Source organism: Marinicella gelatinilytica, assembly GCF_026410405.1.
Taxonomy (GTDB): Bacteria; Pseudomonadota; Gammaproteobacteria; order Xanthomonadales; family Marinicellaceae; genus Marinicella; species Marinicella gelatinilytica.
In genome coordinates, this window is the sequence record NZ_JAPMLN010000003.1 from 115,344 (window position 1) to 173,014 (window position 57,671).

52 protein-coding genes are annotated in these 57,671 nt (G+C 43.2%); 34 read left to right on the plus strand and 18 right to left on the minus strand.

All coding sequences use genetic code 11. The features are described 5' to 3' along the window. Positions 1-242 precede the first annotated feature (242 nt). The 4 genes from OS173_RS03090 (at position 243) to cgtA (ending at position 2,848) form a co-directional block, all read left to right on the plus strand. Positions 243-986, plus strand: a complete 744-nt coding sequence (locus tag OS173_RS03090; RefSeq protein ID WP_267182811.1) for an FHA domain-containing protein — start codon at positions 243-245, stop codon at positions 984-986. A 142-nt stretch (positions 987-1,128) separates the two neighbouring features. Further along, the gene (rplU, locus tag OS173_RS03095; RefSeq protein ID WP_267182812.1) at positions 1,129-1,437 is read left to right on the plus strand and encodes a 50S ribosomal protein L21; all 309 of its coding nucleotides are present in this window, start codon (positions 1,129-1,131) and stop codon (positions 1,435-1,437) included. Positions 1,438-1,447: 10 nt separating this feature from the next. After that, a complete protein-coding gene (gene rpmA / locus OS173_RS03100) occupies positions 1,448-1,708 on the plus strand; it encodes a 50S ribosomal protein L27 (RefSeq protein ID WP_267182813.1) in 261 nt (86 codons plus the stop codon). A gap of 117 nt (positions 1,709-1,825) precedes the next feature. Further along, the gene (gene cgtA, locus OS173_RS03105) at positions 1,826-2,848 is read left to right on the plus strand and encodes an Obg family GTPase CgtA (RefSeq protein WP_267182814.1); all 1,023 of its coding nucleotides are present in this window, start codon (positions 1,826-1,828) and stop codon (positions 2,846-2,848) included. Here cgtA and gcvA read toward each other — a convergent pair. Continuing rightward, positions 2,832-3,776, minus strand: a complete 945-nt coding sequence (gene gcvA / locus OS173_RS03110; RefSeq protein ID WP_267182815.1) for a transcriptional regulator GcvA — start codon at positions 3,774-3,776, stop codon at positions 2,832-2,834. The two genes, cgtA and gcvA, sit on opposite strands and share 17 nt — an antisense overlap. A 393-nt stretch (positions 3,777-4,169) precedes the next feature. On the opposite strand from gcvA, the gene OS173_RS03115 reads away from it, so the two are divergent. Continuing rightward, positions 4,170-4,868 (plus strand): 2OG-Fe(II) oxygenase, encoded by a 699-nt coding sequence (locus tag OS173_RS03115; protein ID WP_267182816.1) that lies wholly within the window; start codon positions 4,170-4,172, stop codon positions 4,866-4,868. A 121-nt stretch (positions 4,869-4,989) separates the two neighbouring features. Then, positions 4,990-5,115 carry a type B 50S ribosomal protein L36 gene (gene ykgO / locus OS173_RS03120; protein WP_267182817.1) on the plus strand — a complete coding sequence of 42 codons (126 nt, stop codon included), beginning with the start codon at positions 4,990-4,992 and terminating at the stop codon, positions 5,113-5,115. Positions 5,116-5,188: 73 nt separating this feature from the next. On the opposite strand, the gene OS173_RS03125 is transcribed toward ykgO, so the two are convergent. Next, positions 5,189-5,563 (minus strand): Mth938-like domain-containing protein, encoded by a 375-nt coding sequence (locus tag OS173_RS03125; RefSeq protein WP_267182818.1) that lies wholly within the window; start codon positions 5,561-5,563, stop codon positions 5,189-5,191. A gap of 8 nt (positions 5,564-5,571) precedes the next feature. Beyond that, positions 5,572-5,874 carry a YhbY family RNA-binding protein gene (locus OS173_RS03130; RefSeq protein ID WP_267182819.1) on the minus strand — a complete coding sequence of 101 codons (303 nt, stop codon included), beginning with the start codon at positions 5,872-5,874 and terminating at the stop codon, positions 5,572-5,574. A gap of 94 nt (positions 5,875-5,968) precedes the next feature. Between OS173_RS03130 and OS173_RS03135 the strand changes: the two genes are divergently transcribed. The 7 genes from OS173_RS03135 (at position 5,969) to OS173_RS03165 (ending at position 12,486) form a co-directional block, all read left to right on the plus strand. After that, positions 5,969-6,592 carry an RlmE family RNA methyltransferase gene (locus OS173_RS03135; RefSeq protein WP_267182820.1) on the plus strand — a complete coding sequence of 208 codons (624 nt, stop codon included), beginning with the start codon at positions 5,969-5,971 and terminating at the stop codon, positions 6,590-6,592. A 15-nt stretch (positions 6,593-6,607) separates the two neighbouring features. Further along, positions 6,608-8,545: an ATP-dependent zinc metalloprotease FtsH gene (gene ftsH, locus OS173_RS03140; protein WP_267182821.1), complete on the plus strand. Its 1,938-nt coding sequence runs from the start codon at positions 6,608-6,610 to the stop codon at positions 8,543-8,545. Between the two features lie 27 nt (positions 8,546-8,572). Next, positions 8,573-9,361, plus strand: coding sequence for a dihydropteroate synthase (gene folP, locus OS173_RS03145; RefSeq protein ID WP_267182822.1), 789 nt, complete (start codon positions 8,573-8,575; stop codon positions 9,359-9,361). Further along, positions 9,348-10,685: a phosphoglucosamine mutase gene (gene glmM / locus OS173_RS03150; protein ID WP_267182823.1), complete on the plus strand. Its 1,338-nt coding sequence runs from the start codon at positions 9,348-9,350 to the stop codon at positions 10,683-10,685. The genes folP and glmM overlap by 14 nt, the downstream gene beginning before the upstream one ends. Before the next feature lie 32 nt (positions 10,686-10,717). Next, entirely contained in the window at positions 10,718-11,116 is a 399-nt protein-coding gene (locus OS173_RS03155) for a copper chaperone PCu(A)C (RefSeq protein WP_267182824.1), read from the plus strand. Between the two features lie 17 nt (positions 11,117-11,133). Further along, a complete protein-coding gene (gene queA, locus OS173_RS03160) occupies positions 11,134-12,162 on the plus strand; it encodes a tRNA preQ1(34) S-adenosylmethionine ribosyltransferase-isomerase QueA (protein ID WP_267182825.1) in 1,029 nt (342 codons plus the stop codon). Between the two features lie 135 nt (positions 12,163-12,297). Continuing rightward, positions 12,298-12,486: a hypothetical protein gene (locus tag OS173_RS03165; protein ID WP_267182826.1), complete on the plus strand. Its 189-nt coding sequence runs from the start codon at positions 12,298-12,300 to the stop codon at positions 12,484-12,486. A gap of 333 nt (positions 12,487-12,819) precedes the next feature. Here OS173_RS03165 and vapC read toward each other — a convergent pair whose 3' ends face one another. From vapC to OS173_RS03180, 3 genes are all read right to left on the minus strand, one after another. Beyond that, positions 12,820-13,230, minus strand: a complete 411-nt coding sequence (gene vapC, locus OS173_RS03170; RefSeq protein WP_267182827.1) for a type II toxin-antitoxin system VapC family toxin — start codon at positions 13,228-13,230, stop codon at positions 12,820-12,822. After that, on the minus strand, positions 13,227-13,421 hold the full coding sequence (locus OS173_RS03175; protein WP_267182828.1) for a type II toxin-antitoxin system VapB family antitoxin: 195 nt from the start codon (positions 13,419-13,421) through the stop codon (positions 13,227-13,229). The genes vapC and OS173_RS03175 overlap by 4 nt, the downstream gene beginning before the upstream one ends. Positions 13,422-13,553: 132 nt before the next feature. Continuing rightward, entirely contained in the window at positions 13,554-13,862 is a 309-nt protein-coding gene (locus OS173_RS03180; protein ID WP_267182829.1) for a hypothetical protein, read from the minus strand. Positions 13,863-14,485: 623 nt separating this feature from the next. Between OS173_RS03180 and OS173_RS03185 the strand changes: the two genes are divergently transcribed. After that, positions 14,486-15,052: an HdeD family acid-resistance protein gene (locus OS173_RS03185; RefSeq protein ID WP_267182830.1), complete on the plus strand. Its 567-nt coding sequence runs from the start codon at positions 14,486-14,488 to the stop codon at positions 15,050-15,052. Positions 15,053-15,116: 64 nt separating this feature from the next. Further along, complete coding sequence (locus OS173_RS03190) at positions 15,117-15,656, plus strand: BPSL1445 family SYLF domain-containing lipoprotein (RefSeq protein WP_267182831.1); 540 nt, start codon at positions 15,117-15,119, stop codon at positions 15,654-15,656. Between the two features lie 365 nt (positions 15,657-16,021). On the opposite strand, the gene OS173_RS03195 is transcribed toward OS173_RS03190, so the two are convergent. The 3 genes from OS173_RS03195 to OS173_RS03205 form a co-directional block, all read right to left on the minus strand. Beyond that, complete coding sequence (locus tag OS173_RS03195; RefSeq protein WP_323373166.1) at positions 16,022-16,618, minus strand: PhnA domain-containing protein; 597 nt, start codon at positions 16,616-16,618, stop codon at positions 16,022-16,024. Positions 16,619-16,775: 157 nt separating this feature from the next. Continuing rightward, on the minus strand, positions 16,776-18,422 hold the full coding sequence (locus tag OS173_RS03200; protein WP_267182832.1) for an acyl-CoA dehydrogenase family protein: 1,647 nt from the start codon (positions 18,420-18,422) through the stop codon (positions 16,776-16,778). Between the two features lie 2 nt (positions 18,423-18,424). Then, the gene (locus OS173_RS03205; protein WP_267182833.1) at positions 18,425-18,643 is read right to left on the minus strand and encodes a SlyX family protein; all 219 of its coding nucleotides are present in this window, start codon (positions 18,641-18,643) and stop codon (positions 18,425-18,427) included. 65 nt (positions 18,644-18,708) lie between these two features. Here OS173_RS03205 and OS173_RS03210 point away from each other — a divergent pair, with 65 nt between their 5' ends. Together OS173_RS03210 and OS173_RS03215 are read left to right on the plus strand one after the other, a co-directional pair. Beyond that, complete coding sequence (locus tag OS173_RS03210; protein WP_267182834.1) at positions 18,709-19,320, plus strand: DUF938 domain-containing protein; 612 nt, start codon at positions 18,709-18,711, stop codon at positions 19,318-19,320. Further along, positions 19,304-20,299, plus strand: coding sequence for a serine/threonine dehydratase (locus OS173_RS03215; RefSeq protein WP_267182835.1), 996 nt, complete (start codon positions 19,304-19,306; stop codon positions 20,297-20,299). The genes OS173_RS03210 and OS173_RS03215 overlap by 17 nt, the downstream gene beginning before the upstream one ends. A gap of 4 nt (positions 20,300-20,303) precedes the next feature. Here the strand turns inward: OS173_RS03215 and OS173_RS03220 are convergent, their stop codons facing one another. After that, positions 20,304-22,547 carry a bifunctional serine/threonine-protein kinase/formylglycine-generating enzyme family protein gene (locus OS173_RS03220; RefSeq protein ID WP_267182836.1) on the minus strand — a complete coding sequence of 748 codons (2,244 nt, stop codon included), beginning with the start codon at positions 22,545-22,547 and terminating at the stop codon, positions 20,304-20,306. 240 nt (positions 22,548-22,787) lie between these two features. Here OS173_RS03220 and OS173_RS03225 point away from each other — a divergent pair, with 240 nt between their 5' ends. After that, a complete protein-coding gene (locus tag OS173_RS03225) occupies positions 22,788-24,680 on the plus strand; it encodes an ATP-binding cassette domain-containing protein (protein ID WP_267182837.1) in 1,893 nt (630 codons plus the stop codon). Between the two features lie 136 nt (positions 24,681-24,816). Here OS173_RS03225 and OS173_RS03230 read toward each other — a convergent pair whose 3' ends face one another. Further along, positions 24,817-25,239, minus strand: coding sequence for a MarR family winged helix-turn-helix transcriptional regulator (locus tag OS173_RS03230; protein WP_267182838.1), 423 nt, complete (start codon positions 25,237-25,239; stop codon positions 24,817-24,819). A 261-nt stretch (positions 25,240-25,500) separates the two neighbouring features. On the opposite strand from OS173_RS03230, the gene hppD reads away from it, so the two are divergent. The 8 genes from hppD (at position 25,501) to OS173_RS03270 (ending at position 37,876) form a co-directional block, all read left to right on the plus strand. Beyond that, on the plus strand, positions 25,501-26,535 hold the full coding sequence (gene hppD, locus OS173_RS03235) for a 4-hydroxyphenylpyruvate dioxygenase (protein WP_267182839.1): 1,035 nt from the start codon (positions 25,501-25,503) through the stop codon (positions 26,533-26,535). Further along, on the plus strand, positions 26,528-27,655 hold the full coding sequence (locus OS173_RS03240; RefSeq protein WP_267182840.1) for a homogentisate 1,2-dioxygenase: 1,128 nt from the start codon (positions 26,528-26,530) through the stop codon (positions 27,653-27,655). Before hppD ends, OS173_RS03240 begins: the two co-directional genes overlap by 8 nt. Next, on the plus strand, positions 27,652-28,638 hold the full coding sequence (locus tag OS173_RS03245) for a fumarylacetoacetate hydrolase family protein (RefSeq protein WP_267182841.1): 987 nt from the start codon (positions 27,652-27,654) through the stop codon (positions 28,636-28,638). The genes OS173_RS03240 and OS173_RS03245 overlap by 4 nt, the downstream gene beginning before the upstream one ends. Before the next feature lie 122 nt (positions 28,639-28,760). Further along, positions 28,761-31,055 (plus strand): M36 family metallopeptidase, encoded by a 2,295-nt coding sequence (locus OS173_RS03250; protein WP_267182842.1) that lies wholly within the window; start codon positions 28,761-28,763, stop codon positions 31,053-31,055. A gap of 181 nt (positions 31,056-31,236) precedes the next feature. Further along, positions 31,237-33,183 carry a TonB-dependent receptor plug domain-containing protein gene (locus OS173_RS03255; protein WP_267182843.1) on the plus strand — a complete coding sequence of 649 codons (1,947 nt, stop codon included), beginning with the start codon at positions 31,237-31,239 and terminating at the stop codon, positions 33,181-33,183. A gap of 9 nt (positions 33,184-33,192) precedes the next feature. Then, positions 33,193-37,029 carry a cobaltochelatase subunit CobN gene (gene cobN / locus OS173_RS03260; RefSeq protein WP_267182844.1) on the plus strand — a complete coding sequence of 1,279 codons (3,837 nt, stop codon included), beginning with the start codon at positions 33,193-33,195 and terminating at the stop codon, positions 37,027-37,029. Further along, positions 37,026-37,541, plus strand: a complete 516-nt coding sequence (locus OS173_RS03265) for a MotA/TolQ/ExbB proton channel family protein (protein ID WP_267182845.1) — start codon at positions 37,026-37,028, stop codon at positions 37,539-37,541. Before cobN ends, OS173_RS03265 begins: the two co-directional genes overlap by 4 nt. Continuing rightward, positions 37,538-37,876, plus strand: coding sequence for a DUF2149 domain-containing protein (locus OS173_RS03270; RefSeq protein ID WP_267182846.1), 339 nt, complete (start codon positions 37,538-37,540; stop codon positions 37,874-37,876). The genes OS173_RS03265 and OS173_RS03270 overlap by 4 nt, the downstream gene beginning before the upstream one ends. Here the strand turns inward: OS173_RS03270 and OS173_RS03275 are convergent. Further along, positions 37,831-38,481, minus strand: a complete 651-nt coding sequence (locus OS173_RS03275; protein WP_267182847.1) for a lysoplasmalogenase — start codon at positions 38,479-38,481, stop codon at positions 37,831-37,833. The genes OS173_RS03270 and OS173_RS03275 overlap by 46 nt on opposite strands. Further along, positions 38,478-39,098, minus strand: a complete 621-nt coding sequence (locus OS173_RS03280) for a TetR family transcriptional regulator (protein WP_267182848.1) — start codon at positions 39,096-39,098, stop codon at positions 38,478-38,480. Before OS173_RS03280 ends, OS173_RS03275 begins: the two co-directional genes overlap by 4 nt. A 267-nt stretch (positions 39,099-39,365) precedes the next feature. Between OS173_RS03280 and OS173_RS03285 the strand changes: the two genes are divergently transcribed. Continuing rightward, positions 39,366-40,610, plus strand: coding sequence for an efflux RND transporter periplasmic adaptor subunit (locus tag OS173_RS03285; RefSeq protein WP_267182849.1), 1,245 nt, complete (start codon positions 39,366-39,368; stop codon positions 40,608-40,610). Between the two features lie 2 nt (positions 40,611-40,612). Further along, positions 40,613-43,756, plus strand: a complete 3,144-nt coding sequence (locus OS173_RS03290) for an efflux RND transporter permease subunit (protein WP_267182850.1) — start codon at positions 40,613-40,615, stop codon at positions 43,754-43,756. A gap of 257 nt (positions 43,757-44,013) precedes the next feature. On the opposite strand, the gene trhO is transcribed toward OS173_RS03290, so the two are convergent. Continuing rightward, positions 44,014-45,015, minus strand: coding sequence for an oxygen-dependent tRNA uridine(34) hydroxylase TrhO (gene trhO, locus OS173_RS03295; protein WP_267182851.1), 1,002 nt, complete (start codon positions 45,013-45,015; stop codon positions 44,014-44,016). Positions 45,016-45,118: 103 nt separating this feature from the next. Between trhO and OS173_RS03300 the strand changes: the two genes are divergently transcribed. The 3 genes from OS173_RS03300 to OS173_RS03310 all read left to right on the plus strand — a co-directional run bounded on the left by OS173_RS03300 (position 45,119) and on the right by OS173_RS03310 (position 47,144). Continuing rightward, positions 45,119-45,415 (plus strand): hypothetical protein, encoded by a 297-nt coding sequence (locus OS173_RS03300; protein ID WP_267182852.1) that lies wholly within the window; start codon positions 45,119-45,121, stop codon positions 45,413-45,415. A 143-nt stretch (positions 45,416-45,558) separates the two neighbouring features. Then, positions 45,559-46,656, plus strand: coding sequence for a DUF3667 domain-containing protein (locus tag OS173_RS03305; protein WP_267182853.1), 1,098 nt, complete (start codon positions 45,559-45,561; stop codon positions 46,654-46,656). A gap of 227 nt (positions 46,657-46,883) precedes the next feature. Next, positions 46,884-47,144 carry a GlsB/YeaQ/YmgE family stress response membrane protein gene (locus tag OS173_RS03310; RefSeq protein ID WP_267182854.1) on the plus strand — a complete coding sequence of 87 codons (261 nt, stop codon included), beginning with the start codon at positions 46,884-46,886 and terminating at the stop codon, positions 47,142-47,144. A 77-nt stretch (positions 47,145-47,221) separates the two neighbouring features. Here the strand turns inward: OS173_RS03310 and OS173_RS03315 are convergent, their stop codons facing one another. Then, positions 47,222-49,228, minus strand: a complete 2,007-nt coding sequence (locus tag OS173_RS03315) for an NADPH-dependent 2,4-dienoyl-CoA reductase (protein WP_267182855.1) — start codon at positions 49,226-49,228, stop codon at positions 47,222-47,224. Then, the gene (gene nagZ, locus OS173_RS03320; RefSeq protein ID WP_267182856.1) at positions 49,225-50,250 is read right to left on the minus strand and encodes a beta-N-acetylhexosaminidase; all 1,026 of its coding nucleotides are present in this window, start codon (positions 50,248-50,250) and stop codon (positions 49,225-49,227) included. Before nagZ ends, OS173_RS03315 begins: the two co-directional genes overlap by 4 nt. A gap of 551 nt (positions 50,251-50,801) precedes the next feature. Here nagZ and OS173_RS03325 point away from each other — a divergent pair. The 3 genes from OS173_RS03325 (at position 50,802) to OS173_RS03335 (ending at position 55,709) form a co-directional block, all read left to right on the plus strand. Next, positions 50,802-52,373, plus strand: a complete 1,572-nt coding sequence (locus tag OS173_RS03325) for a S8 family peptidase (protein WP_267182857.1) — start codon at positions 50,802-50,804, stop codon at positions 52,371-52,373. Positions 52,374-52,482: 109 nt separating this feature from the next. Continuing rightward, on the plus strand, positions 52,483-52,995 hold the full coding sequence (locus OS173_RS03330) for an ECF-type sigma factor (RefSeq protein ID WP_267182858.1): 513 nt from the start codon (positions 52,483-52,485) through the stop codon (positions 52,993-52,995). A gap of 20 nt (positions 52,996-53,015) precedes the next feature. Then, positions 53,016-55,709 (plus strand): serine/threonine-protein kinase, encoded by a 2,694-nt coding sequence (locus tag OS173_RS03335; RefSeq protein WP_267182859.1) that lies wholly within the window; start codon positions 53,016-53,018, stop codon positions 55,707-55,709. Here OS173_RS03335 and OS173_RS03340 read toward each other — a convergent pair. Beyond that, complete coding sequence (locus tag OS173_RS03340; protein ID WP_267182860.1) at positions 55,702-56,115, minus strand: SufE family protein; 414 nt, start codon at positions 56,113-56,115, stop codon at positions 55,702-55,704. The two genes, OS173_RS03335 and OS173_RS03340, sit on opposite strands and share 8 nt — an antisense overlap. 27 nt (positions 56,116-56,142) lie before the next feature. Beyond that, a complete protein-coding gene (gene cysS, locus OS173_RS03345; RefSeq protein WP_267182861.1) occupies positions 56,143-57,519 on the minus strand; it encodes a cysteine--tRNA ligase in 1,377 nt (458 codons plus the stop codon). Positions 57,520-57,671 lie beyond the last annotated feature (152 nt).

The following is a 57,671-nucleotide window of genomic DNA, read 5'->3' on the forward strand; positions in this document are numbered from 1 at the left end:
GCTTCAATGACACAGTGAGTCCTTTTTCTTGTTGACTGTATTTTAGTTAAATCCCTCAGCGAAAGCCAATAAAAAGCTGTAAACTGACAAGTCAGTCACACTTTTATACGAAGATAAAAAAAATAACTCAACAATATGCTATTGTTTATCGCCGACAACACCGTGAATGCGATACCAATTTAGTTCAGCACCATAAAACAGTTTATGGAAATCACAGAGGATAAAGACTAAAATTAAGCAATATGAAGTTAATACTCGAACACAGTGAGGCTATATTTGACTTGCCCGAAAAAGGCTCTTTACTCATTGGTAATGATGAGGATTGTCAGGTGCAAATTAATCGTCCGGAAATATGGGGTCGTCATGCCAGCATCGATGTGCTCAGCTATGGTCTGGTGTTACAGGCAGAGTCATCACCCATTTTGGTGAATGGGACGTCAATTTCGTCAAGTTGCTTGGTTTATCCAGGCGATAAATTAATGATGTCTGATTTAATGATGCGCCTGGTCGATGATGATTATGTTCCAAAAGAGATTAACTCGTTGCAACAGTTTAATCACAATGAACGGCCAGAGGACATGTCTTCGGTATTTGGTTTAAGACAATTATTTGGCGAACAAAATGGTGCCTTTATTAAATCAGACTATCATCACAAAGATGGGTGGAAGGTGTATCGAACCGATGCTAAGCTGGCATTAATTTCAAACAACCATCCGGTCTTTGTCAATGGTCGACAGGTGCACAATACGTGGTTGCAAAATGGCGATCGGCTTCAATATAAAGACCAACACTTTAATGTGGAATGTCCGGGTCATTCAGGCTATTCAAAATTCAGTCCATCACACCCGCGCAATGTGATGTTAAGTGAATCTATGTCCGAAGCGGACATCAAGAATAGTCATAAAAAATCTCTACGACCTCATTACTGGTGGTTAACGCTGTTGACTGGATTGGTGCTGTTGTTATTAATTATCCTTTTACTTTAAGCGGATTTTTACCTGTATCCAATCAGCAATTTGCAGTGATCGTCAGCAAATACAGTGAAATCCGTAATTATGAGTTGACCTAAGTGGCCAAGTTAAGTAAAATCCCCGCTCTTTGAAAGAACAACCGAATTGGAGTAGTTTCATGCACGCAGTTGTAGCTACAGGCGGCAAGCAATACCGAGTTAAAGCCGGCGATATTATTAAGGTAGAAACCATCAAAGCAGAAGCGGGTGACACGATTGAATTGGATCAAGTGTTGATGCTTTCTGACGGCGAAAAATTTGAAATTGGTACGCCCATGTTAGATGGTAAGAAGGTTTCAGCTGAGGTATTGTCTCAAGGTCGCGGAAAAAAAGTACGTATCATTAAATTCAAACGACGTAAGCACCACATGAAACGCATGGGTCATCGTCAGAATTTCACTGAATTAAAAATCACTAACATAGGATAAGAGGTTACTCATGGCACATAAGAAAGCAGCGGGTAGTACTGATAATGGTCGCGATTCAAATCCTAAGTATCTTGGCGTTAAATTATATGGTGGTCAAAACGTTTTGGCCGGTAACATATTAGTGCGCCAACGTGGTACTAAATACCATGCCGGCGACAATGTGGGTATTGGTAAAGACCATACATTATTTGCATTAAAAGACGGTGTCGTTAAATTTGCTAAAAAAGGCAAAAAATACCGCCAATATGTTTCTATTGAAACGCAAAAATAAAACGTACTACAATAGATTACTAATCTGTTGATAAAAAGCTCACTGTTAAAGTGGGCTTTTTTTTATGGTGTCATTCAATGTTGTAAGATACGTAGCGACATATGAGAGTAAAATAACATGAAATTTGTTGATGAAGTTGAAATAACGGTAAAAGCGGGTAATGGCGGAAGTGGCTCGGCCAGTTTTCGCCGTGAAAAGTTTATTCCACACGGCGGACCTGATGGCGGTGATGGTGGTGATGGCGGTGATGTGATACTTATCGGTGATCAGGGTTTAAATACATTGGTTGATTTTCGCCATCAACGACATTTCGAAGCGCAAAAAGGTGAATCCGGAAGAGGGCGCCAGCAATATGGCAAGGGCGGCCAGGACATCGTTGTTAAAGTGCCAACTGGTACAGAAGTTTACGACCTCGAAACGGATGAAAAGTTAGCGGATATTACGGAGCACAAGCAAAAGTTGGTGGTGGCCAAAGGTGGCGAAGGCGGATTGGGTAATATGCACTTTAAAAGTTCAGTTAATCGAGCCCCGAAGCAATTTACATCAGGGAAGCCTGGTGAGCAGAGAACCCTGAAATTAGAACTTAAGGTATTGGCCGATGTGGGTTTGCTTGGTTTTCCCAATGCAGGAAAATCAACTTTTGTTGATGCCATTTCGCAAGCTAAGCCTAAAATAGCAGATTATCCCTTCACCACACTTTATCCTTCATTGGGTGTGGTTAAGATTGATGCAGAAACCAGTTTTGTGGTTGCTGATATTCCGGGGTTAATCGAAGGCGCGGCAGAAGGTGCCGGTTTAGGCATCCAATTTCTTAAGCATCTACAACGCACTGGTTTGTTGTTGCATTTAATTGAATTACCAGCTTATGAAGGTATGCCAGATCCGGTAGAGCAATATCATCAACTCAGTGAAGAGCTGGTTAAGTTTTCAGAGCATTTGCAAGATAAAACCCGTTGGTTGGTGTTCACAAAAGCGGATATTACGGTACCCGAAGAGGCGCAAGCCATGGCTGATGGTTATGTTAAGGAAATTGGTTGGCCAGGGCCTTATTACGTGATTTCGTCCATTGCCCATCTTGGTTTGGATAAATTAACAAAGGACATCGCTGACTATTTGTCCGGCCCTAAAGAAGATTGGTAGATTTGTTGGCGGCTTTTTTAAATTTATCCACCTCAGCAAAAAGCCACTGACGGATAATTTGTACTTTTTGATCTTGCCCTGTGTTGGTTGGATAAACCAAATAATAAGCCATTTTTCCAGGTAATTTAATATCAAAGGGTGCCACCAGTAAGCCACGATTGATGTCATCTTGGACCAGCGGTGTGCGTCCCAATCCAAAGCCCTGATGGTTTTCCACAGCTTCTAACATGGTGACCATATGGCTAAAGCGGGTACCACGCAGAGGCGCTTGGGGGCTGAGTCCTGCTGCATTAAACCAGTCATCCCAACGTTCAGTGGTGAAGTCATCATGGCATAATTTAGCTGACAAAAGATCCTTTGGTGTTAATTGGCCTTTATAGGTATCATAAAAAGCTTTGCTACAAACTGGAAAAACTTCTTCATTGAGTAATAACTCACTGGTCAGACCTGCATAACTTGGGTCACTGCTATATCGAATGGCAATATCAAAATTGTCTTTTTTAAAGTCAGTCATCCACTCAAAAGAAGCAATTCGAACATCCAGTTCTTTATATTGTTGTTGAAAACGCCAAATCCGTTTCGACAGCCATTTTGTGGCGAAAGAAGGCAGTACCGAAATATTCAGTGTGCCGGCGGCATCTCGGTTAATCAGTTGACGTGTGGCAGTTTCTATATTTTCTAATGCTTGGCGAATAGCGATTAAATACATACGGCCTTCAAATGTCAGCTTCAAACTGCGATTGATGCGTTCAAACAACTGAACGCCGGTAAGTTCTTCCAGTTTTTTGATTTGGTGACTAATGGCCGCTTGGGTAACATGTAATTCTTCTGCGGCTTGGGTAAAACTTAATAGTCGCGCTGAAGCCTCAAAAGCTTTAATCGCCCTCAGTGGAGGAATGTGTTTATAACGTTGATTGGTTGCTTGCATTAGTTATTCTAATCGATTGCCTAAATAAATATCGTTTGATGTTTGTTATTATAGTCATATAATATGGCAAGTATGCAGGAAATCAGGTTGGTTTGAAACATATTTATTGATTACTGAAAATAATTTGAACTTTCACAATAATTATGGTCAAACCCAGTAAATGAATCACTTATTCACATAATATTCATTTTGAAAATGTAAAATACTTTTATAGGTTTTTCATTGTTCCCTTAGAAATCGCAAGATTTCTTCAGTATGTGATCTACTCACATACGACTTAGCTGAGGTTTTTCCTCCCTCTTCCTCAGCGAACTGTTTAAGGCGCCATCCCTTGGCGCCTTTTTTTTGCCTGTCGTTGTTATGATATACTGCTTATTTTTTTTGGGTATTGGTATGTCTGATTTTATTGGTGTTTATGATGATGCTTTGTCGACAGAGTTTTGCCAGCATTGTGTCGAAAAGTTCGCTCATAGTAACAATGTTGCACAAGGTGAAACCGGACAAGGTGTTGATTTAACCAAAAAAAACAGTATGGATTTGATGCTCAACCAACAAAGCGATTGGCAGAGTGAATTACAAACCATTCATCAGGCTGTATTAGATGGTTTGGTTCGCTACACTAAAAAGTGGCCTTATGTTCTAGTAGGTGCTTTGGCTTTACAGGTCGAATCTCCTGAAGGCCCCCGTCAAATTTCGGCACTAGACATTGAAAACATGAATGATGAGCAGCTAGCGAATATAATTAAAACTGTATTTCGCTTAGGCGGTACCAATTTGCAGCAGTATAAGCGCCAAAAAGGTGGTTACTTCTATTACCATTCGGAGTTTTATCCGCATCCCAATGATCCGGGACAAGATTCATTACATCGGGTTTTATTATGGATGTTTTATTTGAATGATGTGGCGGAAGGTGGTCACACTGAGTTTTATTTTCAACAAAAGAAAATTAAGCCCAAACAAGGCACTTTGGTTATTGCGCCGGCTTTTTTCACCCACACCCACAGAGGTAATCGACCTGAGTCTGAAGATAAGTATATCTTAACTTCATGGTTAATGTACCGAAAAGCGCAAGAGTTATACGGCCAAAGATAACAGAGAACTCTCTGCTAATTTTCAGACAAATGATTTATATCGAGTTGTCGGTTTGATTTTAACCTTGAAATTTATCTGGATATCCGTATAATCGACACACTTTGAATTTGTGCGGTAAATTATGAAAGTCCTATCATCATTAAAATCAGCCAAGACTCGAGCGCGAGACTGTAAGGTGGTGCGTCGCCGTGGTAAAGTATTTGTGATTTGTAAATCAAATCCTAAACTAAAAGCCCGTCAAAGATAATCCGCTTTAGACTGAACAATTAAAAATACCCTCTTCGTGAGGGTATTTTTTTTGCCTAAAAATTAAGTTATGGTTAATCGTTTATAATCATTAGGCAGATAACTTCACGTTCTTCGGACAGTAAAATATTAAAAGTCCTGGCCGCGGCTTGGTTGTCTAATACTTCAAACCCAATGTTGTTTTTAATCAACGGTGTGAGCAGTTCTGAATCAGGAAATTGAATGGATTCACCGGTGGCTAATAAAATAACTTCCGGATTCATGTTAACCATTTTTTTAACCAGTCGCTTATCTATGAGTTCGTCACCTTTAATGGCAACCGTTTCAATGGCCTCATCCCAGGGTATTAAAATACTTTGTCGATAAGTTTGATGATAAAACTCACAGAAATCAGCGGCAGCTGATTTTATGATGTTAGGATGCTGGGTAACTGTTTCAGATAAATCCATAGGATGTTTTAACGCGGTAATTCATAGACAGGGTTTTTGGGATTAGCACGGTATAAGGTTAAAGTTTGGCCAATGCGTTGTATTTCTGTGGCTTTAGTGCGTTTAATCAGCTCGTCAATAATGACAGTGCGTTGCTCACGATCGGCTCTGATTTTGATTTTAACCAATTCGTGATGATCTAAAGTGGTTTCTAATTCCGTCATGATGTTATCAGTAATGCCTTTATCAGCAATGGTAACATAAGGGTTAAGACCGTGAGACACCCCTTTCAGGTATTTAACAGCGGCTTTGCTCAGTGATTTGTGTGTCATTAAATGGTAAAATTCAAATTAATCCGTCATTTTAACAGCAGTCGAGACCTTTTCACAAACGTTAACAGGGCTTGACCTAAGCAGAGCAGAAATCATGGCCAAAAGTAAAAGTTCTAAGCAGTGGCTGCAAGAGCATTTCAGCGACAAGTATGTTAAAAATTCACAGCAACAAGGCTATCGCGCACGTTCAGCCTATAAGTTAATTGAAATCATTGATAAATATGACTTGCTGAATGGTGTTTACTCTGTGGTTGATTTGGGCGCTGCACCGGGTGGCTGGTGTCAAGTTGTGAAAGAAAAATCGAGCAATGACTTAACCATTGTCGGGCTTGATTTGTTGCCCATTGAAGCCATTGAAGGGGTCCATTTTATTCAGGGTGATTTTACCGATGACGAGGTCTATCAAAGCTTGTTAAACGTATTAAAGGGTGACAAAATAAACCTTGTTTTATCCGACATGGCCCCCAATTTAAGTGGTGTAAGCGCCACCGATCAGCCAAAAAGTATGTATTTAGCTGAACTGGCATTGGATTTTTGTCGACAATCACTCGAACCAGGTGGTTCACATGTGGTCAAATTATTTCAAGGCGAAGGTTTTGATGGTCATATACAAGCCCTGCGACAGAGTTTTCAACGGGTTGTGATTATTAAACCTGATTCTTCTCGGTCACGTTCAAGAGAAGTGTTTGCCGTATCCATGGGCTTTAAAGAATCGTAAACGAAGAGGCATAGTTTGAATAACATTACTAAAAATTTATTACTTTGGGTTGTGGTACTGATGGTGCTGATGAGTGTTTTCGGCAGTATGGTTGAGCCGCCTGCGAACAACACAGATGTTCCATATTCTGATTTCATTAAGATGGTTCAAAACGGCCAAATTGAAGAGGTTGTGATTGATCCTGAAACCACAGTCCACCGCAAAATTAAAGCCGTAACATCCGGTGGTGAACAATTGACTGTTCAAGCCGGCGATGATCCGCACTTGGAAGATGACTTAATCCTTAATGACGTTAAGTACTCCATCAAAGCGCCGCAACAAGATGGTTGGGGTTGGCGAATTTTTGAAACCATTTTCCCGATATTACTGTTTATTGGTCTGTTTTTCTTGATTATGCGTCATATGCAAGGTGGCGGCGGTAAAGGCGGAGCCATGAGTTTTGGTAAATCCAAAGCCAAATTATTAAATGAAGAAAATGCCCAGGTAACTTTTGCTGACATGGCAGGTGCTGAAGAGGCCAAGGAAGAAGTCTCTGAAGTGGTGGATTTTTTGAAAGATCCGACCAAATTTAATAAATTAGGTGGCACAATTCCACGCGGTATTCTGATGGTTGGTCCACCCGGAACCGGTAAGACACTACTGGCTCGTGCCATTGCCGGGGAGGCCAAAGTGCCGTTTTTCAGTATTTCCGGATCAGATTTTGTGGAAATGTTTGTCGGTGTTGGTGCTTCACGGGTTCGTGATATGTTTGAACAAGCTAAAAAGACTGCGCCGTGTATTATTTTTATTGACGAAATTGATGCCGTTGGTCGTCAACGTGGTGCCGGACTAGGTGGTGGTCACGATGAGCGAGAACAAACTTTGAACCAGTTATTGGTTGAAATGGACGGCTTTGAAGGCAACGATGGCGTTATTGTTATTGCTGCCACTAACCGTCCTGATGTTTTGGATCCGGCTTTATTACGTCCGGGTCGTTTTGACCGCCAAGTGGTGGTGCCGTTACCGGATATTCAAGGTCGCGAAGCCATCTTAAAAGTTCACATGAAAAAGGTGCCGCTGGCAGATGATGTTAAACCCGGTATTATTGCCCGCGGTACACCCGGGTTTTCCGGGGCAGATTTAGCAAATTTAGTGAATGAAGCCGCATTATTTGCAGCCCGTGAAGATGCCACTGAAATTGCCATGGAGATGTTTGATAAAGCCCGTGACAAGATTATGATGGGCGCTGAGCGCCGATCTATGGTAATGAAAGAGTCTGAAAAGCACAACACAGCTTATCATGAAGCCGGCCATGCGATTGTGGGTTTATTGGTTCCTGAGCATGATCCTGTTTATAAAGTCACTATTATTCCTCGCGGTCGTGCCCTTGGAGTAACCATGTTTTTACCTGAAGAAGATAAGTACTCTTACAGTAAAACAGCCTTAGAAAGCCAAATTTCCTCATTATATGGCGGCCGCATAGCGGAAGAAATTATCGGTGGACCAGATGCCGTTACAACCGGTGCCTCAAATGACATTGAACGCGCCACTGATATTGCCAAAAACATGGTGACAAAGTGGGGCTTATCTGATGAGTTGGGGCCACTCACTTATTCTGAAGATGAAGGTGAAGTATTCTTAGGTCGTCAAGTAACCCAACACAAGAGCATGTCTGACACCACCGCTGATAAGATTGACAAGGCTGTGCGTGACTTAATTGACCGCAACTACAAGCGGGCTGAACAAATCTTACATGACAACATCGATAAGCTACATTTGATGGCGCAATCATTGATTAAATATGAGACCATTGACAGCAAACAAATCGCTGAGATTATGGAAGGCAAGGAGCCTTCACCACCGGCCGGCTGGGTAACCAGTGACGATGATGATGAAGGTGGTAATGATAAACCGCCGAAAAAAAAACCGACACCTAATAAAACAGGTTTCGGAGATGCGGCCGAACAAACCTAAATAGCCTTGAACCCGGACTTTAAAATTATGGGGGTTTTAAATGTAACCCCCGATTCTTTTTCAGATGGTGGTCAATTTTACGCCCCCTCGACGGCTATTAAACATGCGCAAAAAATGATTGCTGACGGTGCCGATATCATCGACATTGGCGGCGAATCGACCCGCCCGGGAGCCGCTGAAGTGTCCGAACAAGCAGAAATTGAACGGGTGGTACCAATCATTGAAGCATTACGTGAACAATTCCCTAAAGTCACCCTCTCCATCGACAGCCGTAAACCCGAAGTCATGGCTGCGGCTTTACACGCCGGTGCTAATTTCATTAATGACATAAACGCCTTACAGAGTGATGGTGCCATTGAAGTGGCGCTTGAATATGATGTGCCGGTGTGTCTCATGCATATGCAAGGCACGCCTAAAACCATGCAAGACAACCCCCAATACGACAATGTGGTGCAGTCGGTGTTGGATTTTTTTGAACAGCGAGTCGAAGCCTGTATGCGAGCCGGTATCGATCCTGATCGAATCATTTTAGATCCGGGTATTGGTTTTGGAAAAACGGTTGAACATAACTTAACGTTGATAAAAAACATCAGCACCCTAAAACAAATGGGTTTTCCGGTTTTATTGGGCGTGTCACGTAAATCCATGTTTAAGACCTTATTAGGGCGTGCTGTCGATGAACGATTGCCTGGTGCTTTGGCGGTGAGTCAATTTGCCTATTTTCAGGGCACGGATGTATTTCGAACCCATGATGTGGCTGCCACCCGTGATTTATTAACCATGAGCCAATATTTAATTCAAAATGAACCAACATAAAAAGTATTTTGGTACCGACGGAATTCGCGGCAAAGTAGGCGGACCTTTAATGACAGCCGAGTTTGCTTTAAAGCTGGGTTATGCAGCCGGTAAAGTGTTGGGTGAAGCTAAACCCAGTAAAACAATTGTTATTGGCAAGGACACGCGCGTGTCGGGTTATTTATTTGAATCCGCTTTGGAAGCCGGCTTGGTGTCAGCAGGGATAAACACCACCCTATTCGGTCCGATGCCAACCCCTGCCGTGGCTTGGTTAACACGGACTTTGCATGCCAGTGCCGGTATCGTTATCAGTGCCTCACATAACCCCTTTTATGATAATGGTATTAAATTTTTTAACGAATACGGTGAAAAACTATCTGATGAACAAGAGCTGGCCATTGAGAAGTTGTTGGATCAACCCATGGACATGGTTGAATCCAGGCGCTTAGGTAAAGCCAGTCGTTTAAGTGATGTCGATGGACGTTACATTGAGTATTGTAAAAACGCCGCTAATAACCTGATGTTATCCGGGTTTAAGATTGTACTGGATTGTGCTCATGGTGCCGGTTATCAAATTGCACCACGGGTATTCACTGAATTAGGCGCAGATTTAGTGGTAATGGGAAATCAACCGAATGGTTTTAACATAAATAAAGACTGTGGCAGTACTGAGCTGGCGGTGCTACAGGAAAAAGTACTTGAAACCAAAGCGGATATTGGTATTGCTTTAGATGGTGATGGTGATCGGGTGGTGATGGTAGATCACACCGGTAATGAAGTCAATGGTGACCAATTGATATTTCTGGTTGCCAAACATTTACATGCCAATAACCGATTAAATGGTGGTGTGGTAGGTACGTTGATGTCAAATCAAGGTATGGAAAAGGCGCTAAAGGATTTGGGTATACCTTTTGAGCGTGCACAAGTCGGGGACCGTTATGTCCATCAAAAATTGCACAAAAATAATTGGATATTAGGTGGTGAATCTTCCGGGCATATTCTTAATTTGAATTTGGCCACCACCGGTGATGGCATTATCAGTGCTTTGATGGTGCTTAATGTGATGATGGAAAGCGGACGAAGCTTAAAAGATTTGGCTGATGAAATGCCTGTTTATCCACAGGTCATGATTAACATCAATCATCCAGAACCAAAAAAATTAGGCCGAAACAATGATTTATGTCGGGCGGCAGATGCGGTTGATAAGGCTTTAGGCGATCAAGGTCGCGTTTTAATTCGGCCATCCGGGACTGAGCCTAAATTACGTATTATGGTGGAAGCGGTTGAGCAAGACTTGGCGCAACAGCATGCCGAAGATTTATCAAACTTAGCGAGTGAATTATGAAAACTTATATTTTTTGTATATTATCTATTTTTATGAGTTCAACGCAAGCGTCTGAACTGGTACTGACAGTTGAAGATGCTTGGTTGCGTGCCGGTCCGCCAAATGCCAATATGATGGCTGCTTATGTAAAACTGGGCAATGAAAGTAATGAAACCATGACCTTGGTGGCTGCCGATAGTGATGCCTTTGGCATGACTGAAATTCATCGCACCATTGAAGTGAATGGGGTTTTTAAAATGAAAGAGCAACAGGCATTACCGATAGCTGCCGGTGATGTTTTAACCATGGAGCCGGGTGGCTTGCATATTATGCTAATGATGCCAAAACAAGCGATTGAACTTGGTCAAGTGGTGGAGATTACTTTACGCTATGAAACCGAAAATGGTGAATCGCATCATCAAACAATCGATTTTGAAGTTAAAAAGCAATAATAATCAGCTGTTTCGATATGAATAAAAAGGATTTTGACTATACGTTACCCAAAGAATTAATAGCCCAGCAACCAATTCTGCAACGCAGCCAGAGTCGATTGTTGGTGCTGACAAAAAACAGTGGCAAAGTCATTGATTGTCAATTTAAAGAGATTCTTAATTATCTGAAACCAGGTGATCTATTGGTCTTTAATAACACCAAAGTCATGCCGGCACGTTTACAAGGACAGAAACAAACCGGTGGTCAAATCGAGGTTTTTATCGAGCGGGTTTTAAACAACCACCAAGCCAAAGCCTTACTGAAAGCCAATAAATCCGTGCGTTTAGGCACGGAGATTTACTTTAATAATAAACCTGTACTTAAAGTCAGCGCCCGCCAAGGCATGTTTTTTTTAGTGGAAACAATCGATAAATCCGGTGATCTAAATGCCATTATGGAAACCCATGGTGTGATGCCCTTGCCACCGTATATTCAGCGTGACAGCACCCAAACTGACAGTGAGCGTTATCAGACGGTCTATGCTGATACAGCCGGTGCAGTGGCTGCTCCGACTGCGGGACTTCATTTTGACGAAGCCACACTAAGACATTTAAAAGAGCAGGGCGTTAACAGTGCTTTTGTGACCCTGCATGTTGGTGCCGGCACCTTTCAACCGGTTAAAGCCGATCACATCGAAGACCATAAAATGCACAAAGAGTGGCTTCGGGTTGATGAAACAGTGGTTGATGCCGTGAAAGAAACAAAGGCCAATGGCGGTCGAGTCATAGCTGTGGGTACCACCGCGGTCCGATGTCTGGAAACCGCTGCCCAAAACGGCGATCTCAGTGCCTACAGCGGTGATACCGATATCTTTATTTATCCCGGCTATCAATTCAAAGTTATTGATGGTTTGCTCACCAATTTCCACTTGCCCGAATCCACTTTATTAATGCTGGTCTCCGCTTTGGCCGGCCGTGACAACATCATGAACGCCTACCAGCATGCCATCGAGCAAAAATACCGCTTTTTTAGTTATGGCGATGCGATGTTGATAGTTGAGGCTTAACATAAGTCGAAAAAACCAAAGCGTTGCTCAGTCCAATCTGTCGTGATAAGAATATTTGAGTATTTCTTACGCTTGGTTTCATTGAGAAATAATTAATGTAATTTTTAAATAGTATATTTCTTAAGGGCAATGAAGATGACGACAAAAATGAGTAAAGATGAAGCGCATAAATTGGTGGATCAGCTACCGGTTGATTCGACATGGGGCGATTTAATGCGTAAAATATACATTCGCGAGACCATTGGAAAAGGTTTAAGTGACAGTCATGCCGGTAAAATAAAACACGTGTCAGAAATAAGGAAAAAACACGGACTTTCTGAGTGAATGTGTATTGGACCGAAACAGCCGAGATTCATATCTCTTCATAAAGGATTACATACCACATTAAACCCAATCAAATTGATATTTTTGCGGTTGTTTACGGTGCGATGTATTTTTTGCAGGGAAGATAATATTCATAACTAAAGGTATCAGGAACTCAGCCCAACCTAACTTAATTCGTGAATGGAAGTAGCCTGAGCCCTGTCTAAGGCGTTGTTTAGTAATTATTAGTCCATGTGTTTGAAGGAAGCTTCGACGGGCTCAGCCGTCTTGAGAATTATTTTCAACCTATTGCTCTATAGTTGTCGAACCCAATGAATTTGTTGTGCAGTAACGTTACTTTGACGACGTTATTGGTAATACAGAGCCTAAACCCAGATGGTCAATAAATGGAATAAAATCACGATCTAAAAAAAGTAACGGCAGCTTTTGTTCGATACAAAAGGTCGCAATAATAACGTCCGCTGTTTTGCGGATGGTGATACCTTTCTTGCGGAGTGTTCTGTAATTGTCCGCACATTTTACAGACATATCTTTGCCAAGCATTTCCAGTGGATCCAGTGTCAGTAGTAATTCTTTAGTTAGTTGGTATTCGTGGTCATCACGAATCCCTTGAAGAATTTCGAGAAAGATTAAATCCCCCATAGCAACAATGCCTTCTATGATGGCATCATCAAGGGCGTCTGTGTGTTGGCTTTTAATACCTTTCAAATAATCGATCCAAACACTGGTATCAACCAGTATCACCGATTGCTCCGCATCTCGTCTAAATCACCTTCCCATTTAACCCGACCGCGCAGTTTGCGAATTTCCTGTTGCTTACTGCGTAACAGAAGTAATTTAAGGCCTTGTTCAACCGCTTCTTTTTTGGTGCGGTATCCGGTGGCTTTAATAACTTCAGCCATCAGCTTATCATCGATTATAATATTAGTTCTCATATATCACCCATGTGTATACTATGTATTAAAATACACATTTTAGCATAATCAAAGATTTAAAGCGTAGGCTTGTATTTCCTTATTGAGTTATTTCGATGCTAAGCAATAAATTACAGACAAAGCATTTGTTAATTACTCACAAGTCATTCCATCTACACCGGCAAGCAATATAATATTTTGCGTGACAGTGGTGCCATCTGATTTCGATAAGGTGATTTCACCGTTGTTGCAGTCAAAAAATGTGATGTCCGCGCTGCCCCATTTTTGCACACCAGAATTGGCTGCTGTGGGCTTCATGGTTAAGCTGCCACCGTTGCCGATAAAGCCCGGTAGCATATCTAAAGTATAGGTTTCGTCTTTTTTAATCGTTTTAGGCCCGGTGGCCGACATCAGCCATAAAGCTTCACCATTGCTGTTGGCTTTATAGCCGTAATAATACATCACCATACCAACCGGTTTCTGAACGATATTATAACCGGAGCCATTATAATCAGGGTCGTACCAATTACCATTAATCGATGAAATAACTGTATTGTTTATATCTGATTGTGGGTTTATTTCAAAATACTTATCTGAGTTAACTGCTGAACACTCATCAAATAAAGTTACATTTGTGTTATCACAAGAAAGGATAAGGGTAAATGGTTGGCTTAACAGACTGTGAAGCCAACTACCTATTGGTTCGTAATTTTGTTTTAAATATAGTCACATTACAACTACTTACCTCTTAAGTAAGTACTATTTTGGCTTGCTCCGCAAGCCATCTGTAAATCTTAAATAATATTAGGTGGTTTTATAAAGCTTTGTTTTTGTTTGTTGCACTAAATCGTCTATAGGAATGTAGGTGTATCGCACTAAATTGGACTTGATAGCGATTGGATCCACGGGTCGGTGCCTGAGGATGTCGCAAATGAGGAAAAGTGTAGAAGTATTAAAAGCCTTATTATTTTTTTAAACCCAATTAAGATTACAATGAGTCGGCATTCATTGTGGACGCTTTAATCAGTCCAAACTATGTTAAGTTAATCTGTGCTAAAATAATGTTTTCCTTATTGGAGTGATTGATGTCAGAATTTAATCAAAATAATGCGAAGCTTGTTATTGGTGATTTACCGCAAAAGTGGGGATGGTTGTTGGCTTTGGGACTTGTCTTTATTATCCTGGGTACCATCGGTTTGGGTTTAAGTGTGGCGATGACTGTGGTGACCATATTATTTTTCGGGGTGCTGCTGTTAATTGGTGGTGTGGTGCAGATTTTTGAGGCCTTTAAGCATAAAGGCTGGAAAAGCATTCTTGGTCATGTATTGATTGCGGCCATTTATTTATTGGCCGGAATTATGCTGATTACTGAGCCGGTGGTTGGCTCTATGGCATTAACCGCGTTGTTGGCTGCGGCCTTTATTATCACCGGTTTATTTCGAATTTTTATGGGCTTCCAATTAAAAGGCTATGGTCTGGGTTGGGGCTGGTTGGTGTTTGCCGGTGTTATTTCACTGGCGTTAGGTGTCATGATTTTCTTTCAATGGCCGGAATCAGCACTGTGGTTTATTGGTTTGATGATTGCCATTGAAATGATTTTCCACGGCTGGGCTTATGTGATGTTGGCTTTGGCCGTCAAATCTTTGAAATAATATAGACAACAACTTTTTAACGAGCCATTGATACAATGGCGTTATTAAAAATCAGGTTAAAAAGATGAAGATAAGACAATTAAGCCTATTGTTGGGCATACTCATCATGCTGCCAATAATTGCCCACAGCAAATCAGCACAAGAAATTAATATTTTAGCGGATGCCACTTTACAGCGTTTCAACAAAGAAGTGACTGGCGGCCAACAATTTTTGAATCAAGCCGTTGGCGTATTGGTATTTCCACAAGTGCTAAAAGCCGGTTTAGGGGTTGGTGGTGAATATGGAGAAGGGGTGCTGCGAGAAGGTGGCAAAAACACCGCTTATTACAGCACCGCATCGGCCAGTTTTGGCTTTCAAGCCGGGGCCCAGTCCAAGTCTGTGGTGATTGTGTTTTTGGAGCAGTCAGCGTTAAACAAGTTTAAACAAGCTAAAGGCTGGAAAGCCGGGGTAGACGGTTCGGTGGCGATTGTCAAATGGGGCGTTGGCGAGGACATTAACACCATGGATTTTAAAGACCCGATAGTGGGCTTTGTGTTTGGAAATAAGGGGTTGATGTTTAACTTGACCTTAGAAGGCTCAAAAATAACTCGTATCACTCGTTAATGTAAAATAACAGCCGGCCATCATCTAAGGTCTCTATCAGAAAATGAATTGTCGGCTGATTACCACGGACTCTGCTGTAAAACCTTAGTAGTTGTTAGGATCCTTTGACCATCTTGCGTAAGCAAAAACCCACAGCATGATAATATTTATAAATGGTACAAAGGCAACTAAAATCCAGAGCCGAGAAAACCCGGCACGTCGAATTATTTTGGCAATTGGCCAGAGTATTATCAAGTAAGTAAGTATTCCTGATAAGAGAATGGTGGTGTTTTCAAAAATTGTCAGTGACATCTTGATGCGCCTTTATGATTTAATTTAAAAACGCTGAAACATATCATTGTAGCAAAAGTCATGTACGTCTACAGTTACTGCTTTTTGACGAACTCAGTGAGGATCACAATACGTTGGCCTTCGACTCGGCCCTCAATATGCTCAATGTTATTGGCAACCAAGCTAATGCCTTTGACTTTGGTGCCTTGTTTGGCGGTGAAGCCGGCACCTTTGACTTTGAGGTCTTTGATTAAAAAGACGTCGTCACCATCGCTTAACTCATCACCGTTACTGTCGCGGTGTTTTTCTTGTTCATCTTCTGTCGAAGTTCCGGAACTAAAGCCGGCTTTGGCCCAGCTGCTTTCCTCGTCGGTCAGATACATCATATCCAATAAATCTTGCGGGCCGTGGTTATGTTGCAGGTGTTTTAAAACCCGCCAGGCCAGGACTTTAACAGCAGAGACTTCGCTCCAGACGCTGTCATTCAGACAATGCCAGTGATTAACATCCATGGTGTCAGGATTATCAATTTGAGTTCGGCATTGTTCGCAGGCATACACATAGTCGCTAATGTCGTTGCCTTCTTTGGGTGTGACTAAGTAAGCGGATAAATTTTCTTCTGAACGGCATAATTCGCATTGTTGATGACTGCGTTGTGCCAGTTCTTCGGTTTGTTGATCTGTCATATTCATGGCGCGAATTATACGCCATATAAAAATATTTTGTTATTACATAGAGTGTAGGTTGGTGCTGAGCGAAGCGAAGCCCAACATCGAACCAGAAAAATTGTTGGACTGCCTTAAGAGGCCCTGCTTTTGGTCGCGGTGCTCAGCCCAACTTACGATTTTATCAATTGTTCTTAAAAGAACGTTTTAAAATCGCGTTAAAATCAAGCGTGCCGGGCAACTGGCCAAAACATAAACCTGACGTATTAGTCAATCGGGCTTCACAATAGGCGTCACTGACTAAATCATTACCCAGTTGAATGAGTTGTGCGGCTTGCATGGCTTTGGCCATTTTTTCCACATAAAAGCGGGCGGATACTTGTGTAAAGTCTTTGCCGGAAAGGGCTTTGAGTTCATCCACAGTTTGGTCAAATAAGTTGTGGCTGCCCTTGGATTTTTCTAATTCTTTGATAAACGACTGGTAACAGGACGGTTGTTTATGAATGGCGCGGATGAAATCCAGGCATTGTACATTGCCACTGCCTTCCCAGATGGAGTTCACCGGGGCTTCCCGATAAAGGCGGGCCAGTGGTAATTCTTCCACATAACCGATACCGCCCAAACATTCCTGGGCTTCGCCGATGTGTATCGAAGCGCGTTTACAAATCCAGTATTTACCAACAGCGGTCAGCAGACGTACTAAATCACGTTCATGCTGTTGGTCCTGGTGGTCCAGAGCATGGGACACCCGTGCGGTTAATGCCAGGGCGGCTTCAGATTCCAGACATAAATCAGCGGCCACATTTTGCATTAATGGCTGATTAATCAGTAACTCACCAAAGACTTTGCGTTGAGCAATATGGTGTAAGACTTGTACCGTGGCCTGGCGCATCAGGGCCGAGGAGCCGATCATACAATCATAACGGGTCATGGCCACCATTTCGATGATGGTGCGCACGCCTTTGCCGGGCTCGCCGATTAAGTGGGCGTCGCTACCGGCAAATTCGATTTCAGCCGAGGCATTGGAGCGGTTACCCATTTTGTCTTTCAAACGCTGAATATGAATACTGTTTTTATCACCGTCATAACGCCAGCGCGGCATCAGAAAACAACTTAATCCGGCATCGGTTTGAGCCAAAGTGAGAAAAGCATCACTCATGGGTGCTGAGCAAAACCATTTATGGCCGGTTAAATGATAGCGTTCGCCCAGCTCATCTGAGCCAATGTGCTTAGCCTGCGAGGTGTTGGCGCGAACATCGGTGCCGCCTTGTTTTTCGGTCATGGCCATACCAACGGTGGCGGCTTTTTTTTCAGACAGCGGCAGATTACGACCATCGTAGTCACTGTTGAGAATTTTCGGGAACCAATGTTTGGCCAGTGCCTTGTTGTGATTAATACTGGGTACACAGGCAAAAGTCATGGTCAGAGGACAGGCACTGCCGGCTTCATTCTGGTTATACAAATAATTGCGTGCCATACGCACCACATGGCTGCCGGGTTGGTCGTCTTTCCAGGGTAAGGAGGGAATATCATATTCACAAGCCAAAGCCATTAAGTCATGATAGGCCGGATGATAGCGGATCTCGTCAATGCGTCGGCCATAGGCATCATGGGAATAAAATTCAGGTGTCACCTTATTGGCCACATCACCTTTGGCAATCCATTCGGGTTGGCCCAAAAGCCCGCCTAATTTGATTAAACTGTCGTTACCCCACTGGCCATTAAATTGGGTGCAGACCTGTTGTAAGGCGACATCGCTTTGGTAGCTGTTATAGTTAACCAGCGGTTGTGGTTGGTTAATGACTTGATGGGTGTTGAGTTCGTTGTTCATAATCAATAATGCGGTGGTGTTTCGTCTTGAGGCGCTGAGTCTAAGGCATCGTGGACTTGTTTGAGTTGATCTTTGAGCTGGTTGTTGTGGTGTTTGAGCTTAGTCAGCTGTTCATCCTGACGGAAAACAGTGGTGTTTAAGGTATCCACGGTGTCTTCCAAAAAAGCCATACGGGTTTCGATATCGACCAGTTTTTGGTTTAACTCCTCAATGTTTGACATGGCGCATGTTGTTTTGTAGTAGATTGATTATAATAACATAGCACTCACAGAGACGAACCTGATACATGTCAAAAACAGCTGCTTTTTCACCGGCTTGTGAACGAAACCGTAAACCGATTTTGAATGAACTAAAAACCATTGTGCGACCTGAGGATCGGATTTTGTTGGAAATCGGATCAGGCACCGGCCAACATGCGGCTTATATGGCACCGCAGTTGACCAATATATTTTGGTACCCAACCGATATGGAAGACAAAATAGCGGGTATTGAGCAATGGCGGCAAGAAGCCAATTGCGAACGTATTCAGACATCACAGGTTTTTCGGGTGGGAGAAAGTAACTGGCCGTTGCAATCAGATCAGGCCGATATGGTCTTTACCGCCAATACCTTTCATATTATGCCCGCTGACCTGGTGGCTCAATTAATTCAACAGGCAGGTGAAAATATGCACAAAGGTTCTCGTTTTGTGGTTTACGGACCTTTTAAGTACGGTGGTGACTTTACCAGTGAATCTAATCGTGAATTCGATCGCCAGTTAAAAGCCACGGCAGAGCATCAGGGTATCCGTGATTTTGAGTGGATTGATGGACTTTTTCAACAAGCGGGTTTTCGATGTCTAAAAGATGTCTCGATGCCGGCCAATAACCAGTTGTTAGCGTATGTCAAAACCAGTTAAATTTAAAGACCTCAAACAGGCGCAGACGGCGATTGCCGATTATGTCATTAAAACACCGTTGTTTCAGTCACGGCGGTTAAACGATTGGCTTGGCCATGAAATCTATTTTAAAGCCGAAAATTTGCAGCGGGTCGGTGCCTTTAAAGCCCGTGGTGGCTGTAACGCGGTGCGTACTTTATTGGCCAATGAGCCGAAAGTGGACCGGGTGTACGCGCGTTCCTTAGGCAATCATGCCCAGGCGGTGGCATGGGCTGCCCGTTTATTTGATATTCCGGCGACCATCTATATGCCCAAAACCGTCTCGGCGGTGAAATTACAAGCCACCAAGGATTACGATGCTGATGTGGTGCTATACGATCACATCGATGAAGTGACTTCGGTGGAACGTGAGGTTAATGAAAAGCCGGGGCATTTTTGGATTTCACCTTTTAATGACAAGGCCGTGATTGCCGGCCAGGGTACCGCCACCATCGAAGCCATTGAACAAATGCCTGAATTACCCGATGCCCTGTTTGCCCCTTGCGGCGGTGGCGGTTTATTGTCGGGTATGTGGATAGCCACCAGAGAATTGGCACCCAATGCGCAAGTCATTGGCGTGGAGCCGGAAACCGCCAATGATGCCTGGCGTTCTATTCAGGCCGGAAAAATCACACCGTTGGATACGCCTTCTCATTCCATTGCCGATGGTGTCAGGACCTATGAAATTGGTGATATTACCTTTGAATACTTAAAAGAAATGGATGATTTTATGCTGGTCAGTGAGCAAGGTATTATTTACTGGACCCAGTGGCTGCAGCATTTATTAAAATTACATATCGAAACCGCCAGTGCCATGTCCATGGCTGCGGTGTATCAGTGGCTGCAACAACAATCCACACCGAAGAAGGTAATGGTGATGTTATCCGGTGGTAATATTGACGCCGCCACCATGCGTCAAATATGGGCAGAGGATCAATTACAAGAAATACCGCGCTTATAAACCGTTAATCAATGGTTTTGATGAGTCGAAAACCCACATGAGACAAGGCTTTGTTCGGATCCGCGGATTCGGTGCTTTGGGTGGCGGCTAAATCTGCGCTCATCCAGGAGCCGCCGGCGGCACAAAAATCACTGTTACCACAAGCGCGCACCCATTCGGCCACATTGCCGGTTAAATCATGGCTATTTTTGGTCGCTGCAAGAGATTTCACCGGTGCAGTAAAAACATAATCATCCCGGCAATCACTGCGTTGTGCAAATTTAGATTCACTGTCGGTTTCTTGGCCGGCTATGTTGCTGTTGGCGCAGTTTGGGTTCTTAGCCAGTTGCTGTTGTGCTGATTGCCATTGTGCCAGGGTTGGTAGTTGATAGTCGGCTTGTTGACTTTCTGAAAGCCATGCGGCATAAGCGGAGGCTTGCGCGGCGGTGATACAAATCACCGGATGTTGGCCGGTCTGATCAAAAGGTGGTTTATCCCAGGTTTTTTTGAAGAAACCGCCTTTACCAAAATGTTCACAGCGCTCATTAAAACCTTGATCGGCGGCAAAGGTTTTGAATTGACTTACGCTGGTCTCACTTTGAGCCAACCAAAAATCGCCGACACCGGTGCTATTAGCTGCAGTCACAAATACCCAAGTATGTCCCGATAAGTCAGTCATCACATCACCACTTTTTGGAATGGCTTGATAACGGGTTTCGACAGCAGCTAAATCTGTATTATTTGGCGCCAGCATAAAAGACATGGTTAAATAATCTTGGGCTTGAGGGTTTGTGCGACGTTTTTGTATGGCGCCGTTAGCCAGGCTTATGGCTTGGCTTGTGATGTCATCAATCGCCGTTTGATAATCATCGGCTTTTATTGGATAGTCTTTAAAGAAGTCGGTTAACGACTTAATGTGAGTGATGGCATCGCCGTAGGCTTGTTGATCCAGTTTGCTGTTAATTAAACTGAAATAGTATAAACCCACTTTATGGAGTCCTTGCCGAGCAGCTTGGTTATCAGGATATTCAGCTAAAATGGCAGAAAATTGTGAGGCGGCATTATCATCGGCTGGTTTTGTTAATCGGAAATCTTTAAGGGATTCGTTGGCTGTCGATAGACGAGCTGTTAAGTCGGGCTCTTGTGATTGAGAAGCTCCATTTTCAGGTAAGGTGATGACGGTTTCCATTAATGAAGGTTCGGTTATTTGCTGAGGTGCCTCTTTAGCCAATAAATCCGGTGGTGTTAAAACGCTTGCTTGGGCCAAGGGTTCACTACTTGTTGGTTCTGTTTGTTGGTTAAGCTCGGCACTCTGTTCATTTGTTTTATCGCTTGAATTATCTGAAAACAACAGCAAAGCCACCACAATTATTGCCAGCATGGCAGCCATTGCTGAAATGGGATAAATAAATTTTTTATAAGATTGGGTTGATTTTTGGCGGTCAGGTTCAGGTTGACTGTCTTGATAGCGAATTTTCATCAAATCTGCTTTTAAGTCAGCCACAGACTGATAACGATCGTCGGGATCTTTGGCCAAACACTGATCAATAATGGGCTGCCACACACTGAGCGCTGCCGGTAGGATTGGAATCGGCTTATTAATATGAGACATCAAAATTGAAAAGTCACTGTTGGCTGAGAACACGTGCTCTCCGGTTATTTTTTCATAAATAATACAGCCCAATGAGTAGATGTCACTGCGGTGGTTAATGGGTCGTGACTGGATTTGTTCCGGACTCATGTAATGGGCGCTGCCTAAAAGTTGAGTCTCTTTGGTTTTGCGTTGTGTTTTTTTGGAAATGGCAATACCAAAATCGGCAATTTTAATGCGTCCAAATTGATCGAATAATATATTTTCGGGTTTTAAATCACGGTGGATTACACCATGTTCATGGGCATGGCTGAGACCGTCACATATTTGTCCCAGTAAATCAATTAAGTGCTCTGCATTGGTACAAATAATTTCACTAAAATCACCGTGCGTTAAATAAGGCATGGTGAAGTAAGCTAAACCTGAGGGTAACTTTTTGGCTTCATAAATACTAATGATATGCGGATGATCTAAAGAAGCCACGGTTTTGGCTTCTTCCACGAAACGCTCAGCCAACAATTTATCTTCCATGACCAATTTTTTTAAGACCTTAATGGCGACTTTGCGCTGTAATGATTGTTGGCGGCCTAAATAGACCGCAGACATACCGCCTTCACCAATTTTATCCAAAATGGTGTGATCTGGAATATTAATGTTTAATTTAGGAACGGTTCTCACGTTAGTCAGATTGCTATCAGTTAAAATTATTCTACTTAATTTAATCGTTCACACTGTTTTAAAAATTATTATCGCATGAAAAGTGTGACCGCCATCATAAAAATAATAAATATATAAATGAACCGACTTTTTAAATGTGAAAACTGCCAAAAAGGGTCAGTTATTTTGATTTCTCGCAGTTGTCGCTTGTTAAAGTGAACTCTGCGCATACAATAGTGACAGTTTTAATATCAGGACCCCATGGCTCTAATTAATTTTGAACAAGTTTATCTGGATTTTGGCGCTAAGCCTATTTTGGATGGTGTTAATTTAACCATCGAACGTGGCCAAAAGTGGGCCTTGATTGGTCGTAACGGTGAAGGAAAATCATCTTTGCTGAATGTGATTAATGGTACTTTGCCGATTGATGGGGGCGTCATTAAACGTCAAGATGGTTTGACTGTGGCTAAAATGCAGCAGTCCGCGGCGACCGCAGAAGGAGAAAGTACGGTGCGCGAATTCCTGATGTCATCACTTGGTGATGTGGGAGAGGCTTTGGCAGGATACGAGCAAGCCAAAGACACCGATGCCATGATGCGCTTCCAGCAACGCATTGATGATGGAGATGGCTGGCAACTTTTAAACCAACTGGATACCATTATTACGCGATTGCGATTGCAGGCAGACGCACAAGTACAAAGTCTTTCAGGTGGGGTGCGCAGGCGTCTAAACCTGGCGGCCGCTTTAGTGCAGGCGCCGGATATTCTGTTACTGGATGAGCCAACCAACCATCTGGACATCGAAACCATCATCTGGTTACAACAACTGGTCAAAAACTTAGATTGTGCGGTTATCTTTGTGACCCATGATCGCAGCTTTCTAAGAGAAGTCGCTAATGGTATTATTGAATTAGATCGGGGACAAATCTACAGTTACGATTGTGATTATGACACGTACTTACAACGTAGAGAGCAACGGTTAGAGGCGGAGGCCAAGGAATGGGAGCGGATGGACAAAAAACTGTCTCAAGAAGAAGTCTGGGTTCGACAGGGCATTAAAGCTAGGCGCACGCGCAGTGAAAGTCGTGTCCAGAAGCTACTTGAAATGCGTGAACAAAAGAAACAACGCAGACGACAATCAGGGAGTGCCAAAGCGGACATTAATGTGGCAGAAGCCGGTGGCAAAAAAGTCATCACTGCGTATAAGGTTGGTTTTAGTTTTGGTGAACAAACCATTTTGGACAATTTTTCCACAAAAATAATGCGTGGCGATAAGGTGGGTATTATTGGCCCGAATGGTGTTGGTAAAACCACCTTGGTGAATCTGCTGCTCGGTGAACTTGAACCGGATTCCGGCTCAATAAAATTAGGCACCGGTATTGAGGTGGCTTATTTTGATCAGCTTAAAAAAGACATTAATGACAATGATACGGTGCAAAACAACCTGCAACTGGGCACGGATTTTGTCACCATCAATGGTAAGTCGAGACATGTTATTTCCTATTTACAGGATTTTCTGTTCACCCCCGAAAAGGTCAGGGGGCCAGCCAGTGTGTTATCCGGCGGTGAACGATCCCGGTTATTGCTGGCACGTTTATTTGCACGGCCGGCAAACCTGTTGGTGATGGATGAGCCCACCAATGATTTGGATATGGAGACTTTAGACTTATTGCAGGATTTATTGTTTGATTTCCCCGGAACTGTGTTACTCATCAGTCATGATCGTGATTTTATCGACCAAGTCTGTACTCAGACAATTGTTTTTGAAAATCCTGAAGACGGTGTTTATGAAGTGAATGAATACATCGGTGGCTATGAAGATTATTTAAGGCAACGTAAGCCCAAAGAAGCCGCTGCTCAAAAGGACATTAAAACCAAGAGAGTATCTGAAAAACCGGCAGCCGGCAAGCAATCTTCTACCACCAATGCCCTTAAGTTCCATGAGCAGCAAGAATTAAAAAAATTACCGTCGGAAATTGATGGCTTAGAAGCGGATATTAATCAATTGTCTGCTCAAGCTTGTGAACCTGAGTTTTACCAACAGGATGCTGAAACCATAAAAAAAACCACCACTCGATTGGCTGAACTTGAACAGACTTTACAGGAAAAATATGATCGCTGGGATGAACTGGAAGCTAAAAAATCGACATCATAATTGTTGTTAATATTTTTTAGTTAGCCTGCTACACTAACCATGATTGATCATACTTCTCTTTAAATTAAATGTTACTATGACAGTCTTATTTGAAGGAAGTCGTTTTAGTGAGTTTGCAGATAAATTTTAGGTCTGTTTAATCCAAAATCTGATTAAATTTAGCAATCAGCTGTCGCAGTTGTTGTCGTTCGATTGTGGTTAATTGTTTCAATAAAGATTGTTCATATTTAACAGCGTCAGGTATGACTGCCTGCATCAAAGACTGGCCATCATCACTCAGCCGATTAATAACAGCCCGGGCATCTTCGGGATGGCTCATTTGTTTGATGTAGAATTTTTGTGCTAATATTTTTAAAGTTCTGCTGATACGAACTTTGTCCATTTGCGTGTGATCTGCGATGGCTTTTGCGGTGATATTTGGGTGGCTATTGAGAATCACTAACACCCGCCATTCTGAAACCGAAATATCAAATCGGTCGCGGTAATGTTTCGCCAGCCCCTTGGATATTTTTAGACTCAAGGCCGATATTTGATAAGGAATAAATTGTTTATAGTCCATGGATTTAGGGCTGTCACTTATGTGTCTTGTTGGGTTGTGATAAACACTATACCGTATTTAGTTTCAAATGTAACTATCTTGCGTTATAATGACTGTTTATTTGCGCATTCACTGTTTTATCAACCTAAGTGAATAAGCTTGCGACAATCACATTGCACGTTTTAGCCCTTAACCAATCGCCTCGTCAAATCGAACGGTTGTGTTCATGACAGGAAGCGTTATGTCGTTTTTTTTAATTGATCTTTAAAAGTGAGAATAATTATGTCAGCCACCATCAATGGATTCGGATTTATTGAATATTCGGCAGATAATGCCACAGCTTTACACCGCTTATTTAGACAAATGGGTTTTAATGCCATTAAAACGCACAAGCAAAAACCCATTACTCTTTACCGACAGGGGCAAACCGATTTCTTTATCAACGAATGTGAAACCGGGTTTGCCGCTGACTTTCGTGCGCAACACGGTCCCAGTGCACCAGGCTTTTCAATTATCTTTGATAATAAAGAAGCCGCTTTAGAGCACAGTTTAAAAGGTGGCTCTGAACAAATTAAAGTGGATAATGGATTGGATTTTCCCGCCATTAAGGGCATTGGTGATGCGGCTTTGTATTTATTGGATAAAGCGTCGCATGAAGCTGTGTTGGCACGTGATTTTGAAGATATACCGGGTGTTGACCAAAACCCCACAGGTTTTGGATTAACCTTTATTGATCATTTAACCCATAATCTGTATTTTGGTAATATGGCAAAATGGAGTGCTTATTACGAAGATTTATTTGATTTCCGAGAAATCCGTTATTTTGATATTAAAGGCGCAAAAACCGGACTGGTATCTAAAGCCATGACCAGCCCCAATGGTTCAGTAAAAATTCCCTTAAATGAGTCCAATGACCCTAAATCACAAATTAATGAATATTTGGATGAGTATAAAGGTGAAGGCATTCAACATATCGCCATGTTTACTGACAATATTTATGAAACCATTGAGTCGATGCGAGCCGCCGGCGTTGAATTTTTAGAAACCCCGGATACCTATTACAGCATCATCGATCGTCGTGTTCCTGAGCACAATGAAGATGTGGCCAGAATGCAGAAAAACCATATTTTAATCGATGCCGATGAGGAAACTAAAAAACAGTTGTTGCTGCAAATTTTCACACAAACCAATATTGGTCCTATTTTCTTTGAAATCATACAGCGTAAAGGCAATGAGGGATTTGGTGAGGGTAACTTCCAGGCCTTATTTGAGTCAATTGAGCTGGAACAACAAAAACGAGGGTATTTAGATGAGTAGTCAATGGTTTAAATTATTTAAAAAAGAGGGTAGAGTGGCCCGACAAGCCCATTACGATTTGCCCAAAGACAGCTATGAGCGGGAAATGGGCAAAGAAGGTTTTTTTGGCCCGGTGACCCATTTTTATCATCGTCATAAACATACCGGCTGGAGTGACTTTGAAGGTGATAATCGACCTCGGGCTTTTGATACCAATGAATTGGATGAGATTCAAACCAGTCCCTGGCAAGCGCCTGTATTGCTGCGCAATAAAAGTGTACAAATTCGCATGATGCATATCAAAGAATCGATGAATCGGTTGGTGCGCAATGCCGATGGCGATGATTTATTATTTTTTCACAAAGGCACCGCCCATTTATTTTGTGACTTCGGGCATTTGGTGATTAAAGAAGGTGATTATGTGATGATCCCCAAAGGTACCATGTGGCGTCTTGAGATGGATAATCCCTGTGAAATATTAATGATTGAAGCCACCAACAGCCATTTTAAATCACCGGATAAAGGGTTATTAGGCCCGAATGCCATTGTCGATACCGCTGTTTACCGGGTGCCGGAAATCGATGATGCTTTTAAAGCGCAGTACAGTGAAGACAGATGGAAGGTTGTGGTAAAAAGGCTAAATCAATTTAACCGCATTACCTTTCCATTTAATCCTTTAGATGCCATTGGTTGGCAAGGCGACTTGATGCCGATTGCGCTGAACTGGCGCGATATTTCGCCGCTCATGAGTCACCGTTCGCATGTGCCGCCATCAGCTCATACTACATTTGTGGCTGAACGCTTTGTGGTTTGTACCTTTGTGCCACGCTTATTTGAGACCGATCCAAAAGCACTTAAAGTGCCGTTTTATCATAATAATGATGATTATGATGAGGTGCTGTTTTATCACGCCGGAAATTTCTTTTCCCGCGACAACATTCATCCCGGCATGATTACGCTGCATCCTGCCGGATTTACCCATGGACCACATCCCAAAGCCATGAAAAAAGCTTTTGAGCAGTCAGATGCCATGACTGAAGAAGTGGCGGTTATGATTGATACCCGCGATCCGCTGGAGGTCAGACCTGATGCCACGGAAGTGGAGTGGTCCGGTTACATCAATTCCTGGAGTGAACAATGAAGTTAGCAAGTATAAACAACCAAAGCCGTGACGGACAGTTGGTGGTGGTTAATCGACAAGGTACGCAAGCGGTCAAAGTCCCGCAAGTAGCTGAAACACTACAACAAGCCCTCGATAACTGGGAACAAGTCGCACCCCAGCTGAATACCATCTATCAGCATTTAAATGAGGGCGGTGTTAATGATACCTTTGATTTGGATATGAACCAAATTATGGCACCCTTACCGCGTGGACTGCAGTTTTTAGATGGCAGTGCCTACTTAGCTCATGTTGAACGGGTGCGCCAAGCTCGAGGCGCTGACATGCCGCCGAGTTTTAAAGAAGATCCGCTGATGTACCAGGCGGTCAGTGATGGCTTTTTAGCGGCCAATCAAGACATCGAAGTGGTCAGCGAAGATTATGGTATTGATTTTGAAGCCGAAGCCGCTGTCATTACCTCTGATGTGCCGATGCATGTATCGCCAGAAGATGCCGGGCAATATATTCAGTTGATTTGTATCTTGAATGATGTTTCTTTGCGAAAATTAATTCCGGCTGAATTAGGTAAGGGCTTTGGTTTTGTGCAATCTAAACCGCGCACTGCCTTAAGTCCGTTCTTTGTTACACCAGACGAACTGGGATCGGCCTGGAAAGATTATAAAATCCATCTACCGATGCGTACCTGGTATAACGGTGAATGGTTTGGTGAACCCAATTGTGGTATTGATATGCAGTTTAATTTCGCTGAACTCATTGCCCATGCGGCTAAAACCCGTCCTTTGGCAGCCGGTTGTATCATTGGCTCCGGTACCATAGCAAATCATGACATGGCTAAAGGTTCCACCTGTCTGGCTGAAAAACGGGTGCTGGAAGTGATTGAACACGGCGAAGCCAAAACCCCTTTTATGCGCTTTGGTGACACCGTTAAAATTCAAATCACCAACGACAATGGTGAAGATGTTTTCGGTACCATCGAACAAAAGGTGGTGAAATACGGACAGTAACCTTTTGTTGCTTGCCAGACGTCAAAAACCCGTCGCATAGACGGGTTTTTTTGTGGTGTCGACTTAAACATTACTATATGATGATTCGGTTTTTTACAAAAAATATAAGAGAGGAGTCCCCAGTGAGTTTATCTATCCGCGGTATCGTGACATCAAGTTTGTTTTTGGGTTTAATTTCCATTGCGCACAGTCAACAGACTGTTATGCAGGAATCTATTGAAACAGCCCGTCAGTATTTATTACAACATCAGCATACATTACAGTTATCTAAAACTGATATTTTGGATGCGCGAATTCAAGATGCTTATACCACCAAGCACAATGGTGTTAAGCATTTAGTGTGGCGTCAATACATTAACGGTATTGAGGTTTATGGCGGTGATTTGCAGATTAATTTGAGTAAAGATGATCAGATTATTAACAAACACAATCAATTTACACCTTATGCAGAAACCAAAATTAATACCAGCGATTATCGTATAGTAGCCGATCAGGCGGTGCTTTCAGCAGCATCTCATCTAAACATCGATACCTATTTTCCGCCGGTGGCCATCAATATAAGTCGGACACATAATCAAGCGGTTATATTCCGCGGTGATGAGATTTCCGGGGTCGATATTCCGGTTAAACTGGTGTATCAAAAAATGCCGGACGGTTCTTTGAATTTGGCTTGGGATTTGTCGATTCAGACACCTGATAATTGGTGGAGTTTACGGATTGATGCTCTAAGTAATGAAGTGATTAATCAAATTAGCTGGCAAGCCCACGCCTCCTACGAGGTGTTACCCTTGCCGTATGAAAGCCCAACAGCTGTGGGTGCGGCTTTCAGTGTCGTGACCGATCCTGCGGATTCTGTGGCTTCGCCATATGGCTGGCATGATGCCGATGGTCTCAGTGGTGCGGAATACAATGATACACGTGGAAATAATGTCTTTGCGCAAGAAGACCTAAATGACACTAATTCAGGTGGCTTTCGGCCAGATGGCGGTGCGGGTTTAGACTTTCTTTATACCTGGAATGGCCAATTAGAGCCCACGGATGGTGAGAATATGGAAGCAGCGATTGTGAATTTGTTCTATTGGAACAACATTATTCATGATGTGATGTATCAGTATGGTTTTGATGAATCCGCCGGTAATTTTCAGGAAAATAATTATGGCAATGGTGGTGCTGGCAGTGATGCTGTTAATGCCGATGCTTTGGATGGTTCGGGTACTAATAATGCCAATTTTGGTACACCACCTGATGGTGGAAACCCGCGTATGCAAATGTTTATATTTACTGCTCGTGCCGGATTAACGGTTAACTCACCTGCCGGAATAGCCGGCTTTTATACAGCGGCGCCGGCCGGATTTGGTGCCACGTTAAACAGCGCAGGTATAACAGGTGATATTGAATTGGTTGATGATGGAAGCGCCAATGGCAGTGAAGCTTGTAATGCGCTTGTGGCTTTTCAGTCAGGCAATATTGCGTTAATAGATCGTGGTGGTTGTGAATTTGGTACGAAAGCCTTAAATGCTGAAAATGCCGGTGCCAGTGCCGTTATTATTGTCAATAACCAAGGTGATGATTTAATCTCTATGAGCCCCGGTGATGATGGTAATCTGGTCAATGTTGCAACGGTTATGATTGGTCTAAGCAATGGCGATTTGATTAAAAATGAAGTCACAACAGTCAATGGCACCTTGGGTAAGGATGGTGTTGATCGTGATGGCGACTTTGATAACGGCATTATTATTCATGAGTACGGCCATGGTATTTCAAATCGCTTAACCGGTGGACCAAGTACCAGCAGTTGTTTGTGGAATGATGAGCAAATGGGCGAGGGTTGGAGTGATTTCTTTGCGCTGGTGATGACGGCGCAAGTCGGTGATCAGGCCGATGATGCCAGAGCTATGGGTCACTTTGCCACCCAGCGACCCAATGGCATCAGAACCTATCCTTATTCACGGAGTATGGCCATTAATCCGCATACTTTGGCCAATGTCAGTGATTTCGATTATGGTGGAGGTGATATTTCACCCCATGGTGTGGGTTCTATTTGGACGGCCATGTTATGGGATATGTATTGGAATCTGGTGGATAAATATGGATTTGATGAAGATATTTATCAGGGCAGTGGCGGTAACAATATGGCCCTACAACTGGTGATAGATGGCCTTAAATTACAACCCTGCTCACCGGGATTTGAGACCGGTCGGGATGCCATTTTAGCTGCAGATACCGCCAATAACCGTGGCGCGAATCATTGTGAAATCTGGTCCGCTTTTGCCAAACGTGGCTTGGGCGAAGGTGCTTCGTCTGGAAGCAGCAGCAACCTCGGGGATGAGACAGAATCTTTTGCAATACCTGAGGGTGTGTGCGTAACTGAGCCAAGTGATATAATTTTTAAAGATGGCTTCGAAGGGATGAATTAATCAAGTCTGCTGATTTAGGTATTAACCAAAAAACCCGCCATTGTGCGGGTTTTTTTTCATCCAAAATTATGTGATTTTAAAAATCAACATACACAAAAAAATGAATTAATTAATGACCCTCTATTGCAATTGAGAACGGTTATCATTATGATTCGCATCATTCTTTATAAGCGAGTTGTCTATGATATCCGAAGCAAAGTTACGCCCGGTAAGCTGTTTATTATGTTGTGGTTTGGCCTCACTGGCTTGTGCCAAAGCAGACACCGACGATGATGTGATTCCTTTAGCACAAATGGTGGTTTCTGCCACCGGTAATGCGCACAGTACCTTAACCGCGCCGGCGGCTTTGACGGTGATTGATCGTGCCATGATTGAAGCCTCTCCGGAGCCAACCTTAACTTCTTTACTCAGCCAGGTGCCCGGTGTGAGTTTAGTGGGACGCGGTGTCGGTGGCCGGAAAGTGATTAGTTTGCGTGGTATGGAATCTCAACATGCGTTGATATTAATCGATGGTCGGCGTATTTCTGCCACCGACGATGTCATCGGGCATTCGGACTTACAATATAACTGGTTGTCTCTGGATGCGGTTGAGCGGATTGAAGTGATTCGTGGCCCAATGTCGGCTTTATATGGATCCGAAGCTTTGGGTGGGGTGATTAATATCATCACCCTTAAAGGCCGTGGCTCATTTTCAGGAACCATTAGTGCCGAAGGTAACTTAGATACCGAAGACAACGGTGGTGGTAACCATAACTTGAGTACCAGTCTGCATGTACCTCTTGGCGAAACTTTGGCATTAGATGTTAATGTGGCCTCCGGTAATCGCGATGATGTGTTAAGTCCTGTTGATGCACGTATATCTGATATCGAAGGTAAAAAATACACTACCGGGCAACTGGCTTTATCCTGGCAATTTACGGACAGTCAAAGTTTAACAATCAATAGTATATACACCGATGAGGACACCTGGTATCAAACCAACTATCGGGGCCAGGCACCTTTTTACCGCAGTATGTACGACATTAACCGTCAGCAGCATTCACTGGAGTGGCAAGGGGATTTTGATGTGTGGTCCGGTCGTCTGGCTTACTACCGAGCGGACATTGATGTGGTCAACAGTAATGATCATGAGGCGGTTGATGCCTATACGCCACAATTTTTAACCGATGATATTGTGGAAACCGGGTTTTACCGCGATTTTGGACTTAATCGCCTGACCTTAGGGGCTGAGTGGCGCAAAGAGCAGTTACAGCACAGTGCTTTTATTAACAATGGTGATGATGTCATTCATAAAGCTGTGTTGGCGCAATATGAATGGCAAATTGTCGATGATGTGGCGCTGACCTTGGGTAACCGTTGGGATCATAATGGTTATTTTGGTAGTGAAATGAGTCCTCGGGCTTATCTGGTGTGGCAGCCGGCCACCGCCTGGGCGGTTAAGTTCGGTTATGGCCATGGTTTTAAAGCGCCCACTTTAAAACAGATATCACCTGAATACCGCTTTGATGGTCCCCATAGTTTTGTCGGCAATCCCGAGTTAAAACCTGAATCCAGTGACAATGTGGAACTGGGCATTCGTTATGAAAGCGATGGCAATACCGCCATCAGTGCCACTGTGTTCAATAACAAGGTGACGGATTTAATTGCCACCGAATGTGTGGAAAATTGTTCCGTGCCCTTTGGCCGTGTCAATGAATATGTCAATGTCAATGAAGCCCGTATTAAAGGTGTTGAGTTTGAGTTGAATACAAATTTGGGTGAACGTAATACCTTTAACAGCAGCTACACCTACACCGATGGTCACGATGAGGACAATAACCAGACATTACCGAATCGGCCCCGACACCAAGCCACCATCGGTATTAATCGACATTGGTTCGATGAGCGCTTATCGGCTGGTATGCAATGGCAATACATTAGTGAACAATGGATAAACGAGCCGAATCAGCAAATCAAACTGCCCAACTATCAATTGGTGAATGCCCAGATTCAGTATCGCATGAATCAGCACAGTTTCTCTTTAAAATTGAATAACCTGACAAATACAGTGCTGAGTGAAGAAAGTGATGACTTTGGCTATGCCCTTTATGGTCGCAATATTCGCCTTGGTTGGCGAATGCATTTTTAAGGAGGCGTTATGATGAGATTATTATTTATTTTAATATGCATGAGCACAGCCGTTCAGGCACAAACCATTCAGGTGGTTACTGACTCGATGATGTTATCGGGTAAAAAGACGCTACTTAAAGAATCGGCAGAAGCGCAAGGACTTACATTAACGATTATTGAGAAACAAGAACTGTCACTGGATGAGTTGCATAAAGCCATGAGCCACGGTGATTTTGTTTTGGTGGATTTAGCCCGATCCTTTGATATGACGGCGATGGTTAAACACATCGAACCCGCCGGTCAGGATTTTAGCAATAATCATTTCTGGTATGCTTCTGATGCTTATCACCACACAAACCTCAGCGCCCAACAAGCTGATTTACTGCTCAGTTATTACCGTCATGGCGGACGACGCAACATGGTGCAATTTATGCAGGCGGTGAAACAAATTGTACAAGACCAAGCCATCAGTGGTTTAGCCGAACCTTTGGTTTTACCGGAAGCCGGTGCTTACTATGCTGACTATCCGAATCAATTTACTGCGGATGCATCTGCCATGCTCAAGTTCCTCAAGCCCGAATCTCAGCAAGCGGTCATTGCCATCGGTTTTCACCCCCGCTACATTGAATCCACCGCCACCGAACACATCGATGCCTTGGTTAAAGCCATTGAAGAAAAAGGTGCGGTGGCTTTACCTTTGTTTTATGCCTTGGGTGATGAGGTGGATTTAGTGCATTTGCTGCCGAAAGAAGTGGATGTTCTGATTCATATGCAGCCGGTTTATCACAACGGCTTAGAAGATCAGTTGAATGAGCTCGGTATTCCGGTGATGCAAGGCATTGGTTGGTGGGGCGACAGTATTGACAGCTGGCGCGAAGATCCGGTGGGTCTGTCCTTAAGTTCAACGCCTTTGTATTTGGCGTTACCGGAACAAAACGGCTTAATCGATCCGTTGGTGATGTGGGCTGAAAATGACGGTGTTATTGAATTAATTCCTGAGCAGATTAATGCCGCGATTAATAAAGCGGTGGCATTGGCTAAACTCAGGACACAGTCCAAAGCCACACAAAAAGTGGCGGTGATGGTCTACAACTATCCACCTGGACAGCATAATTTTTCCGCCTCTTACATGAACGTGCCGCGTAGTTTAGCGAACCTCAGCAAACAATGGCAACAAGCCGGTTATCAAACACAAGCGCAATCTGAGCAAGCCTTTATTGATGATTTTGCCGATGTGATTGGGGCCGGTTTTGATCGACGTCTCAGAGAAGAGATGCTGGCTGATAAAAAAGCACAGTGGTTACCGCTGTCTCAGTATAAACAATGGTATCAACAATTACCGGCAACAACCCGCAAACGCATTGAAGATTATTGGGGGCAACCCGAGGCGTTTTCCTTACTCAGCCAACAACAAGGTGAATCGGGTTTTATCATTCCGATGATAACAGCGGGCAATATGGTGTATTTACCACAACCATCGCGTGGAACCGGTGACATTGATACAGAGAAAAAACTCTACCATGACACCCGGGTGCCGGTCAGCCATGCTTATTTAGCCAGTTATTTATGGTTGCGGGATGAATTTAAAGCCGATGCCTTGATTCATTTTGGTACCCACGGTACCCAGGAATGGATGGCGGGTAAAGAGCGCGGTTTAAGTGCGGTGGCCGACGATCCCTATGTGGCCATTGGCGATATTCCCATTATTTACCCGTATATTATGGATGATGTGGGCGAAGCGGTGCAAGCCAAACGGCGCGGTCGGGCGGTGATGGTGAGTCATCAAACACCGGCATTCCGGGCCTCCGGTTTGCACGGTACCCTGGTGGATGTTCATGATCTGATACATCAATGGGAAAACTTGGAACCCGGTGAAGTCAAAGCCAATACGCTCAACAGTTTAATGCAAATGGCCAAAGATGAATCACTGGCGGAAAGTTTATCCTGGAGTGAAGACGATGCCCGGGAACAGCCTGAAGATTTTATTCTGGCTTTACATGATTATTTGCATGAATTGGCAGCGCAATCGCAGCCGATTGGCTTACACACGTTTGCCAGTGACAGCCCGCAACCGCAAAAAATAAGTACAGTGATGCAAATGCTGGGACAGGCATTCATTGACAGCTTTGATTTGCCGGATGCCGATGAATTGTTGGTGCAAGATTATCAAAAACTTGAACAAACCGAGCCTTATCAGTGGCTGGTGGATGTGATTGTTAACAATAAACCCGTTAAAAACGAACAGCAACATTTCGCCGATCAAGCCACACAGATGTATGAAAACTTACGCACGGATGGCGAATTAACCGGTTTAACCGCTGCCTTATCGGGGCAGCATGTGCCGCCACAGATTGGCGGTGATCCAATCCGGGTGCCTGATGCTTTACCCACCGGCGGAAATTTAGTGGGTTTTGATCCGTCTAAAATCCCCAATAAAGAAGCCTGGTTAGCCGGTAAGAAGGCCGCCGCTGATTTGATTGCTAACTACCATGATAATCACGGCGAATACCCGAATAAACTGGCGTTTTCACTGTGGGCGGTGGAAGCCATGCGCCATGGCGGGGTGTTAGAAAGTCAGGCTTTTTATGCCATGGGTGTGGAGCCGATTTGGGGCCGAGGCGGTCGTGTCAGCGGTTATCGGGTGATACCGGCGGATGAGTTAAAGCGTCCGCGGGTGGATGTGGTGCTGTCGGTGACCGGTTTATACCGTGATCAATTTCCCAATGTCATGGAAAAACTGGCGAAAGCTGCCGCTGAAGTGGCGCAATTAGAAGAAGCTGATAATCAGTTGTATAAAAACACCCAAACACTGTTGGCGGATTTGTTAAAACAAGGGGTGTCACAAAAAGAGGCCGAAGTGGGCGCGCAAACCCGAATTTTTGGCAGTCCCACCGGCGTCTATGGCACCGGTTTGGATGATGCCACCCTGGCCAGCGACACCTGGGAAGGTGATGAAAAATTAGCCAAGCTGTATTTAAAACGCATGAGCCACGCCTTTGGACCGGATCCTGAACAATGGAGCCAGGGCGCCGATGCTTCCGATTTATATGCGCAACAACTCAAGACCGTGGATGCAGCCTTATTGGCACGCAGCTCGAATTTATACGGCATGCTGACCACCGATGATCCGTTTCAATATCTGGGCGGACTTGATTTGGCGGTGCGGCATCTCAGCGGCAAGAGTCCGGAGTTATATATTTCTAACCAAAGAAAGCCCGGTGAGGTGCAATTCCAAACCGCTGATGAATTTTTATCGCTGGAAATGAACAGTCGGGCGTTTCATCCCGGTTGGATTAAATCGCTCAAAGAAGAGGGTTATGCCGGTGCCTTGCACCTTCAAGACATGACCAATAACCTCTGGGGCTGGCAATCAGTATCGCCCGATGTGGTGAAAGATGTCCAATGGCAAAATATGCATGATATTTATGTCCAGGATAAACTTGAATTGGAACTTAATGAATGGTTTGAAAAAAATGCCCCTGAGGCGCAAGTGCGCATGATGGAGCGCATGATTGAAGCGGTGCGTAAAGATTTTTGGGAGGCTTCTGAGGAAACCAAAAAACAACTGCTCGAAGCCTATATTGACAAGGTCAATAAACATCAATTAACACCGGCATCCAAAACCCTCAGTGAGTTTGTGGATCAACAGGCCGTGGGTTTTGGCTTGCAACCCTTAGCAGCCGGCCAGGCGCAAACTAAGGCACAACCGCAAAACAGCGGTCAATCCCAGCAAGTACAGGGCCAAAAACTGGTGAAACAAAGTACCTCGAAAGCCGCTGTGGATAACCATTATTGGTGGCTTTTGCTGCTGTCTGCACCCTTTTTTATCGGTATCCTTAAACAACATAACAGGACAACATTATGAACATTGAAGCGATTTTATACACTTTATCGAGCTGGTTTTTAATTCCGGTTTTGGCAGCCATTGTGATGGCCTTTTTATATGCACTGTACCACCTCGGTCAATTCCTTACCGAAGTCTGGCAGCGGCGTTTTGGGAAAAACTATTGTTGCCACTTGGCCAAACTCAGCGAGCAAAAGAAACTGGACTCAGAAGAGCTTGAGTTATTGATTTTGCAAGAATTGGAAGGTTTGAAAGTCACTGCTCGGGTAGCGCCTTTATTGGGTTTGGTGGCCACCATGATTCCCATGGGACCGGCGCTGGCCGGTGTCTCAGCCGGTGAAATGTCGGTGGTGGGCGAGCAGGTCGGTATGGCTTTTGCGGCGGTGATTGTGGCGCTGATGGCGGCTTCCGTGGCTTTTGTTATTCTGACCGTCAAACGGCGCTGGCGCTTAAGCAGTCTGCTTAACATTGAGAAACAGCAACAACAAGTAAATAGCGAACATGCGGTTTATTTACAGAGGAAATCCGCATGAGTCGCCGAATTTTAGATGCCGATGATGACGATCCGATCCTCAGCATGGTGAATATTATTGATATATTTTTGGTTATTATCGTGATTTTATTCATTATTATTATGAATAATCCGGTGAATCCCTTAAACAGCGATGATGTCACCATTGTGAAAAACGCCGGTCAAGAGAATATGGAAATTATCATCAAAAAAGGCAAAAAAATGGAGCGCTATAAATCCAGCCAACAAATGGGCGAGGGCAGCGGTATCAAAGCAGGTATCACCTACCGCATGGATGATGGTAACTTAATCTATGTGCCGGAAGATGAGAGCAAAGCCGCCAATAACACTAACTGACCGGCATAATACAGCGGTAAGCCAATTAATCGGTTGTTAAAACCCGGTGACACAAAGCGTTGTCGGGCGACAAACACATCGGACAGCGCAAACAGCACCGCACCGGCGACAATCAGCTGATGCGCATGATGCCGGGTCAGCATGGCGGCTATCAGCATCAGGCCAATGGCGGTTAAATAAGCCGGCACTGCGACTTTCATTGTGCCCGTCAGGTGTCGGTATAACCAAACATAACAGCCAATCATGGCGGCAATGACCACCACTGATGTGGTGATGGCTTCAGGGTATCGTAATCCGGCCCAAGCAAAAGCCCCGGCATAGAACAGATGTGCCAGTAGGAAGGCAGCTAAACCGAGCAGGAAAAACCGTTTATTCGTTGTTTTAATGAGTAAAACATCACCCAGCAAGGAAAAGCCGAAAGCAGCCACCATTAAAACCGACCAGGTTTGTTGCTGATGACTGATTAAATAGATGCAAGCGGGCACAAAAAAGCTGATACTGGCGAGTGTTTTAAACAGACCGGCCCACCAAGCGCGTTGTTTAGATTGTGACCAAAGTGTCAGGCCGCAAGCCAATGCACAGAGCGTGGCCCAGAAATAAATCATGTGACCGCATTCATGGTATGAAGTCCCTGAAACAGTTGGGCAATAAGCGGTCTGGCGTGGGTTTTTAAATCAATAATGTCACCGTTTAAGTACTCGGTGAGTAAACCTTTAATAAAACAATGCAGGGTCAAGGTTAAAATTTCTGCATCTGCCTCTTCGCTGAGGTCGCCTTTTTTCTGTGCGCGTTTAAAATAGGCCTCAAATAAAGCCAGACTTTCTCGCTTACTGGCTTTATGGGGTTCTTTAAAAGGTGCCAATACACCGGAATAATCACAATTAATAAACAGACGTGTTGTGTTTTGTTTACCCGGTTGATCGGCGAATTGGCGCAACAAATGAATAATGAGTTCTTGAAGTTGCACGATGGGGTGCGCTGAATCGGTTTCTAAATCTGCCAGAATAGACTCAATAAACGGCTCATGCAAGGCGGCATGGAGGGCATCAAAAATTTCGGCTTTATTTTTAAAATGCCAATAAACAGCGCCGCGGGTAACTCCGGCTGATTGGGCAATGTCATCCAGGGTACTGTTGAAAAATCCTTTCTCTGAAAAGATTTTTACAGCCGCTTGTAAAATATCATCACGGGTTTTTTGGGCATCTTCTTTGGTTTTACGCATATTGGCATTCTACCAGTAACATTTAACTTTGACAACATACATTCATGAATGTATAATGCCGATTAAATAAAAAGTATGTGATTTAGACCGTATTTTCATGTTGTTTTGTTTATCGTATAGTCCTTCTAAACACCATAAAATCGCTGGTTTTTGCTTGTATTGAGTTAAATGTGACTATATGTTGAATAATAAATCGTTAATAGCATCATAATTAAGGCGATTGCACAGATCTTTCACGTCATTCTAAAAATAATTAGAGAAAAATAAATGAAAAAAAGTACACTTATTACCGGACTGATTTTTGTTGCCGCTGTGGCGGTTTTGGCTTGGTTATTCTGGCCGGGTTCAGGTGAAGAAGCTCAACAGGGTATGGCCGGTCCCGGAGGTTATGGTGCGCAAGGACCTGTCGCTGTTGAAACCCTGAAAGTTAAAAAAGAAGCCATAGAAATGACCATGGAATTGCCGGCTCGGGTGGTGGCCTATCGTCAGTCTGATGTGCGACCGCAAGTGTCTGGAATTATTGAAGAGCGTCTCTTTGAACAGGGCAGTTTGGTAGAAAAAGGACAACAGTTGTACCAATTGGATGACGCCCGATACATGGCTAATTTAAAAAGTGCTGAAGCGGATTTACAAAATGCCAAAGCGCAACTCAAAACAGTGGAGGCACGGTCTAAACGAATCCGCTCATTAGAAGCACAGAAAGCCGTCAGTGAACAAGATTTAGATGATGTTTTGGCACAGTTAGATCAGGCCAAAGCCGCTATAGCCATGGCACAAGCCAATGTGGATTTGCAAAAAATCAATATGGAGTATACAAAAATTAAAGCGCCTATCAGTGGCCGTATCGGACAGTCATTTTTAACTGAAGGCGCATTAGTCAGCTCCGGCCAAGCCCAGCCATTGGCGCAAATTACACAATTGGATCCGGTTTATGTAGATATGCAGATATCAGCAGAACGTGCCCAAATGCTCATAAGAAAACTTAATGAATACCAAGCGGAAGCAATATCCGAAGCTGAAGACACGCCAACAGCAAAAAAGGAAGTAACTGTAGTGGTTAACCAGGCCGGTCAAGAGCCATTAACAGGTACATTGGCATTTTCAAACGTGGTGGTTGACGAGAGTACCGGTGCCATTACATTGCGCGCCATTATTGATAATGAGCGGTTCCAGTTGCTGCCCGGTATGTTTGTGACAGCAAGTTTACAGCCAGGAAAAGTTGAACAGCTATTGGTGCCCCAACGAGCAGCAACTCGAAATCCGCAAGGTGGTTTGGATTTATGGGTTGTTAATGAAGATAACACCGCCAAAAAAACAACGGTTCAAAGTATTCAGTCACATGGTGACCAATGGATTATTGGTGATGGATTGGAGTCCGGTCAAACCATTGTCGTCACAGGTTATCAGAAATTACAACCCGGCAGTCAAGTCAGTGCCACGCCATGGCAGCCACAAGCAAAAGGCAACCAAACATCACCACAACAACAGCCAGCTCAGGCAGGTAGAGAGTAATTATGGCTCGTTATTTTATTGAACGTCCGGTTTTTGCCTGGGTAATTGCCATCATTATTATGTTGGCCGGTGCCCTAACCATCACCAATTTGCCGGTGGAACAATACCCAACTGTGGCACCGCCAACTGTGGCCATTAACGCCAGTTATCCGGGTGCATCGGCTAAAACCGTTGAGAACGCGGTAACACAGGTGATTGAGCAACAACTCACCGGTATTGATAACCTGCGTTATTTTAATGCCTCCAGTCAAGATGGTTCAGCCTCTATTACACTAACCTTTGAACCAGGCACTGATGCCGATATTGCCCAGGTGCAAACGCAAAATAAGGTACAAGGTGCGATTACCCGTTTACCACAAGAAGTACAAACCCAAGGGGTAACTGTTACTAAATCCAACGATTCATTTTTGTTGGTTGTGGGCTTCTATTCCGAAGATGGTAGTGTTACCCAAGGGCAATTGGGTGATATTCTGGTGTCTAATTTCCAGGATCCGATTTCACGGTTACAAGGGGTCGGAAATGTTCAGGTGTTTGGTTCACAATATGCCATGCGAATCTGGTTAGAGCCGGAAAAATTAGTTAATTATGGTATGACACCCTTGGATGTGCAAAACGCCATAAGAACGCAAAACACAGACATTTCAGCCGGACAGTTGGGGGCTCTACCGGCGCTGGAAGGTCAGCAGTTAAATGCCACTGTCAAAGCCCAATCACGACTTCAAACTGTCGAAGATTTTGAGCGCATAATCCTCCGTGTAAACACTGATGGATCACAAGTTCGACTTCGGGATGTCGCCAAAGTAGAAATGGGTTCTGAATTTTATGGCACCATCTCAAGATTTAAAGGCAATCCCGCATCGGGTATGGCTGTGTCATTATCGACCGGCGCCAATGCACTTGATACGGCAGAATTGGTGAAGGCTAAAGTCAACGAATTAACCCCTTATTTGCCGGAAGGGGTCAAAGTTGTTTTCCCGTTTGATACCACACCGTTTATTGAAAAATCAATTAGTTCAGTGGTTATGACCATGATTGAAGCGGTTGGTTTGGTGTTCTTAGTGATGCTACTGTTTTTACAGAGTTTCCGTGCCACATTGGTGCCAACCATTGCCATTCCGGTGGTGTTATTGGGTACTTTTGCGATTTTGGGTGTGTTTGGTTATTCCATAAACGTACTGACTATGTTTGCCATGGTGCTGGCCATTGGTCTATTGGTGGACGACGCCATTGTGGTTGTTGAAAACGTTGAACGGGTGATGGAAGAAGATGGTTTAGATCCCAAAGAAGCCACTAAAAAATCCATGAAACAGATTTCAGGTGCTTTAATTGGTATCGGTGTGGTGTTGTCGGCGGTATTTGTGCCGATGGCTTTTTTCCCGGGTTCCAGTGGTGCCATTTATCGCCAGTTTTCCATCACCATTGTTTCCGTGATGGGCTTATCAGTGCTGGTGGCTTTGGTGCTTTCTCCGACAATATGTGCCACCTTCCTAAAACCGAAAAAACCCGATCACGACCGTAAAAAAGGTTTTTTTGGTCCTTTTAACCGAGGTTTTGACTGGTTACGAGGTAAATATCAAAGCGCCACCTCGCATATGGCACGAAGAATTTTACGGTTTGTGGGTATATATGCACTGATTATTGGTGTCATGGTATTTTTCTTTGCGTCATTACCCAAATCATTTTTACCTGATGAAGACCAGGGGACGATGTTTGTCATTGTTAATACACCTGTGGGCGCAACCGCAGAACGAACCCGTGAATCGATGGCTCAAATTGAACACTATTTATTAACCGAACAGGCCGATACTGTTGAAGGCTTTTTTACGGTGGTTGGTTTTAGCTTTTCGGGATCGGCACAAAACGCCGGCATGGGCTTTATTCGACTCAAAGACTGGGAAGATCGACCTGGTGACGAGCAAAGTGTTTTCCAGGTGGCCGGTGAAGCCATGGGAGCGTTTTCTCAGCTAAAAGATGCCAGTGCTTTTGCCTTCTTTCCACCTCCAATACAATCTTTAGGTAACGCTTCGGGATTTGATTTCCAATTAGTAGATCGCGGCGGTGCCGGACATGAGGCCTTGATGCAGGCTCGTAATCAAGTATTGGGTGCAGCGGCGCAAAATCCAAAATTAGTGGCTGTCAGACCGAATGGTTTAAGTGATGTGCCACAGTTAAAAATTAATATCGACAATGAGAAAGCGGCCACCATGGGCCTCGACCTGAGTGCCATTAACCGCACCCTGCAAATCGCTTGGGGTTCCAGTTACGTTAATGATTTCTTAGATCGCGGAAAAGTTAAAAAAGTCTACATGCAGGGTGAGGCATCCAGTCGCATGGTTCCGGAAGATTTGTCGAAATGGTATGTGGCTAATAACCAAGGCCAAATGATACCTTTTGATCGTTTTTCAACCATGGAATGGGAATATGGATCGCCCAAATTAGAGCGTTTTAATGCGGTGCCGTCTATGAACATTCAAGGTCAACCGGCACCGGGTATCAGTTCTGGTGTGGCCATGGATGAAATAGAACAAATTGTGAATAATTTGCCCGGACAGTTTGGTATTGAGTGGTCTGGCTTATCCTACGAAGAACAAGAAAGTGGGGATCAAACAGCGGCACTATATGCCATCTCCGTCCTCATTGTGTTTTTATCCTTAGCGGCATTGTATGAAAGTTGGGCAGTTCCTTTGGTGGTGATTCTGGCTGTGCCTTTAGGTGTACTTGGTACTGTATTGGCGGCTAAATTATTTGGTATCCCCAATGATGTGTATTTCCAGGTGGCCTTATTGACAACGGTTGGTTTGGCTTCTAAGAACGCCATTTTGATTGTTGAATTTGCTCAGGATCTGAAGCATGAGGGCATGGGTATTATGGAAGCCGTGGCAGAATCAGCGCGTCAAAGGTTTCGACCCATTATCATGACGTCAATGGCCTTTATCTTAGGTGTTTCGCCATTGGCATTGAGTAGTGGTGCCGGTGCGGTTAGTCAAAACGCCATTGGTATCGCTGTTATTGGGGGTATGTTGGCTTCCACCATGGTGGCTATTTTGTTTATTCCCATGTTTTTTGTCGCGGTAGAAAAAGTATTTTATCGTGAAAAAATTACCCCACAAAAAATTGGTCAAGAGAAAGCCATTGATACCAAGTAAGTCATAAGTTTAGCGCATGATTGATATCATGTAGCGACACTTACCCACAGAAAGCGGTCATTATTTGGCCGCTTTTTTTTGCCCTTGTTCCCGCAAATATCAAAAGTATCCGACAGTTAGTCAGAATTAAAAACAATTTAAAAAGATTAACCACAAAGTCCACGGAGAAGACACAGAGTGCACAAAGAAATGCGTAAAATGAAGACTTAGTGTTCTTTGTGAAAACCTTTGTGGTCTTTGTGGTTAAACAAAAGACGTTAGCTGTCGATTTTATTCTGTTGCTGAGACTTGGCCGTTTGTAGGGCTGCCTTTTTCTCAGCCTGACGCTGCTTTAAGATTTGTTGTGCTTCTAAACCAATGTGCGCAGCGCCACGTTGTTTAGCCAATTGCATTTGTTTTTCGCGCATGGCGAATTGGCGGCGTTGCTCGCTGGTGGTTTTATCATGACAGTGGGGACAGCTGACGCCTTGTTCAAAATGGGGTGATTGCTTATCCGCTTCGGTGATTGGGTAACGACAGGCATAACATTGATCATATTGGCCTTTCTCCAGGTCATGATTAACTGCCACACGATTATCAAAAACAAAACATTCACCTTGCCACTTGGTTTCGTCCTTAGGTACATCCTCTAAGTATTTTAAAATACCGCCTTTGAGGTGATAGACCTCATCAAACCCTTGTTCCTTTAAATAGGCGGTGGATTTCTCGCAGCGAATACCGCCAGTACAGAACATCGCGACTTTTTTATGTTTACTCGGATCCAGATTATTTTTCACGTATGCTGGGAACTCTCGAAAGGTTTCGGTTTTGGGGTTAATCGCCCGTTCAAAACTACCAATGTTAAATTCGTAATCATTGCGGGTATCAATCAGAATCACATCAGGATCTGATATTAATGCATTCCAATCTTTTGGCTCAACATAGGTACCAACGGTGCGCTTAGGATCGATGTCCGGTAAGCCCATGGTGACGATTTCTTTTTTTAGTTTGACTTTGCTGCGATAAAAAGGGGCTTTATCGGTAAAGGATTCTTTCGTGTCTAATTTTGCCAGACGTGTGTCTTTCCGTAAGTGCGTAAGCACCGCATCAATACCGTCTCGGTAACCGGCAATGGTGCCGTTAATACCTTCTTTGGCGAGTAACAGCGTTCCCCGTACTTGATGCTTCAGCATCTTATCTAACAGTGGGTCGCGTAGTTTTTTATAATCTTCTAAACGCACAAAATGATACAGTGCGCACACCACGATGGATTGTGTCATGTTTCTAAACTCCAGCTGGCCTGAACGTAAATCAGGTGCAAATTTTCAAAAAAGCAATTATAGTAACAATTTATCCATAAAACAAACCACACATAAATAAACGATGGACGTTGTGACTCTTTATGCTGAATTTCTAAAGTATTTCCTGGCGCTGATTGTGGTGGGTGTCAGTTTAAAATACCGATTTGTCGATCCACATAAAAAAGAACCGGTAATTCTGATGGGTAAGCGGTTTGGCCGTCATCAAATCAATGGCTTTGGCACGGTTGCTTTTCTGGGTGTAGTGATTCAAGTGGTTGCTAATACCATTAACGGTTTGCAAGATTTATCGGTTTTTCAAGATCCGGTCATTGGTGCCGGTTTTGGTACGGCTTTTCTAATTCTTGTGACGGCTAAATAATCCAGAATCGCTCGCCATTTAACCCATTGACTCATAATTAATGTAAAACCACTTAAATTTGGGTTTTATGTGACTGCTTTTGCCGTTTAACTTAGTGCTAAAATGGCGGTTCCAAATTTGTTAACAGCCTTTAAATATTTACAATGACGGCCGCAATTAATTTAAAACCAAAGCACCTTCGACAGAATTGTCCAAATTGTCATGTTAGCAATCATATTGATGTTAATTATTGCCCTCAGTGTGGTCAAAAATCGGGTTTAGGTCTGCACAGTGTTTGGCAAATGGTATTACAGTTTTTTGCCAATACGTTTAATGTTGAGTCGAAATTAACACAATCTGCTTTAGGTTTATTCAAACCTGGATTTTTGACGCAAGAATATTTGGCTCTACATCGGGTTAGCTACCTATCGCCCATCCGAATTTTTGTGGTGCTAATGTTTCTATGGTTTTTGTTATTGTCCTTTGTGGGGGTTGATAGTTTGCTTGCAAATGTCAAAATCTCAAACGGCAGCAGTTCTAATGAGAAAGAACAACAGTTTGACCGTGATTTTTTATTACAAGCCATTTCTGTCGATAATTATATCAATCAACAACTCACAGATTTAAATGTGTTGATAACACAACGTAATCAACCGCAGGAAGTCGTTGATAAAGCCAAGCAATCAATCACAGCACTTAGAGAGATATTGGCGCTCAATTTAGATAAGCCTTTCCCTATAACTTTGTTGGGTGGACGTTATGAGCTCTTAGAGCGAGATATTTATCAACTCGATAGTGATAAAATTTTTGAGAAATATAACATTAATTCACGCATAGACCGACTTATTGTACGCGCCATGTTGCGTTTTACACAGGATCCCTCAGGGTTTAATAAATTCCTGTTCGGCAACATGACCTGGGCTTTCTTTCTCGATGTTTTATTAATGGCGGGACTATTTAAATTGTTTTATCCTAAAACTAAATACACCGTACATTTTGTGTATCATCTGCATCTTAGATCGTTTATATTTCTGTGTATCATGCTCGGCATGGGTTTATATTGGCTGCTGACTAACGGATGGTACATTGCTGTATTTTTAATACTGCTTGTTTTTATATACATCGCAATCAGCTTGCAGCGGGTCTATCCCCGCCATTTTTTAAAAACCACGATTTACTTTATCATCTTTATACCCTTGGCTTTTATAAGTTTTCTTACCAGCACGCTTGTGGTCATGTTTTTTAGTTCGATTCTTTTTTGATTTCAAATTGTGGATTAACATCCCAATATAAAAATTACTTGCGTCAATGGCAATGGTGAATAGATAAATGAGGTAATTTTGAAAAAAATGTGCTATTTTAGTAAAGCCTGAAACAGCCTCACAAGATGCATGTTTGACAGGTAAAAAATAAGAGAAACATTTGCATTAATTGTACGCCATGAAAAAAGCCGTCAATTAATTTAAATGCCTCTAAGAGGAGAAAAAATATGACACTTGAAGGTTTTTTAATTATTTGTTTAATTGGTGGTATTGCCGGTTGGTTGGCCGGGGTACTGGTTAAAGGTTATGGCTTTGGTATTGTGGCTAATATTTTGATTGGTATTGTTGGCGCATTTATTGGCAGTTGGTTATTTACCCAGTTAGGAATTTCTGTGGCCGGTGGTATTTTAGGTAGTATTATCGTGGCCACCATTGGTGCGGTGGTGCTGTTACTGATTATTGGTGTGATTAGGAAAGCGACTCGGTAGATGCTTAAGATAATTATTAAAAAACCCGGTTAAAGACCGGGTTTTTTTGTGGGTCAATAAATCCTTAATAATAATTATTACAATCGTTGACCGAGCAGGGTACCTTGTTTAATGGCGCGTTTGGCGTCGAGTTCCGCGGCAACATCGGCACCACCGATAATGTGGTATGTGTCATGTTCCTGATACAAATCACGGTTAGAGATCTGACCGGCACAGATAATCACATGATCAACATCGAGAATCTCATGTTTTCCGTCCCGTTCAATGTGTAGGCCGGCATCGTCAATTTTTATGTATTGCACACCGGTGATGGGTTTGACGCCTTTTTTGCGGATACTCAAACGGTGAATCCAACCGGTGGTTTTACCGAGACCTTTACCGGGTTTGGTGGTTTTACGTTGCATTAAGTATAAGGTGCGATAAGACGGCTCATCGTGAGCTTTTGTAAGGCCACCCGGGCTTTCAATACTTTGATCAATACCCCATTCTTGACAGAATTCCTCAACGGTTTGTGCTTGGTCGGGGTTTTCAACCGCCAGATATTCAGCCACATCAAAACCAATTCCACCGGCGCCCATAATCGCCACTTTTTGGCCGGCTTGTTTTTGACCTGAGAGTAATTCGTTGTAAATAATGACTTTATTGTGATCGATGCCAGGTAGTTTTGGCACCCGTGGTGAAACACCTGTGGCAATCACCACTTCATCATAGCTTTTGAGTTCTTCTTGTGTGACTTGATAATTGAGTTTTAATTGAACACCATACTCTTTAATCAGATATTGGAAATAAGCCATGGTATGGACAAATTCTTCTTTACCTGGAATTTCAGCGGCATAATTAAATTGACCCCCAATCTTGTTGGCTTTTTCAAATAAGGTGACTGTATGGCCGCGTTCAGCCAAGGTGGTGGCACAAGATAAGCCCGCCATGCCAGCGCCGACCACAGCGATGTTCTTGGGTGACACCGTTGCTTCGGTGATGTATTCGGTTTCATAACAGGCTTTTGGATTGACCAGACAGGTTGCTCTTTGGTTCTTAAAAACGTGATCAAGACAGGCCTGATTACAGGCAATACATGTATTGATGGCTTGCGCTTGTCCTAAACGGGCTTTCTTGACCAAATGCGGGTCGGCCAAAAAAGGACGGGCCATGGACACCATATCGGCCTGTCCTGAGGCAATGATGTTTTCAGCCACTTGCGGGTCGTTAATTCGGTTGGTGGTAATAATTGGTATTGAAATATGTTGCTTGATTTTTTCAGTAACCCAACTAAATCCGGCGCGTGGTACCATGGTGGCGATGGTGGGAATACGTGCTTCATGCCAGCCAATACCGGTATTGATTATACTCACACCGGCTTGTTCCAGGTCTTTGGCCAAACGAATGACTTCGTCGATGGCGAGGCCACCTTTGACCAGTTCCAACATTGATAATCTAAAAATAAGTATAAAATCATCACCCACCGCTTTTCGGGTTTGGCTGACAATTTCTCTGGCAATGCGCGTCCTATTTTCAAAGTTTCCGCCCCAATCATCGGTTCGGTCATTGGTTCTGGGCGAAATAAATTGATTAATCAGATAACCTTCAGAGCCCATAATTTCAACGCCATCGTAACCGGCTTTTAGTGCTAATTTTGCACAGTTAACGAAATCTTTAATCTGCTTATGGATTTGTTTATGTTTCAGTCTTTTGGGTTTAAAAGGTGTGATTGGCGATTTTTCATCAGTGGCAGAAACCACAAATGGATGGTAACCATAGCGACCTGCATGCAATATTTGCATGCAGATTAAACCACCGGCTTCATGGACAGCTTCGGTGACCAAACGATGTCTTTTAACTTGAAAACCGTATTTTAAAAAACCGGCTAAAGGCGCGGTCCAGCCGGAAATGTTGGGTGAAATACCGCCGGTGACAATGATACCGGCTTCACCTTCTGCACGTTCTTTAAAATAGGCCGCTAATTTTGGAAAATTCTTAGCGCGATCTTCTAAGCCGGTGTGCATTGAACCCATCAATACACGATTTTTGATGGTTTTAGAGCCGATGGTTAAAGGTTCGAGTAGGTGTGGGTATTGGGTGCTCATAATTCTTTTAATGCCTTAAATGCTTTTGTGGCTTGTTGCCAACGTTGTTGTTCCCAAAATGGGCGTTCTTTGTTAAGTGTAGAATGACCTTTAAGTTTATGAAGTCGGCGCAGGCTTTGACTGTACCCCGGCGCATCATGGTGATTAATCTGGGGTAATAACTCAGCACATAATTCCGGTTGACAAAGTAAAGCTAAATCCACTTGGGCCTCTCGACAAGCCAGATAACGTTGTTTTAAACCGCCGATACCGGTGGCCCCTGTCATGGCTAAATCATCGCTAATAATAACGCCTTGAAAATGCACTGTTTCACGCAAATGTTTAATCCATTTTTTTGAAAAACCAGCCGGTTGATCGTCCACATCGCTGTATATGACATGAGACATCATCACCGCATCAACTTTATTGGCGGTGATTAATGTTCTAAAAGGCACCAAATCCAAATTTTCGATCATATGTTGGGGGCGTTCGTCTTGAGTAATGTGATGATGAGAATCCGCTTTAACGGTGCCATGGCCGGGATAATGTTTAGCAGTGGTTTTCATGCCCGCTGCATGCATGGAACCGCTATACATTTTTGCCAGTTCAATAACCTCATGTGGATTTTGGCTAAAGGCACGATCACCAATAACATCACTGCCATTATTTATATCCAATACCGGTGAAAAGCTTAAATCGATGTCTGTGTTTAATAATTCTGCAGCCATAATCCAGGCGTGTAAATGGGTTAAAGCCAAACCTTGTTCTTGATTACTTTGATGGCGATTACCTAAAAGTCCCAGTGCCGGTAATTGGCTGAAAGGGGCTCTAAAACGAATCACACGACCGCCTTCCTGGTCCACAGCAAGCAGAAAATTTTCACCGCGAATGGCACGGATTTGTTGTGTCAAATGACGTAATTGTTGGTAATTTTCATAATTACGTGCAAAAAAAATCACGCCGGACACCAAAGGGTGCTGCAGAAGCTTTTTATCTTGCTTCGTGAGAGTGAGGCCTTCTATTCCAATCATTAGCGTTGTCATGGCGACATTATAACTTAAATACGCCATTTACATCATTTGCGCCATGATAAGATTTACTGTGGATAATTTATATATTCACTGTGGAATTTAAGCTACCTTAGCTGGTTATGAAAATCTTAACTTGTTTCGGTGTAAAGACAAATTTATGTGTCTGGATTTGTGGTTTTGTTGAGGCTTGTTCTGATGACGGTTTGAAGTCACTTTATTAATATTAAGTTGTTAGGTATTCGATTTTCTAATTATTACGGCATTTGTCCTTAAATGTCATGCAATGTCCAAAAGTTGTCCTGATAAAAAACCTGTTATATTTCAAACTATCAGCGAGTAAGAAATGGGTGCTCATCAAAGATATTTACAAGAGGCTGGTATAAATTCTGTGGAAGGCTGATTGATTTAAAGTAGTCGGGAAAGCTTTCCAGCTTTTTTTTCTAATCGCGTTTAACGTAATTTAGGCAATCCTCAGATGGCCTCTTTGGGGTTTTATCTTGATTAATTCAAAGCGCTCTACCCAAGAGAGCGGTAAATAGTTAATACAAAAAGAGGAACTTTTCATGCCAACTTTTCATCAGAAATTAATTGTTATTTTATTGGTTTCACTTAACGCTTATGGTTTAGCTCAGGCCGAAAAGCCAAGCAAGTTATTGGCAGACTTTAAGCAGCCAGTGCTAAATTATACAAAACAATTATCTCAAACCAGGCCTTTTAATCAGGCCATTATTGTTAAATTTAAGTCACCCAGCGAATCACACGCTTTAGCCATTAATCGCATGAGCGATGTCAGCCGACAAATAAATGTTGAATTTGAGTTTAAGCGGATGATGTCCGGTGATGCTGAGGTCTGGTATGTGAATAGTTACGACAGAACCGCATACAGTGATTTATCTGCCGTGCTAGAACGGTTAAATCAAGATCCCAATGTTGAATATGCTGAAGTTGATGCTTTAATGAATCATTCACGATTACCTAATGACCCGCGATACAGCGAGCAATGGAACTATAAAAACACCGCTGGTGGCATACGTTTGCCCGGTGCGTGGGATATCAGCACCGGTTCAATAGGTGTTAATGTTGCTGTTTTGGATACCGGTTACAGGCCACACCCTGATTTAGTCGGTAATATCGTCAATGAATATGACATGATTTCCGATTTGCTTGTATCTAATGATGGAGACCTTCGAGACGGCGATGCCCAAGATCCTGGAGATTGGCTTGTGGCCAATGAATGCCCTGGAGGCAATGGCGCTAAAGACAGTTCATGGCATGGCACGCATGTCGCCGGTACCGTGGCTGCCATGTCTGATAATGGTGTTGGTGTCGCGGGTGTTGCTTGGAATGTTGGCTTGATACCTATCAGGGTGCTAGGGAAATGTGGTGGATATAATTCTGATATTGCTGATGGTATTCGCTGGGCCGCGGGATTAACGGTTCCGGGTGTGCCTGTCAACACCACAGCTGCAGATGTCATTAATATGTCATTAGGAAGTTATGGTTCGTGTACAAACACCATTCAAGATGCCATTAATGCCGCTCATAATGCCGGTTCCACCGTTGTCGTCGCTGCCGGAAATAGTAATTCTTCATCGACCTCATACCAACCCGGAAATTGTAATCATGTTATTAATGTCGCCGCTGCTACAAGTCACGGTGCGCGGGCATTTTATTCTAATCATGGTTCAAATATCGATATCACCGCACCCGGTGGCGATTTTTGCAACACCACCGAGTTTTTTTGGTGGTATGGACCAGAAGCTGACTGTGAAGGAGGTCTCTTGGATGAAACCCGCATGATTTTATCAACTTATAATAGCGGCACCACTGTACCTGTTTCTGACAGCTATGGATGGTTACAGGGTACTTCCATGGCTACACCGCATGTGTCAGGAATAGCGGCTTTAATTAAATCGGTGAATGGTTCGTTGTCACCGGCCATGATTAAACAAATCATTCAAGATTCTGCCGACAATTTTGCCAGTGTTGACAATTATCAATGTGATACCAGTATTTGTGGTGCCGGTTATGCCAATGCCGTCGCTGCCTTGCAAATGGCATTAACAATGGCTCCTGATTTAATATTTTCCAATGGTTTTGAATCAGATGTTATTTTCAAAGATGGGTTTGAGTAAATGATGTTAAGACATTTATAGGGCCCGCCCGCTTGGGCGTGTTTTTTTTTAGAAATTGAAATCTATTTTGCTATAATGGTTTCAAAACATTTACACGCCTTCATAAACAATGCAAGACAGCCCAAGTAATCCCCCGTTGGATGAGCAGCTTTATCAGCAACTTAGACGGCTGGCCAATTCTCTCATGGTTAAAGAACGTGTCGGTCATACTCTGTCGCCCACTGATTTAGTGCACAATGCTTACATAAAACTCTCAAACTACGAACATGGTTTTCACGATAAAAAACATTATTATCGGACGCTGGCGCAACAAATGCGTCGCTTGCTGATTGATTATGGGCGCTATAAAGGCTCGGCCAGAAATGTAGGTTCGCTAAAAGCCACTCACTATACAGATTCTTTGGGTATCACTTCAGAGCCAATCGATATGCAGCGATTGAGTGATGCTGTGGACGCTTTGGGAGATATGGATGAGCGCAGCCAAGAAATAACGCAACTGGTGTATTTCGCAGCGCTGCCTGTGAATGAAGTGGCTGATATGTTGGAATTATCTTTAGCCACCGTTGAGCGTGATTTAAAATTTGGTCGTGCTTTTTTGAATGATTTTATCTGTCATGAATAACTGTCCTTGTCGCCGTTCCCATGTCTAATATTGGACCACAAGTTAAAGCTTTATTTGATCAGTGTCTGGGTTATCCGGAACAGCAACAAATGGCCTTTGTTGCTGCATCAGATTATCCCGAAGCGGTGAAGCAAAAAGTGCTGGCTTTACTCAAGCACCAAAACACAGACATTAATATTTCTGAATTGATACTTGATGCCGTTAAAAACAAGTTAGTCATCGAAGATTTAAAAGCCGGTGATCAGTTTAATGAGTATGAGCTGGTTAAACGCATTGGCCAAGGTGGTCAGGGTGATGTTTGGTTGGCCAAACGTGTGGACGGCCAATTTGAACAACAGGTGGCGATAAAAATTTTAAAGCCTATTTACCAGCAAAAAGAAGAACAACGGTTTTTGGCTGAGCGCGCATTACTGGCTCAGTTATCACATCCTAATATTGCGCAATTAATCACCGGTGGAATGTATTCTGATGACCGCCATTATATGGTTCTGGAATGGATTGACGGTACCGATGTCATTGCATATACCAAACAAAATAAACTCTCTCTAAAACAACGTTTACGGCTGTTTATCCAGATTTGTGAAGCGGTGGCCTATGCCCATCAAAACGGCATCATTCATCGTGACATTAAACCATCTAATGTATTGGTCGATAACAATGCAGTGGCTAAGTTGCTTGATTTTGGTGTGGCTAAATCAAAGAATGTCAATTTAACGGAAACCCAGCATGACCAGATGTTAACCATGGCTTATGCCAGTCCTGAGCAACTGAAGGGTGATAAGGTTTCCACCATTAGTGATGTATATTCTTTAGGATTATTGCTCTATGAATTATTAACGAATCAACCTGCGCATCAAATAAACAATAGTTCACCGGCGCAATTGATTGAAAGCGTCACAACCCAAATGCCAATGGCACCCAGTGAGCGACTGGCAAATGACGAAAAAAAATCACTATCAACAAAAATAGATAAGGAACTGGACTACTTGGTTTTGATGGCTTTAAGAAAAGAGCCTGAACGACGATATCAAACGGTTAACGATTTAAAACAAGATGTTATAAACTATTTAGACCATAAACCCCTGATGGCCGGCGGTGATAGCTGGTGGTATCGAAGTAAAAAGTTTTTATTAAGAAACCCGCTGGCCACCGCCATGGCTATATTGTTATTAGCAGCGGTGTTATTTTTGCAAATCTCTTTGGTTAACTTTAACCGACAATTAGCCGTTCAGCGGGATCAGGCTGTGACGGCTCAGACTCAGGCAGAGCATCAAGCCGAACTGGCCAATAAAACCCGTGATTTTTTATTGAATATTTTGGAAGCAGCTTCACCTTTGGGTACAAAAGGACAGGATATTAAATTGCAGGATGTGCTCGCCATTGGTGAAAAACAAATAGTTCACAGCCTCAACAATAAACCCGAAACTAAAACTGAGTTATTAAAAACATTTGGTTCGATTCAGCATAATTTAGGGGACTACTCCGCAGCCTATAGCTATTATGAAAGTGCGTACGATTTAGCTAAAACCCATGATTTTTTTGAGAAAGCCATGATGGCACAAGTCAAAATGGCCTTAAATGCCGCCTGGATGAGTGACTATGAATTGGCACGGAAAAACTTAAATGAGGGCGATAAATTGTTAGCTAAAGTCAACACGTTTGAACAAATAGCTTGGTACCAAATTGAAAAAGTCACTGTAGTTACTGAAATTGGGCAGCGGGAAGAAGGTCTGGCATTGGCAAAAGAGGTGCTTGCTGAGGTTAAGCAAGCGGGTGTAACGGACCCAGAATTGATGGGACGTATTCATCATGAATTGGGTATTTGCTATATTCAGTATGACAATGAACAATCCCATCTGCATCTCAGTCAGGCTTTACAATTGGCCCGTCAAGTATTTGGTGATTTTCATCCCAAAACTTATCAGCGTATGCTCAGTACAGCCAGTGCATTACAGCGGCTTGAACGTTTTGAAGAAGCCGATCAGCTATTTATAAATGCTCAACAGATTGCTGAACGGCTGTTTCCCGAAGGTCATCCCAGTTTAGGACAGTTTATCGCTGAACGGGCGGTGCACTTTCACGATCGTGGTGCCTTCATGAAAGCCTTAGCCATGTACCAAAAAGCTCTGGATATGGCCGCCAAAAAAGGCAAAATGTCGGAAAACTATGCCATCAGATTAAATAATCTGGGTTATTTGTATGAGGATTTAGGGCGTTATGAAGAAGCTGTTAACATGTATCGCGAATCCATTGAAATCCGTCAACATTTACTGGGCGAAGACAGTTTCAGTGTGGCCAGTGCCCGAAGTAATTTGGCCAGAGTTTTAGCAAAATTAGATTACCTGAAGGAAGCTGAAACATTAAGTCATCAATTTATGCCGGTGTATTCAGCCCATGAACGTGACAATTTTTATAATGAAGTAACACTTTGGGTTATTAAAATTAAACAATCCATGGACGATAACTGTCAACAAGTGGTTAAAGATATGCAGCCTTTTTTGCAGCGTTTGGCCAATCAATCCAATAAAAGCTGGCGCCGTCTTGGGGCTGAATTTTGGTTAGCGCAAAGTTTCTATCAATGCCATCGCTATGATTTGGCAAAAACCTTATCTCAGTCAGTGTTGTCGCTGAATGACACCATTTATCTGTTTGATTCTTATGGTCATAAGCTGATTAAAGATAAAACCGAAGTCATGCTTAAACACACTAATTGAGGTGGGCTTGGGCAATTGATTGGATTTTTTCAATCATGGCATTGAGTCCGTTACTGCGGGTTTGAGATAGATGGGAGGACAATCCGATAAGCTCGATAAAGTCGGGGTCCGTATCAACAATATATTGGGGTGTTTGGCCTGAATAAATCGTCATCACCAAAGCAATTAAACCAGAAACAATGGCGGCATCTGAATTGGCGTAAAAATGTAAATGGCCGTCTTTGTATTCGTGAATCAGCCATACTTGTGATTGACAACCGGCCAATAGGTTTTTATCGACTTTATGCTTGGCATCAAGCTCCGGCAATTCTTTACCCAAATCAATGATGTATTGGTATTTTTGTAACCAATCGTCGAATAAATCAAACGTTTCAATAATTTCTTCTTGGTTATCCATTTCGGTCATAACGGTAATCTCTTAAGTTGTGTCGATTTATTTAAAATGCCAGTTGGTGCCGTCAGCAGTGTCTTCAATAACAACGCCCATTGTATCTAATTCATCACGAATGTCATCTGAGCGTTGCCAGTTTTTTTCTGTTCGAGCAATTTCGCGTTCTTTTAGTAACTGCTCGATGGTGCTTTTAATGTTTTTATCAGTGACTTGCTTATCGTCAAACCACTGTGTGGGATTTTGTTGTAAAACACCCAATATTTGTGCAGAACTCATCAGTCGGCCTTTGATTTCAGTGAGCTCAGCAGAGCTTTCTGTTTTTTGCAAAGTTTTAGCCAGTGCGATTAATCGGGCAAATGCTTTTGGGGTGTTTAAATCATCATTTAAAGCGGCAACCAGTTCCTTGTCCGGTGCTGTCTCTTGGGTCTTGATGTGTGAAAAGTCAGCCAAAATTCGGTACAGGCGGTCTAATGTTTTCTGTGCCTGATGGATGCTGTCTGTGGACCAGTTTGCGGATTGTCGATAATGGGCATTGAGTAAAACCCAGCGCACAACCTCGCCGCCATGCTTGTCCACAACATCGCGGATTAGTTCAATATTGCCCAGGGATTTCGACATTTTTTGGTCGCTCATGGTAATGAAGCCATTGTGTAACCAGTAACGGGCGAATAGTGGCTGGTCATTGGCACAACAACTTTGCGCGATTTCATTTTCGTGATGTGGAAAGATTAAATCTTGACCACCACAATGTATGTCAATGACCTCGCCTAAATGTTTCGCTGCCATGGCGGAACATTCAATGTGCCAACCGGGTCGACCACGGCCCCAGGGACTCTCCCAACCGGGTAAGTCATCTGTAGATGGCTTCCAAAGCACGAAATCCCCCGGGTTTTTCTTGTAATCTGCAACATCAACACGGGCGCCGGCACGCATATCGTCGAGATCGCGTTTTGATAATTGTCCGTATTCGGGATAGGTGGTGACATCAAACAATACATGTCCGTCTTGTTCATACGCATGCTGTTTATCAATCAAGGTTTCAATCATGATAATCATTTCTGCGATGTGTTCGGTGGCGTGTGGCTCTATATCTGGCGGTAGCACATTCAGAGAGGCTAAGTCTTCATTATAGGCTTGGGCGTATTTGCCGGAAATGGCTTGTATGGATTGACCGCTTTGTTGTGATTGTTTATTTATTTTATCATCCACATCCGTGATATTGCGCGCAAAAACCACTTGTGGGTAATGATGGCGTAATAGACGATTCAAGACATCAAAAACCACGGCCGGTCGGGCATTCCCGATATGTGCGTAGTTATACACGGTGGGACCGCATAGATAAACGGTAACCCGATTTTTATCCAAGGGTATAAATGGCTCTTTTTCGCCGGTTAGGGTGTTTTGTAATTGCAATGCCATGGTATTTTGCAAATAAAAATGCCTATTGTAAATCATCGATTACGGCATTGCACAAAGATTCAAGCCAAGCAACCAAAAACGAAAGACTTTATGATTGATAAAATGATTTCAAATAATCAGTCTTGTTATCGTCGTCAGTTTTTATGATAATA

Coding starts and splice junctions, on each gene's coding strand:
- OS173_RS03215 (WP_267182835.1), top strand. CDS start 19,304: ATGTCAAAACCAGTTAAATTTAAAGACCTCAAACAGGCGCAGACGGCG.
- OS173_RS03115 (WP_267182816.1), top strand. CDS start 4,170: ATGTCTGATTTTATTGGTGTTTATGATGATGCTTTGTCGACAGAGTTT.
- folP (WP_267182822.1), top strand. CDS start 8,573: ATGGGGGTTTTAAATGTAACCCCCGATTCTTTTTCAGATGGTGGTCAA.
- gcvA (WP_267182815.1), bottom strand. CDS start 3,776: ATGCAAGCAACCAATCAACGTTATAAACACATTCCTCCACTGAGGGCG.
- OS173_RS03330 (WP_267182858.1), top strand. CDS start 52,483: ATGCAAGACAGCCCAAGTAATCCCCCGTTGGATGAGCAGCTTTATCAG.
- OS173_RS03180 (WP_267182829.1), bottom strand. CDS start 13,862: ATGTATTATTACGGCTATAAAGCCAACAGCAATGGTGAAGCTTTATGG.
- rpmA (WP_267182813.1), top strand. CDS start 1,448: ATGGCACATAAGAAAGCAGCGGGTAGTACTGATAATGGTCGCGATTCA.
- rplU (WP_267182812.1), top strand. CDS start 1,129: ATGCACGCAGTTGTAGCTACAGGCGGCAAGCAATACCGAGTTAAAGCC.
- hppD (WP_267182839.1), top strand. CDS start 25,501: ATGTCAGCCACCATCAATGGATTCGGATTTATTGAATATTCGGCAGAT.
- OS173_RS03245 (WP_267182841.1), top strand. CDS start 27,652: ATGAAGTTAGCAAGTATAAACAACCAAAGCCGTGACGGACAGTTGGTG.
- OS173_RS03335 (WP_267182859.1), top strand. CDS start 53,016: ATGTCTAATATTGGACCACAAGTTAAAGCTTTATTTGATCAGTGTCTG.
- OS173_RS03195 (WP_323373166.1), bottom strand. CDS start 16,618: ATGAATATGACAGATCAACAAACCGAAGAACTGGCACAACGCAGTCAT.
- OS173_RS03290 (WP_267182850.1), top strand. CDS start 40,613: ATGGCTCGTTATTTTATTGAACGTCCGGTTTTTGCCTGGGTAATTGCC.
- OS173_RS03230 (WP_267182838.1), bottom strand. CDS start 25,239: ATGGACTATAAACAATTTATTCCTTATCAAATATCGGCCTTGAGTCTA.
- OS173_RS03265 (WP_267182845.1), top strand. CDS start 37,026: ATGAACATTGAAGCGATTTTATACACTTTATCGAGCTGGTTTTTAATT.
- nagZ (WP_267182856.1), bottom strand. CDS start 50,250: ATGACAACGCTAATGATTGGAATAGAAGGCCTCACTCTCACGAAGCAA.
- queA (WP_267182825.1), top strand. CDS start 11,134: ATGAATAAAAAGGATTTTGACTATACGTTACCCAAAGAATTAATAGCC.
- cobN (WP_267182844.1), top strand. CDS start 33,193: ATGATGAGATTATTATTTATTTTAATATGCATGAGCACAGCCGTTCAG.
- ykgO (WP_267182817.1), top strand. CDS start 4,990: ATGAAAGTCCTATCATCATTAAAATCAGCCAAGACTCGAGCGCGAGAC.
- OS173_RS03225 (WP_267182837.1), top strand. CDS start 22,788: ATGGCTCTAATTAATTTTGAACAAGTTTATCTGGATTTTGGCGCTAAG.
- OS173_RS03135 (WP_267182820.1), top strand. CDS start 5,969: ATGGCCAAAAGTAAAAGTTCTAAGCAGTGGCTGCAAGAGCATTTCAGC.
- OS173_RS03190 (WP_267182831.1), top strand. CDS start 15,117: ATGAAGATAAGACAATTAAGCCTATTGTTGGGCATACTCATCATGCTG.
- OS173_RS03240 (WP_267182840.1), top strand. CDS start 26,528: ATGAGTAGTCAATGGTTTAAATTATTTAAAAAAGAGGGTAGAGTGGCC.
- OS173_RS03155 (WP_267182824.1), top strand. CDS start 10,718: ATGAGTTCAACGCAAGCGTCTGAACTGGTACTGACAGTTGAAGATGCT.
- OS173_RS03185 (WP_267182830.1), top strand. CDS start 14,486: ATGTCAGAATTTAATCAAAATAATGCGAAGCTTGTTATTGGTGATTTA.
- OS173_RS03255 (WP_267182843.1), top strand. CDS start 31,237: ATGATATCCGAAGCAAAGTTACGCCCGGTAAGCTGTTTATTATGTTGT.
- OS173_RS03125 (WP_267182818.1), bottom strand. CDS start 5,563: ATGGATTTATCTGAAACAGTTACCCAGCATCCTAACATCATAAAATCA.
- OS173_RS03270 (WP_267182846.1), top strand. CDS start 37,538: ATGAGTCGCCGAATTTTAGATGCCGATGATGACGATCCGATCCTCAGC.
- OS173_RS03280 (WP_267182848.1), bottom strand. CDS start 39,098: ATGCGTAAAACCAAAGAAGATGCCCAAAAAACCCGTGATGATATTTTA.
- cysS (WP_267182861.1), bottom strand. CDS start 57,519: ATGGCATTGCAATTACAAAACACCCTAACCGGCGAAAAAGAGCCATTT.
- cgtA (WP_267182814.1), top strand. CDS start 1,826: ATGAAATTTGTTGATGAAGTTGAAATAACGGTAAAAGCGGGTAATGGC.
- OS173_RS03210 (WP_267182834.1), top strand. CDS start 18,709: ATGTCAAAAACAGCTGCTTTTTCACCGGCTTGTGAACGAAACCGTAAA.
- OS173_RS03340 (WP_267182860.1), bottom strand. CDS start 56,115: ATGACCGAAATGGATAACCAAGAAGAAATTATTGAAACGTTTGATTTA.
- OS173_RS03325 (WP_267182857.1), top strand. CDS start 50,802: ATGCCAACTTTTCATCAGAAATTAATTGTTATTTTATTGGTTTCACTT.
- OS173_RS03275 (WP_267182847.1), bottom strand. CDS start 38,481: ATGATTTATTTCTGGGCCACGCTCTGTGCATTGGCTTGCGGCCTGACA.
- OS173_RS03175 (WP_267182828.1), bottom strand. CDS start 13,421: ATGAGAACTAATATTATAATCGATGATAAGCTGATGGCTGAAGTTATT.
- OS173_RS03315 (WP_267182855.1), bottom strand. CDS start 49,228: ATGAGCACCCAATACCCACACCTACTCGAACCTTTAACCATCGGCTCT.
- OS173_RS03200 (WP_267182832.1), bottom strand. CDS start 18,422: ATGAACAACGAACTCAACACCCATCAAGTCATTAACCAACCACAACCG.
- OS173_RS03310 (WP_267182854.1), top strand. CDS start 46,884: ATGACACTTGAAGGTTTTTTAATTATTTGTTTAATTGGTGGTATTGCC.
- OS173_RS03165 (WP_267182826.1), top strand. CDS start 12,298: ATGACGACAAAAATGAGTAAAGATGAAGCGCATAAATTGGTGGATCAG.
- glmM (WP_267182823.1), top strand. CDS start 9,348: ATGAACCAACATAAAAAGTATTTTGGTACCGACGGAATTCGCGGCAAA.
- OS173_RS03205 (WP_267182833.1), bottom strand. CDS start 18,643: ATGTCAAACATTGAGGAGTTAAACCAAAAACTGGTCGATATCGAAACC.
- OS173_RS03285 (WP_267182849.1), top strand. CDS start 39,366: ATGAAAAAAAGTACACTTATTACCGGACTGATTTTTGTTGCCGCTGTG.
- OS173_RS03090 (WP_267182811.1), top strand. CDS start 243: ATGAAGTTAATACTCGAACACAGTGAGGCTATATTTGACTTGCCCGAA.
- trhO (WP_267182851.1), bottom strand. CDS start 45,015: ATGACACAATCCATCGTGGTGTGCGCACTGTATCATTTTGTGCGTTTA.
- OS173_RS03305 (WP_267182853.1), top strand. CDS start 45,559: ATGACGGCCGCAATTAATTTAAAACCAAAGCACCTTCGACAGAATTGT.
- OS173_RS03130 (WP_267182819.1), bottom strand. CDS start 5,874: ATGACACACAAATCACTGAGCAAAGCCGCTGTTAAATACCTGAAAGGG.
- OS173_RS03300 (WP_267182852.1), top strand. CDS start 45,119: ATGGACGTTGTGACTCTTTATGCTGAATTTCTAAAGTATTTCCTGGCG.